A 51,650-nucleotide genomic window follows, 5' to 3' on the forward strand; every position below is an offset into this window, starting at 1 on the left:
TGAAGACGTTGACTAAATCATCTTTCCCATCTGCGTTAAAATCGCCGACTAGCCAGTTTTGAGTATCCCAAAAACCGCCTTGGCCAGTTGCCCAGCGCTGGCTATCAAAACTCTCACCATTAGATAAGTGAGTATCGATACTGGCTAGACCCCCATCATTGAAGACGTTGACTAAATCATCTTTCCCATCTGCGTTAAAATTGCCGACTAGCCATTTTTGAGCATCCCAAAAACCGCCTTGGCCTGTAGCCCAGCGCTGGCTATCAAAACTCTCACCATTAGATAAGTGAGTATCGATACTGGCTAGACCCCCATCATTGAAGACGTTGACTAAATCATCTTTCCCATCTGCGTTAAAATTGCCGACTAGCCATTTTTGAGCATCCCAAAAACCGCCTTGGCCAGTTGCCCATCGCTGGATATCAAAACTCCCACCATTAGATAAGTGAGTATCGATACTGGCTAGACCCCCATCATTGAAGACGTTGACTAAATCATCTTTCCCATCTGCGTTAAAATTGCCGACTAGCCATTTTTGAGCATCCCAAAAACCGCCTTGGCCAGTTGCCCATCGCTGGATATTAGGAAAGTTTAGAGTACCACTGATAAAGTACTGCCCCAAACTGCCGTAATCCGTGTAGCCAGTTGCAAGAGGATCTTCTTTTCCTATACCATCAATTTTGAGGTAATAATTTCCAGCAACGACATTTGCTGTAATACTTGCAGATAGTAAATCTGTTGGATTGGACGATGCAATTAAGGTACCAGCAGAATTGTATAGCTCTGCCAAAATGTCTAAGTTTGGCCCTGGACTAAAAGGATTCACTGTCAAGCTAATCAGACCAGAACCTGTGACAAAACTATAAAAATCTAGGTCTGTATTGCGCTCAATGATGCCACTACCACTGACAGACGTACTAGAAATAGTTAGTGGCTTTGCTGTCGCAATTGTATCACCACAATCATCGGCTCGGTAGGTGAACCCATTTTGGGTCGTAATAATTTGCAAATCATCCTCGGTATTGTTAGCAGAAGCATACTCGCCTTTACTCCACTGGGTTAGCTCGTCGTAATACGCTGCTCCCATGATCGGTGCCCAGCCAGTCTCTCCACTACCATGTCCTTCGTAGTAGTCTTCATCGGGGGTTATTCGTCCATCATGCTCGAGTCCCAGGGTATGACCTACTTCATGAGAGATAAGTTCAGCCGTATACTTCTGATTACCGAACGTATCTTTAGCAAAAACAAAGGCAGGAATATCACTATTCCAGTTGAAAGAACCAGGCCAGGCGACTCCTCCGACTGCTTCATCATACCAATCGTAAGTGCTACCGCCGATCGCAACACGCACCCCCCAGCGAGTATCATCACTGCCGCTCTTAATCAGATCGTTAATATCTGCTGGAGCCTGCGTTGTGACATTAACATTAAATGGGCTGAAATCCTCAGCGACGCGCTGCCAGATATACTGAATTCTTTCAAGTTCAGCCGAGCTAAAGGATGCTGTATCGCCGTCGAAGTCGAAGGCAGGGGTGATAATGTTAGCCGGACGTTCACTTGTGTTCCAGATAGTACCAGAGGTGATATTGCCGTCGAAATCTAAATAAATTGTCTGATTAGCTTCTAATAAGCTGTTGAGGAAGAAAGTTTTAGACAGGTCTAAAGAAGCTGATACTGACATATAATTTCATCTTTAAAGGAAATCTCTATTAATTTCTCTGTATCAAGCAAATAACTTTACGTACTTTCCTATGCAATCTTTACAAAAAGTTATAAAGCGATGTCTACGACGGGCTACGCCTACGCAATCCGCGTAAGTACATCCACTCTTCTTGCTAACGATAAGTACGATTGAATTCGGTGCAACTCGATCCAATTCTTTGAGCGTCAAACGTATAATCTGTGCATTGTCGCTCAATGTATCTAATTGGTAAGTAGAGATGTAGATAGTAGTCTTTGTATACTATATAGGGGGATAAAGACAGCGATCGCCTGGTATGGATGTAAGCAATACAACGCCTGATCGTAAAGTCATTGATAAAAGCAAGCTAGAACGATTTACCAGCCTTGGAGAAATTGCAGGGGAAGAAGTTTTGAGTGAGTTGTTTACTTTGTATTCAGAACCAGTGAGTGATGCGGCTGAATTCGGTCAAAACATTAAGTTGGCAAGTACAACTTGATAGCGCATACTTTGCTTCGCCTAGAAAAGCATATCTTTAATTTAACTCTCCTGTAAGTTGTGAAACCGCTTCCATAAGTTCGGGAGCTGCTCCGGTAAGTTCGGGAGTTGCTCCCATAAGTTCGGGAGCTGCTCCAGTAAGTTCGGGAGTTGCTCCCATAAGTTCGGGAGTTGCTCCCGTAAGTTCAGGAGCTACTCCCATAAGTTCGGGAGTTGCTCTCATAAGTTCGGGAGCTGCTCCCATAAGTTGTGGAACTGCTACAGTTGCAATATTCATAACTACAGCTTAAGTATGGTGACACCAACTTCAATATTGCTGATGATACCTTAAGCATTCAAAGGTAAAGGCAGGCAGTCATGCTCTTATACCGCGTATTACATCCAAAATTTTTGTATTTTCTTTATTTTCCCAAAATCCGAAATATTGCAGAGTAAAGTTGTATAAAATCTCTGTAAAAATCTCTTGCTGACGCGATTATGCCGCCAGACTACTCCGGTCAAAATCTCCGAGGTCGCTCTTTTAAAGGTCAAAACCTGATTGGGGCTAACTTTAGCGGTAAGGATATTAGAGGAGCAGATTTTACCAACGCGATTCTTAAAGATGCTGATTTTACAGGTGCTAAAGCTGGACTACAGCGGCGTTGGCTAATTGTGTTGCTCATAGTCGCATTAATACTGTTAGCACAAGGAGTGATTTATTCAATCAGTCTTGGTTTATCAGCAGCCTTTATTTTTGATACTAGATACACTGGAAACGTATTCATTAGTTTAGTCTGCATTATTGTTGTAGCAGTTTTTTATATTGTCACTCTTCGCAAGAATTTAATGGCAGGTTTAAGAATTGTAGCCGTCATTCTTGTCTTTGTCTCACCCGTAGTCGCTATTTTAGTTGTTGCCTTTCCCAAAGATTTTTCTGTAATTAGAACATCACCCAAAGGTTTAGCCATTGTCTTTGGTTTAGCCATCAGCGTTGCGTCTATATTATTTAATGTTTTGATTGGATGGAGGATTCCAAGTAGAGGTGATCAAGACGCTTGGTTTGATTCAGTTGTTAATACCTTTGCTGCTACAGGCGGTACAAGTTTTTATGGTGCTAACTTGATTAATGCTGATTTTACTGGTGCAATTCTCGAAAACACAGACTTTAGGAAAGCAAACCTAACACTTACTCGTTTTTATGAAGCCAAAAAACTAGACTTTGCCAGAGTAGACGACACTATACTGGCTAACCGCAGTGTTCTCAACTTGCTTGTCACCTGCAATGGTAGGGGAAAATCTTATGCTGGTGCTAACCTAAAAGGTGCAAATCTGAAAGATGCAGACCTGAGTAAGGCTAATCTTAAAGGTGCTGATATTATTGCAGCCACTTTTGAGAGAGCTTGTTTAGAATGGGCAAACCTAACTATTACTCAAGCTATATATACTAATTTTACCAGCGCTCACATGACTGGTGCTTGTATAGAAGCATGGAATATTGACAGTACAACCAAGTTACATAATGTAGATTGTCGCTTTATCTATCTTCTCGAATATTCCAGGCTAGGAACCGATGACCGCGAACGCCGTCCCAGTAGTGGCGAATTTCAACCAGGAGAATTTACTAAGCTGGTTGAAGAGGTTTTAAATACTGTTGATTTGATTTTCCGCAACGGGATAGACTGGAAAGCTTTTGTTAGCGCCTTCCAAAAAGTGCAAGACCAAAATGCAGACACAGAATTAGCTCTACAGAGTATTGAAAATAAAGGTGATGGCGTAGTAGTTGTTAAAGTTGGTGTACCTGATGGTGCTGATAAAGAAAAGATTCATAGTGATTTTACACAAAGTTATCAACTGGCATTGGAAGCTGTAGAAGAAAAATATAAAGCACAATTACAAGCTAAAGATGAGCAAATAGTCATTTATCGCCAACAAAGTGGAGAGATGGCAGAGATTGTAAGATTATTAGCTAATAAGCCGATTAATGTTCAAGTTGACAATAAAGTTGAGAATAAAAATATGACTAACAGTAATGATGCCAGCCGTAAAATTGAAATTGGTAGCGTTGGTAGAGATTTTAATGCAAGTGGACAAGCTTTAAATTTAGGCGATATTAGCGGTACGGTAACAAATACCATCAACGAGTTACCAGCGTCTCCCGAACCTGATAAACCGGGAATTAAGGAATTGTTGACGCAATTGCAAGCAGCAATTGAGGCTGATACAAATTTACCGCCAGAAGATAAAGCTGAGGCATTAGAACAAGTGAAAGCTTTAGCAGAAGCTGGGAAAAATCCTCAAGAGGGGGCGATGCAAAAGGCGGCGAAAACGGCTGTAAAGATTTTAAAAGGAACAATTTATAGTTTACCCAGTGCTACAAAGTTGGTTGAACAATGCAGCAATCTATTGCCGTTGATTTCAAATTTTTTGGGTTTAGGGTAGCGTGTCAAATTAAGAGGTTGTTTGAAAAGTGTTTTGCTGTGAATATAGGCACTTTTAGATCCCCCTTAACCCCCGTGTACATACAAATTTTTGATGAGGCCATTTAAGATTTATCGTGCAACCCCTGAGATACCTTAAGAAAGGTTATGCTACGCAAAATCTGTTCCTCTCCTTAGTAAGGCTATGGTGTATACACAAGTTTGAAACAGTCTACTCACTTGCATTTAGGGGTAAATTTACCCCACCCTAACCCTCCCCTTATAAAGGGGAGGGAACCAGATTTTCCGGTTTCCCCCAATATATCGGGGGGATTAAGGGGGTAATTCGATGACTTGTGTACACTAGCACCCTTCGACCCCATTCAAATTTGAGATTAAGGTAAAATTATAAGTAAAAGTATTAAGAATTTTAAAGAAAATAATCAATGTCCAGCATTTCTCTTGACAAAAGTAACTCTCATGTCGTCGTTATTGGTGCGGGAATAGGTGGACTGACTGCTGGGGCATTATTAGCTCATAGAGGTTACAGTGTCTTAATTTTGGATCAAGCCCTCGTACCGGGAGGCTGTGCTTCCACGTTTAAACGCCAAGGATTTACCTTTGATGTGGGCGCAACTCAGGTGGCGGGGTTAGAACCAGGGGGAATTCACCACCGCATTTTCTCAGAATTGGACATAGATTTACCGGAAGCAACGCCTTGCGACCCTGCTTGTGCAGTGTATTTACCTGGGGAAACCACACCTATCAACGTTTGGCGCGACCAGGAGAAATGGCAAGAGGAACGACAAAAACAGTTTCCTGGTAGCGAACCGTTTTGGCAGTTGATGGCAACTTTATTTGCTGCTAGTTGGGAATTTCAAGGACGCGACCCGGTGCTACCACCGCGTAATTTATGGGATTTGTGGCAGCTAACTCAGGCGGTGCGTCCGAGTACATTAATTACCGTACCCTTCACCTTGTTTACGGTAGGAGATGCTTTACGGTTGTGCGGACTGGGAAATGACCAGCGATTGAGGACTTTTTTAGATTTGCAACTGAAGCTATACTCCCAGGTAGATGCAGAACAGACAGCATTACTTTATGCCGCCACAGCCTTGAGTGTATCCCAACTGCCCCAAGGATTGTTTCACCTCCAGGGAAGTATGCAAGTATTAAGCGATCGCTTGGTACAATCCTTAGAGAGAGATGGCGGCAAACTGTTGATGCGCCACACAGTAGAAGAAATCAAAGTAGAAAACGGTAAAGCTACTGCTATTGTGATTAGAAATCAGAAAACTGGCGAAGTTTGGACAGAAGCAGCCGACCACATAGTTAGCAACGTCACCGTGCAAAATTTGGTGCAGTTGTTGAGAGAACAAGCGCCATCTGGATATAAAAATCGGGTGAAAAAATTGTCCCAAGCATCGGGTGCTTTTGTGGTGTATTTGGGTGTAGATGCCAGCGCGATTCCACCTGGGTGTCCTCCCCACCTGCAATTTCTGTATGATGTCAATGGCCCCATTGGTGAAAATAATTCCCTGTTTGTTTCCGTCAGTCATCCTGGAGATGGTCGCGCACCGGAGGGGAAAGCGACAATTATCGCTTCTTCCTTTGTCGATCCCGCACAGTGGTGGCAGACTGATGATTATGAAGGACTAAAAGAAAAGTTTACCCAAGAAGCGATCGCTCGTCTTGCCCAATATTTCTATCTCAAACCAGAAACTATTATTCATCAAGAAGCCGCAACACCGCGCACCTTTGCCCATTTCACAGCCCGCGATCGCGGTATAGTTGGTGGCATCGGTCAAAGGATTCCCACCTTTGGCCCCTTTGGGTTCGCCAATCGAACACCAATCCAGAATTTGTGGTTAGTTGGTGACTCCACCCATCCCGGCGAAGGTACTGCTGGGGTGAGTTATTCAGCGCTAACAGTAGTTAGGCAAATTGAGGCGTGAAGAAGGCAGATTTAACTATAATTGAAAACTCTGCCTTGATTGAAAGGTAAGTCATACTTATAACCGATGGCAAACAGGACACAAAACTGGTCAAATTAAGTTAGTGTTGCGAATGCTGGAGTAATGACAGACAGCGTTTTAATTCTTGGTGGACGAGGGCGGATTGGTAGCAGTGTTGCTCAGGATCTCGCTACCCATACGCAGGCTCAAATTACGATTACTGGACGTTCTGCGGAGTTTGGGAAGGCTGTAAGCTTGTCTTCAGGAGGACAAGTGCAGTTTTTGGTATTGGACTTGGCAGAAGTTGACAAATTGCGAGATGCGATCGCAAACTCTAATTTAGTCATCCATTGTGCCGGGCCATTTCACTATCGAGATACTAATGTTCTCGAAACCTGTATTGCTGAAGGCGTTAATTATCTAGATGTTAGCGACCATCGGTCTTATACCAGCAAAGCTCTGAATTATCATGAAAAAGCTGCTGCTGCTGGCGTGACAGCAATTATTAATACTGGCATTTTTCCTGGTATTTCTAACAGCATGGTACGTCAGGGAATTGAACAATTTCAGCTACCAGAAAAGATTCATTTAAGTTATTTAGTTTGTGGTTCTGGTGGTGCTGGCATTACAGTGATGCGGACAACTTTTCTTGGGTTGCAGTATCCTTTTGAGACTTGGATAGATGGAAAATGGGAAATAGTCAAGCCTTATAGTGAAAGAGAAGTAGTTGAGTTTCCACCTCCATATGGACGCACCGGAGTTTACTGGTTTGATATGCCAGAAACCTTTACACTGCCCCATGCATTCCCATCAGTGAAAACTGTAATTACTAAGTTTGGTTCCGTTCCAGATTTTTATAATCATCTAACTTGGATTGCGGCACACGTTTTTCCCAAGTGGTTAATGCAGCGTCGTTACATGATTGAATTTCTGTCTCATGTCAGCCATTCAATGACAGATGTCACTAATAATTTTAGTGGAATTGGAGTAGCAGTTCGTTCTGAGGTTACAGGGCAGAAAAATGGTGAAACAGCCGTTTATTGCTCAACTGTCGTGCATGAAAATACTGCTGTGGCTTCTGGTTGTGGCACAGGTAGTATTGCCCAATTATTGCTAGAAGGTAAACTCAAAAAACCTGGAGTTTTTCCTGTAGAAGAAGCATTACCAACAAATTTATTTGAAGAGGTAATGCAAAGCCGAGGAATAAAAATTAATCATAGTTGGTCATAAGTGTCTATCCGATCGAAAAGTAAAAATATCAGTCTACTTGAGTCGATTTGAACTATTAGTCCAAAAGTTGAGTTCTAGATGGTATTGTTAGTAAGCACAACAATCTTTGACTATAGGGATTATCATTTAAAAAAAGTACACGGGTAAGGTGGCACAATTTTGTCCTCCTACTAAATCATTTGAGAACAACGAGATCCCCGACATCTTAGAGAAGTCGGGGATTTTAGTCTTGTGAATAAGATTACCCTAGCTAAAAATTAATATACCTTGAGGTAGAAGAAAGAACTGTACCTAAACACTTAGGATGCCTGTGAGCCTAAGATATTCAATCTATCTTCTACCTCAAAAGCCTCATAACAAAAAGATTAGGAGATTTTTTTCATGCAAAAAATTCTATTAAGTTTAAAACAAACATTACGTTCAAGCTTTTTGGTTGTTGGCTTGATGGTTTTCATCAGCTTGTCAGGTTCTTTCATTTTTGTTCAGCAAACTAGTCACGCAACTACTCTTGAAGAATTAAAACTAATACCTCCAGAGTATAAACCAAATTCTGAAGAAAAAATTAATCGTGCTAACGAATTTGACCCAGGTGTTGGTATTCAAGAAGAAGAACGACAAGAAGCTTATGAGCAAGCAATAAAAGATTCAAAAAATCTTAATACTATAGAGAAGACTTACGAAAGAAATTTGAAGGCTGAACAAGAACAAAATCCCCCAGAAAGTTTTGGTGAAAAAGCGAAAGAAGTTATTGAAAAAGTGACAGGAAAATAGGGAATATAGACTGAACCTGAACCGCTTTATTACAAAGAAATTAGAATTTAAGAATCAAAGCGCCTCTCTGGTTTGAAGCAAATTCAGAAAATTAAATTGTAGCGACTTTCAAGACAGTCGCTACATACAAGAAATATTTTCACTCAAATTCATCTATTGTGGTGGGAGGAGTAGTATTTTTATTGTTAGCAAAATTGCGCTCATACCACTTCATTAATGGAGTTGCACTAATGCCATGCACAATTACCGAGGCTACAATAGTAGTGTAAGTTATCCAAGCAATTTGTTCGGCTGCCTCACCTTTCAAACCATGACCAAAGGCATAAGCTAGATAATATAAAGAACCAACACCGCGAATCCCAAACCATCCAAATAACAACCGAGTTCCTGGGTGGAAGGTTCGGCGGCGTGAATCTAGAGGACGTTTACCTATTGTGCTAATCCAAACTCCTAAAGGTCTGACGATCAAGAATAACAAAACTATTACTAACACAGATTGCATAGCATAATTGAGTATTGGTTTCAATAATAATATTGAACCCAATAGTAAAATTGTCCCAACTTCCAGTAGTTTTTCGATTTGCTCAACAAATTCTAATTGTTCTATCGGTTTTTCAGAATTTTTGTAACTGCGTTGGACAACTAAGCCAGCAACAAATACCGCCAAAAATCCATAGCCATTAACCATTTCTGTTAAGGAATAAGTTATGAGAATTGTACTGATAGCAGTAAAGTCTTCCATTAACTTATCGGCAGGACGGCGTTTTTGAATTTTTTGTTCAATCCAAACTATAGATTTGGCAACAATAATTCCCATAATAATGCCAGATGCGATCGCCCAGATCAAATCAACTGTAATCCACTGTTTAAACCAGTTACCCCAGTTGTCATCTTTTAAAGCATGAAGACCAAAATAAACAAAGGGAAAAGCTAAAGCATCATTTAATCCACCTTCAGAGGTTAAACCAAATCTCAACTCATCTTGGTCATTTGCACTGGTCAATTGTACTTCTGATGCTAATACTGGATCTGTAGGTGCAAGAATTGCTCCTAATAAAATTGCTTCTCCCCAATTCATTCCTAAAAAGAATTTACCCACAACAGCCAGAGCAAAAATTGAAATTGGCATCAGAAATACAATCAATCGCACTGTAATATCCCAAACCCCTAATTTTAGAGGCCGAACAATTCTTAAGCCGCAGCTAAACACAGAAATAATTACGACAAGTTCTGTTATTTTCTCCAGCAGTTCGGTATTAAAAACGTCATCTCGACGTAATTCAATCAGCCCTAAGCCATAAGGGCCTAAAAAAATACCAACCACTAGGTAGATGATGGCAAAAGAAAGGGGTAAGCGAGTAATCCAACCCGACCCTAAAGTTACCATCAGTAAAAGTAGACCAATTACAAATAGGTCAATAATATAGATATCTACCATATAGCGATTTACATAAATATAAGGTGTTGCTTTGTAAGCTTAGTTGCAATACCTTTGTATTAGAATTTACCTATAGGCAGATTTTCTGGGATTAAGAATTTAGAGACATCACTAAATTAGAGAAGAAAGGAATAGATAAATTTGGCGTTGGCTTTACCCATCCTAGACATTGCGCTTTGATTATTTGTTAGAAGTCCTTTAACTAATTGGATGTAGCACGGGAATATAGCTAAGACACACCTATACGCTTTTACGAATGATTTATAAGCTAAACGACATCTAATTTATTTATATAACTCTTGTGGCATAGACCGAAAAGCCTACGCTAATTATGCAAGTTAAATGTGGAACGGCTTAATCGTGTCCCGCGCTAAGGGCATAAAGCCTTCATTGGTGTAAACTTAAGCCGAAAACTATATCAGACAGGCGTTTTGCAAATCCCTTACACCCTCATCCCCTAATCCCTTTTCCCAAAGGACAAGGGGAATTGAATGTCTAGTTTCCCTCTCACGGATGGGAGAGGGGCTGGGGGTGAGAGCAAAACGTTGTCACCAAGCGGGTTTCGAGTTAAGTTGACACCAATGGGCCTTGCGCCCCTACGACAAGTGTGGTTCAAATAGATGAAAACTGTTGTAAGACCAAAGAGCGAAGGGATTTTTGAGCTTTCCGCATAGATTAGGGAATATAGCAATTAGCTAGACATGATATATTTCCTACTTTCTGACTCAGATATCGCTCAATTTAGTACAAATATACTATAATAGATATAGCGTCCACAAAGCCTAGCCAAATGCATAATGGCTCTGTGAAAACCTTCTGGAAGATGGATTCAAGGGTTAGTTCGATGATGAAGCATTATATTCTCAACCTCAATCCGACTGCCAAGCATGAATGGGATCGGTGTATTTTACGTGACCCGCTGACTGCCAAACGCCCAGACATTGCTAAACTCATTGCCGAAGCAGTTGGTGCTGATACAGGTAGTTATTTGGTCAGCGTGAATATTGAAGTTCAAGTTTTGCAGCAAGCGGCAGTACCTCAAGCCGAACAACTCTCGCTTTCATTTCCAGAGGTGAGTGTGCCGTCACAACCACAACTGCGGGAAGCAGCTTGAGCTAAAGTGTAGAATTTAGCAGAAAATAATTAGCCTGCTTATGCAGGCTTACTTTATTAGCCGCAGACTTCAGTCTGACGGCTAAATAAGTCATGGGTATATGGGCGGACTTAATCTTAAAAGGCAAAATTAATAGTGTTATTCAAAAGACATCTCTAGAAATTAATGACGATCGATATTCATTTTTACTCCTTTGTCTAAAGCTAATTTCAAAAACTTAAAAAGTTAGCTCATACAGAGTAAAGATAAAAATTTTTGAGAGTTTATTTTAACTTTATTTTAGCGAAAAATTAGGAAAATGATTGTAAATAATTAGAGGAAAATAATTGGCATACCTGCACTTCAGGCATCGCTTTTTCTCCCCTAATTCAATACATTTGGACTATAATATATATATAGCTTCCACCAAGCTGAGTTAAGTGTAAAACTGCTCTGTGACAGCCTTTTGGTAAATAAATTCAAGGGTTGGTCTTATACTTAAACACTACATTATTGACCTGAGAGGAAAATTATTAAATGATGCAACTGAGTCATTATCCAGCTGCGATCGCCCAAGCTGCCCAACGGGCTAATGAAATAGATTCTCAGTTGATGGCAGTGCAGCACCAAGTTAACCGATTTGAAGGCAATGCAGACCGCACCGCCGCCTTTGAGATGGATTTGAAAAATGATGCTCAACGCAAGGCTCGCCGCTTTGAGGTGTTGCTTGTGAATCAGGAATATCAGAAAGCAATAGACACCCAAATTCGATTAACTGTCGAGAAAGCAAATGCCATCGCCCATTTGGAATATCTGCGTAACCAGTTTAGTGTAGCTAAGTTGGAAGCAAGATTAGCGATCGCTCAACAACTTTCTGATTTTGAATCTCGTGAATTAGTTGGTTTATAGTCACACCTGAAGCGTAGTTTGATTAGACAACTGCTAAGGAGGCTAAGTTACCTTTGTAGCCACTAATTTCAATCACAGCATCCGTGAGGGCAGAGAATCCATTAGTGTTATCATTGAGTGCCAAAAAAGTCTGCCCCTTATTGCCTGTATCAAGGGTAAAAGTTGCCGCACCTTTAGCCACAAAAGCAGTTGCACTCAATATCTGCTGTACATCGGAAAGATTTAGACTCGCAACAGTGCCAAGTTGAACTAAATTAGTAGCGTCAACTGCATACAGCCCATCTATTTTATCTTCATCGATTTTCAAATCAGTAATTTTATCAAAGCCAGACAGCAGCGAATCACTCAGACTATTGAACACAAATTTATCAGCGCCACAACTGCCTGTGAGGGTATCACGCCCAGCGCCACCGTTAAGGATGTCATTACTGTTACCACCAACTAGTTTGTCATTTCCGGCTAATCCAAGGAGTTGATCGTTACCGTTTTTGCCTTTAATTTGATCGTTACCAGCCGCACCAGTGAGCGTGTCTGCACCATTGCCACCATTTAAGCTTTGGTTTGGCACAGTTCCTTCTGTGGTGGTCTTGCTGAGAAGTTGACCATTGGCATCATACAGATAAGTGGCAACTGCATCAGTAGTGCCATCACTGTTGCTGTCAATATCTGCGCTAGTTACTTTGCCATTGGCATCGTAGTTGTAAGTGGTAATCTCCTCAGCGATGCCATCATTATTCAGGTCAGCTAGCTGTGCAGCTAGTCTGTTGTTATCGTCGTAACTTAGGGCAGTCACTCGCTCAAAGATACCATCATTATTGTTGTCAATCTTCTGTGAAATCAGCTTGCCGCTCAAATCGTAGCTGTAGATACCAACTGCATCAGTTACACTATCGTTGTTGAAGTCATAGCTGGCGGATGTGCGTCCATAAGTATAGGTTGAGACAAAATCAACTATGCCGTCGCCGCTGTTGTCACGCCTAGAAGATGTCAACTTGCCGTTGGCATCATAAGTATTATCAATTGTGACAAAATCAACTATGCCGTCGCCATTGTTGTCTTCGCTAGAGAATGTCAAGTTGCCGTTGGCATCATAAGTAGAGGTTGAGACATAATCAAATATGCCGTCGCCATTGTCGTCACGGCTATAGGATGTCTGGTTGCCGTTGGCATCATAGGTTTCAACATAATCAACTATGCCGTCGCCGCTGTTGTCATAGCTTTTGGATGTCAACTTCCCGTTGGCATCATAAGTAGAGGTGTAGCCATAATCAGCTATGCCGTCGCCGTTGGAGTCTTCGCTAAAGGATGTCTGGTTGCCGTTGGCATCATAAGTATAGGTTTCGACATAATCAACTATGCCGTCGCCGTTGGAGTCACGGCTAAAGGATGTCTGGTTGCCGTTGGCATCATAAGTATAGCTTAAGACTCTACCAACTATGCCGTCGCCGTTGAAGCTTTCCGTAGATGTCAACTTGCCGTTGGCATCATAAGTAGAGGTTTCGACATAATCAACTATGCCGTCACCGTTGTAGTCACCGCTTTTGGATGTTAACTTGCCGTTGGCACCATAAGTAAAGGTTTCGACTATATTAACTATGTCGTCGCCGTTGGAGTCTTCGCTAAAGAATGTCCGGTTGCCGTTGGCATCATAAATAGAGGTTGAGACAAAATCAACTATGCCGTCGCCGTTGGAGTCATTGCTAAAGGATGTCAACTTGCCGTTGGCATCATAAGTAGAGGTTTCGACTGTATCAACTATGCCATCGTTGTTGATGTCAGAGCTAAAGGATGTCCGCTTGCCCTTGGCATTATAAGTATAGGTTGAGACAAAATCAACTATGCCATCGTTGTTGATGTCACCGCTATACGATGTCAACTTGCCGTTAGCATCATAAGTAGAGGTATAGACATAATCAACTATGCCATCGCCGCTGTAGTCCTGGCTTTCGGATGTTTTGTTGCCGTTGGCATCATAAGTAGAGGTTTCGGCATAATCAACTATGCCGTCGCCATTGTTGTCTTCGCTAAAGGATGTCTGGTTATAGCGGTAGGTAATAACTGAGTCTATTATCCCATCACTGTTGTTGTCTATCTTCTCAGATATCACATTGCCAGCAGCATCGTAAGCGTAAGTTGTAGTTGAAGGCATAATATTTGTGTTCCTTATCTGTTTGATTCGGTCTTGTGTCAGGGCAAACGCATCATGTCAACAAAAGGATTTTATTCTCAATGGCTCGAAAATAGTCGCATTAATCCCCGCTTATTGACATAAATTTAGCGTCACTGATAGCGTAGCGTTAGCGTTAGGAAGCGGTAGCGAGTACTCGAGCGTCCGCAGGAGCGTCACAGCCTGTCGTAGATATTGCTTTGAGTCTTGGAAACTAAACCAAATGAGAAATGCTGATTTTGTCGTTGGTTCTTAACCTTGGTTGCGATCGAGAGTAATTTAGATGCGTTTGCCTTGGGTGTTGTGTATTGCGATGTATTTTGATAATACAGCGTTATGGTCAGCAAAATCTTTTTATCTACCAAATGTGGGTAGTTGAAAGTCGCAGAAGATTGTTAAATGTATTTCTGTTGTATCATTTATAGAAATAACAATATAAGATAGAGTTTTTTCTAGTCAGTGTTCTGAATTACACTATTTATATGACATAGAGCATTGCTAAATACAGCAACTTGGTGTAAATATTCGCACACTAAGGCAAAGTTTTTAAATTCGATTCGCTGCAAACTTGTGCAAGGCTGTACTAATTTTTAATATTATTATGCCCGTCTAATTATCAATCATAAAAGCACCCCTTTGCAAGTGAGGAAGAAAGTAAAAGCTATGCTTTAGCTGGGTGGGGTTAGCACGGGTATTATGTCTATTTAAGCGGACATGATATCAGACAGCAGTTGGAAAATTTGCTGATTAATAGTTGCAATATCAAAACGCCCACTAGCAGTAATCCTGGCATTCTTAGCTATATTTGCAGTTATTTCCGTCTCCTGTAAACAGGTAGTAATTACTTGTGCAAGTTCCTGGGGTTTTCCTGGTGTGACTAAAAAACCATTAAGTCCATGTTCTACTAATTCCATTGCACCTCCAGCTTTGGCTGCAACTACAGGCTTTTCACATAGCATTGCCTCTACAATCACTCTACCAAAAGGTTCTGGTGAAGTAGAGGTATGTGCCACCAAGTTACAAACTGCCATTAACTGGGGAATATCAGAACGAAATCCTAAAAATTTGACTCTATTTTCTAATTCCAGTTCACGAACTTGTTGGTGCAACTGTTGGACATAATCTTGTTCGCCAAACAGTGCATCACCCACTAAAATTGCTATTACATTATGCGGACATTTCGCAAGGGCATCAATTAAAATATGTTGCCCTTTCCAAGGTGCAAGACGGCTAAAGTGTCCAACGACAAATTTCCCTTCTAATCCTAACTTTTGCTGTAATTTCTGAATGTCAGACTCATCAGTTTGATAATTTTTGGGATTAAAGCCGTTATAAACAACTTCGATGATGTCTGGGCGTCCTCCTGCTTGTACAAAGGCAGATTGACTAGCTTGAGAATTAGCAATTACTAATGATGCAAAACGATTAGCTAGGTTAACAGCAATACGAAGATTAGTTGGGCTAAAATGTTCTTTGGAAAGAATATCATGTAAATGATAAACCAGAGGGCGACGACTGAAAAAACTTGCCAACGCACCGACAACTAATGCTTTTTGGGTGTTGGCATAGATTAAATCGTATTCACGCGCTTTTTTAACTACCTTAGTAATTAAAGGTGCAAGTTGTCCCAAACTCTTGAATCCTTGTAGCAAACTGCTTTCTTTGCGAACTTGGATTGCTTGAGTTGCGAGAACTTCTACTGGGATATAATTTTGTTGTAGTAAATGTTTAAATGGGCCATCTGCAAATAAACCTACTAAAGCGCGATCGCCATAAGGTTTAGCAATATCTATTAAACATAATTCGGCACCGCCTGGTTTACCGCTTTGATCTAAGAAAAGTATTTTCATTAAACCTCTATTTTATCTAACTTGGCTCATGTAGTGCCCCTATAATTTCTTCAAATTACTTGTTTAAGTTAATAAAACATTCCGTACTTGCTGGGCAATTTGATTCCAGTCATAGTGTGTGGTAGCATAGTGGCGACAGGCCGATTGTGAAGGTATGGGGAGATTACCCAAAAGCACTTGCTCTAATTTTTCAGCAATAGCTGATGCTTCTGTTGAAGTAGTAATTAAATCGGGTGAAAATTCTGATAAAATTTCTGGCATTCCCCCAACTGGAGTACATAAAACAGGAGTACCACAGGCTAGAGACTCAACTATTACTAATCCAAATCCTTCAAAAGATTGGCTAGGCATAATAGTCAATTCAGCAGCTTGATAAGCTATAGGTAATTGTTCATCAGGAAGAAAACCTAAAAATTTAACGTTGTCTTCTAGTCCTAATTCTGTAGCCTGTTGTTGTAGTGCAGCTTGAATGTGACCGCGACCTGCGATCGCCAGCCAAACATCTGGTATTCTGGGCTTAATTATAGCTACAGCTTGCAATAATTTGTCAACTCCGGTTCGATGCACTAAGCGGCGTGATGTAAATATAATTCGGCGATTACTAGGCCAGTCTAGCTTTGCACAAGCCTCTTGGGGTGATAAATTTGGTTGAAACCAATTAATATCAACTCCACCGGGAATAATATTAATTTTGCTCCACGGTACTTGATATCGATCGTGTAAAATTTTCCCAAATGCTTTGCTCAAAACAATGAAGCGATCGCAACGATTATAAGTGTTTTTTTCTATTAACCAGTGCTTGATTAAAAGACTGAGATTTTTATTAACTACCTCTTGCTGACTTTCAGAAGCCCAAGGGCCATGAAAGTTAAAAGTAACTGGTACTCCCTTTGGCAAAATATCTAAAAGAGGAAAGCTGTATAATGCAAAGTGCAAATTAATAGCATCTGGTTTGCTAGTTCTTGTTTTCTGGAAATTCGTGCGAATTGACCATAATCTTTGCCAAATAGCACTATCGGGACTCGCCAAGTTAGTCAGCTTAATGGGCGAATTTATCTCAGCCTCTGGTAGACCAATTCCACATAATTCAATCTGGTCTTGATTTGCTGCTAATTTATGAGTTAGTTCATAAATATACCTTTCTAATCCTCCGGGACTTTTGGGAAACCAGCCTAATCCCAGAGTGAGAATAGATGCAGATGATGAAGTAAAGTTTTCTAGTTTATTTTCCACTATGTATCGCCTATAAATATACTAAAACAAGCGCATATCTCTGCGCTTTTACATCTGTATCTAAACCTGAATCAATAGAATTTATGAGTACACATTACCAATAATAATTTTTGTATATAAAATCAATTTATAAACTATTTATATATCAACGTCAACAAGGATTTAAACCTGTGTTTTTATTAACCAGATAACACTGATATAGCTATATATGATACCTATCAATTCAGAAATGTGAATGCTATATAGGGAGGAAGCAAAGCTGGTATAAAGCAAGAAACATAGAAGATTTTTGTATTAATGCTTACTATTATGATGTAAAAATAAGTAAATATTAATACCTTTACTCGACTATATCCATTTTTGTTGCAACCCAAACGTAGACCGGATATTAACCACTTAAAAATAGTTGTATTTTTTTACGGATTTCATAAACAATGATTGTATATAAATAATTAAAACCTGAAAATTATATGACAAATAAATTACTGACGCAGTTCAAAAAACTCCGTCATTATCTCAATCAGTACATCAAAAAACTATCTAATACTAAATATTTACAAAGAAATAAAACTTTCAACTTTTTACTCAGTCTGACTATTGGAGTTATTGTTACTACCCTTGGAATTACAACAGACTGGGCAACAACTGGAACACGCACGCTTACACATAATACTATTGGCAGCGAAAATATTCGGGTACAAAATAATACTGAAATACACCCGCTTAAACATAAAATCTCATCAACAAATAATACTATTGTCAGCGAACATGTGTGGGTAAAAAACAATACTGAAATACCCATACTTACACACAAAATGTCGCCAATAAGTAATACTATTGGCAGTGAAAATCTGCGGGTACAAAACAATACTGAAACAGCCGCGCTGAACTACAAAACATCGTGGATAGGTAACACTATTGGTAGTGGAAATCTGCGGGTACAAAACAATATTGAGGGCATGTATGTTGCTCCTGATGGCACAGTTTATACCAACAGTCATTGGGATGAGGCGGCAATGGAGGCAGGAATATATAAAGATGGTAAGGTTATTGCTGCCCTTGGGGATACTCACGGCTGGAGTCGTGGCGGTGGCAAAGCTGTAACCGCAAATAGTAAATATGTTTACATTGCCATGACTCAAGGTTCGAGGGGCGATACAAAAGAAGATTATCCACCAGAAGGAACAACTTGGTATAGCGTTAGACGCTATGATTTATCAGGAAAACCCGCGCCGTTTCCGAATGGGCGTGGTTGGGATAAAAGTATGTTGATTACCAGTACTAAAAGTGAAGTTACTGGATTAGCAACTGTGGGAAGCGAGTTGTATGTAAGTGATTCTGCTGCTAACCAGATTCGTGTTTATGATACTGATACGATGAAGAAACTTCGCAGCTTTGCCGTTGCTAATCCGGGAGCAATAACTATCGATTCACAAAAAAATCTGTGGATTATTCAAAGCAAAAATGGTAGTAAACCTGCAAAAATTTTACATTATTCCCAAAGTGGAAAGCAATTGCCCCAACAGATTGCAGATATCGTCGAACCAACTGCGATCGCTATTAATCATCAAGGTAAGCTGTTAGTAGCAGAAAATGGCCCGCGTCAGCAAATGTTGACTTATGAGATCAAAGATCGGCCAGTGCAGGTGAGTAGTTTTGGCACTAAAGGCGGTATCTATGCAGGAGTTCCTGGTGAAGTTCGAGATTTGAAACTTTACGGACTTACCGGAGTCGGTACAGATGCTTCCGGCAATATCTATATAAATAGTAATGGTTTCAACAAATCAGGAACAGATTTGCGGAAATTTTCGCCATCGGGAAAACTAATGTGGCGATCGCTGGGATTGATATTCGTCGATAATGCAGATGCCGATCCTAAAACTGATGGTGTCGATTTATTCACCAAACAAGAACACTATCTGATGGATTACAATCAGGCTGCTGGTAAGCAATGGAATTACAAAGCCTACACCTTAAATGCTTTCAAATATCCTCAAGATCCACGTCTGCATACATCTCCAGATGGAACCTTTGTTCGCCGCATTCAAGGGAAGCCGTTTTTGTTCCTCACAGATATGTATAACAGCTTTCTGCAAATATATCGTTTTAATTCAGCCACTGATGGTAAAGTTGCTATCCCCGCCGGCATGTTTGTTGGTACTAATAGCGCAGATAAACCATTTATCACCGGAAATTGGCCACCGCATCAACCAGAAAAAGGAGAATGGATCTGGCGCGATCGCAACGGTAATGGCAAATTTGAAAAGAACGAATACGATCGCAGTAAAGATTATCCTTATCTCGGTGGCTGGTGGGTAGACAGCAAAGGAGATGTTTGGAAAGCTTTGCGAACAGAAGATGGCATTCGACATTATTCTTTACAGGGAATAGATCCTAAAGGCAACCCCATCTACAGCTATAGTTCGATGGAAAAGCAAACTACTCCCAAAATATTTAACGACTTGCGCCGGATCGAATATTTCCCTGAAACAGATAGTATGTTTTTGTCAGGTTTTACGGTAGATCGCCCTGCATTTAGTGACGATGCTGGAGTTGCTGGATCTGAGATTGCCCGTTTTGACAATTGGAGTAAAGGAAATCGTACTCCTAAATGGCGGATTGTAATTCCCTACGACAGCACCGGTAAGCGTGAAGTGTCTACAGCAGCAATCAGTGTGACGGAAGACTATGTATTTGCCGTGACAGTCAAAACCGCAGAGGTATATGTCTACAATGCCAAGACGGGAGCGCAAGTACAACAGTTAAAACCAGGCCCAGAAGTTGGCAGCGAAAGTGGCTGGATTGATATACCCTACGGTATTCGCGCTTTTCGGCGTTCCAATGGTGAGCATCTAGTATTTGTAGAAGAAAATTGGAAAGGAAAAGTGATTATGTATCGGCTGGCGGGGTGAGTATTTACACTAATTACGATATAACACAGCTTTGACTCTAAAAGGATGTTTTAAAAGTAGTTAGCTGTGACTTTAATCGAATTCTTACCCCCCTTAATCCCCCCTTATAAAGGTGGGAAACAAGAAAATCCGGTTTCCTCCCCAATATATCGGGGAGGGTTAGGGTGGGGTAAAGAAATATTTGATACATTAATCATGACTTTTAAAACATCCTCTAAGCTTAACCAAGCCACAGATTCCCGACAACTTTTACAGAGTCGGGGATTTTGTTTTTCACAAATGATTCAGTATTGCTATAGAACTAGTATTTTATTTCTGAAAAAACTCAGTACAACTAGGAAGCTTTCTTTCCCCTTGCCTATTGCCTACCTACGCAAATCAGTTCAGAAATCAAATCGGATTCGTATATACAAAAATATGCGATTAAATGTATCGCAGATTTAGTGTCAATTATTTTGTCATTTCTTATTTAGTCTGAACCCGCGCCTGCTTCACCATTGCAATCAAAGTTTGATGAGCATCTTCCGCATCTACTAAAACACGATCGAATTGAATGCGAACTGGTACAGTTTCCCCATTTACTTGCGCTGTTAAATCCATACCCTGTGCATCAATTGACAGCATTTCGGCTGCATTCGCATCTGTGACACCACCAAAAGCTTTAGCATAAATAACTACAGCATCAGCATGATCGTCATTCATGTGCTTGCAGATGCGCGAACTAATTTCAGCAGAAAAACCATTAGACATTGTGAACTTAAAAATGATGAATATGGCAAGAGCCTAAATTCTCGGCTAAGTAGTTTAAATTAGCAGAAAAAGCTAGTCTTACGCCATCGTTATTATAAGTTATATCTGAAAAACAATTGCTGTTGTATATATTTGATAAGTTAAGTTTATTACTGGTACAAAAATTAAATTAAAATAAGCATTATCCAGTATTTTTACCTTTCATTGCGGAAACCAGACAGCGTAAACTGTAGCAGAAGTATTAGCCAAAACTATTGCAGCTAAGAGACAATGAGCGAAATTAGCCCCAGACGAATTGTAATTGGGGATGTGCATGGACACTATGAAGGTTTAATGACACTGTTGGAGGCGATCGCCCCCACGTCAGAAGATCGAGTCTATTTTCTGGGAGACTTAATCGATCGCGGCCCTCATAGCGCACAAGTAGTTAATTTTGTCAAACAAAATAACTACCCATGTTTGTTGGGAAATCATGAGCAGATGTTATTAAGCATTCTGACGAATGAAAGGACTTCCTCCTCGACCATGCAAGCATGGCTGTTTGGGGGAGGGCAAGCTACCGTGGCCAGTTACCAAGAGGCTCCAATTCCTGATGACCATCTGGATTGGTTAAAAGCTTTGCCTACATACCTTGACTTGGGAGATATTTGGTTAACTCATGCTGGTGTTGACCCTTCCAAGTCGGTGGCAGAACAAACTGCCGATGAACTGTGCTGGATACGAGAGGAATTTCACAGCATTGAAAAACCCTACTTTCCAGATAAGCAAATTATCATCGGTCACACCATTACCTTTACCCTGCCAGGTGTTTCTCCTGGTAAACTGGCCCAAGGAAAGGGATGGCTAGACATAGATACTGGCGCTTATCATCCCCGGAGTGGCTGGTTGACTGGACTAGATGTGACAAATCAGTTGGTTTATCAAGTTAATATCTTTAAAAACTATATCCGTACCCTGCCTTTAGAAGAGGTTGTAAGTACAGTCGATCCAGCCAAAATTAAAGTCGATCGCCGCAATAGGAATTGAGCAATGTTTGAAATGAGGGAGATGAGGGGACAAGGGGACAAGGAGATAAACAAAACTCCTAACTCCTAACTCAGCACTCAGCACGGGCTAAACGCCCCGCTACCGCTAACAGCACTCAGCACTCAGCACTCCTAACGCCCAATGCCCCATACTTCGGCTACGCTCAGTACAAGTGCCCAATGCCCAATGCCCCATGCCCAATTTCCTCAAGACCTTACTAATGGTCGAATATTTGCTTTATAACTAGCATTATCCAAGCCAGATTTTCCATTACTAGGTTGAGAGTTAATTGCACGTCTGAGGGCATCAATGCGATCGCTGGTTCCGGGGTGTGTACTCAAAAATGTCGGACTGGAACCACCCTTTTTCAGCAGCTTTTGCATAAAAGAGACCATTGCTGACTGGGCATAACCAGTACGTGTCAAAGTTCGTAGTCCTCTTTGATCGGCCTCAAATTCGTTTTTACGACTGCGTGGTAAGTCTCGCGCTAACTGTACACCAATTTGCACTGCGGAATTTCGATCTAAGCCAGCCGCCGTTAATAGACCGCTTTCGAGGGCTTTTTGCTGCATTTGCTTGACTACGTGTTTCCCGCCAATATGACCGATTTCATGGGCGAGTACACTTGCGAGTTCCGCTTCATTGTCTGCGGTTTTCAGCAAACCCGTGTGGACATATACATAGCCGCCCAAGGTCGCAAAGGCGTTAATAGCGTCATCCTCAACTATCTGAAAAGTATAGGGGAGATCGGGGCGATCGCTATTCGCTGCTAAACGCCGACCAACTTGTTCTACATAACGATTCACTTCGGGATTGCGGTAAAGTCGGACTTGACTGCCGACCAATTCCTGATTAATCTGCTTACCAAGATCAACTTCTTGATTAGGGGATATATTAGAAAGCTGAAATGCCTGAACTCCTTGGAGTAAAAGAGGTAAGAAATCTAAAGTTCTTCCAGGCAAGGGTGTACTCAGGCACAGACTCAGGGCGACTACCACTGAAATTAGGGGATAAAACCAGCGACGCCGCCATACACGGTAATTTGCAGCAAAACCTTTCCAATTGAACATAATACGCTTTGAAGATTATTTTGGAAGAACATAAAATGAGGGGACAAATTATGAGACGGATTTAGAGTATTCTAAGTTGCATTCTTAACTCAATATCAAAGGAGTTGTTATACAGATAATCTTGACTCAAATCGACCGAACTGCGGGAGGCTAGAGATTCTCTCTAGAGATAGCCCTAAACACTAGATTTTACTTTCTAGGCGCGTAAGTATTACAGCAGAATTCAGAATTCAAGAGTCAAACACGCTTTATATATGGGTAACAGACGCGAGCTTGTGTACCTTACTTTCCTTGAAATCTGCTATAACAGGTAAAATTTTCAGGGTTAGCTGCCGACTCTTCGGAAATTACGAACTCGTGATAAACTGTCGCATAACTGCAACCCTTGAATACTTTGAGTTATTACCAAATAGGGAAAATTACTGTTTCCATCGTAAACTTTCTAGCTACAATCCATTACTTCGTTATTAACTCGGAAAACTTTTTATGGCTATTTTAGATTCAAAAGGTCGCTTGTTTGGCAAAATCAATCTCCTAGATTTAGGTGCTTTACTGGTAATTTTGCTAGTTATCTTTGGCATCTTTATTTTTCCTGGCACTTCTGGTTCTGTTGCCCAAGTTGGCGCGAAAACAGTACCCATAGAAGTAGACTTAGTAGTTCGTGGTTTGAATGTACGCGACCCGGAAAAATTAATCGACAATGGTTTAAAAAAGGGTGGGAAAACCAATGTGATTATCCGCAATCAGCCATACGGACAGATTGAAATTAAATCTATTCAACAGCTACCTAGAACAATCAATGTCTTCCAACCGGATGGTACTGTTAAAGAACTGCCAGATCCAAAAAGAAACAATTATAGTGCAGATTTTCTTTTGACTTTAGATGGTAAAGCCCAAGTTACTGAAAGCGGGCCAGTTTTGGGTAACAGTAAAGTGAAAATTGGGATGCCATTTGAGTTAGAAGGCTTTAACTACAACTTCAATGCAACTGTCATTGATATCAGATTGAAAGACAAATAGTATATCACTTTTGTTGATAATATTTTCTCTAGAAATCTTATTAAACATCTGTTGAAAAAGAATGTAGAGACGCGTTAGGAAAGCAAGGCGAAAGCCCAGTCCAATTTTGCGTCTCTACTACTCATGTTAATTAAGCAAAGGCAAAAATTTGCGAATTAACCCAATTGTCACTGCTGGCAATTCTAACTGTGGTGTCAATCCGACATCTTCCAACTGTTGAAAAAATCGGATCGCTAAGGGATTGATTTCAGCAAGGCGGCGACCAATTGAGGGGCCTGTAAATTGCGACTTTTGTCCCCAAATAATCGCAGTGGGAGTGACTAATTGTTGAATGTAAAGGGATAAATCAAAGCACAAATCGCCACGTACAAAGGACAGTGCTGCATACTCAGCATTAGGTTGTTGGGCAGATTCTAGATAAGCATCTACAATTTCTTCGTAAACTCGATTCGATTGAGCAAATTGCCGTTGTTCTAAAAAGCTGCGAATACCACCACTAGTAGCAATTCCAGTGCTGTAAAGTAAACGATCGACAATGGGAACGCTAACTAACTGGGCAAAAAAACTCCTAGAGTAGTCTTCGCCAAAGTCAGAAAGTCCGGCGGGGGTAGTAAGAATTAAAGACTTAAATAAATCAGGATGATTTGCTGCTACCTGAATTGTAAATGCTGCGGTCAAAGAAGAAGCGATCGCTGTTACTGGCCCAGTACAAGTCTGCTCGAAAAACTCCCGAATCGTAATCAAATAATCCTCAATTTTATAACTCCGTGCTGGATGTTCAGACCTACCCCAACCGAGTAAATCTGGCGCAATGACCCGATATTCAGCCGCAAAAGCCGGATAAACTTTCGACCACTCATAAGCAGAAGACCCACCACCAAAGCCGTGCAAGAATACCAAAGTTTCGCGATCGTCTTTGGCAGTCACATTATCCTCCCAAGGCGCTCCAGCAGCAGTATAATATACCATTCTACCTAGTGAGGTATTTATAGAGCGTTGTTCAAATCCTAGTGGTTGAAACATAAGTTTTTTTGTTGACTGTAGTGATTCGTTGGCACAAGTAAGACACGATACCTGGGGCGCAGGCGCACGAAGAGAAGATTCGATAATTTCTGTGCCTCCCCTTTAGTCACCCTAGATGTTTACCGCATTCAGTGCTGAGTAAATTAAAAAGCACTTAATATTTGTGTACTTAGTAAGAGCAACGTCCTTTATAGGCAGTCTTTTCACTCAGCACTGTTCATGTGTCTAGTTCAAACTCCCCACTCATTGTTATTATCAGCGAACCAATCACTCTCAGACTTCTCGCTAGCGTCAGATTAAGTAGATATAAAATTACTGGATTACTTGTAAAGATTTGGTGCTTTTTTTCATAAAAATAAAGTAACTGAACGTTGAAATTACTGTTTTATAAGGGTTTTTCATGGTAGCGAGGATCGCTCCAGCGTGAATCCAGCATAAGTTTTTATGGTAGTCTATCAAAAAACCGATAAATAATTTTGAGCGTCAACACATCAAAAATAGTTAAAACGCTTATTTTAATAAGCTGTTAATTCTACTTATACATGTAGAAATCACAGCTTTTGATGTATAACTAATCTGATTTTTATCTAAGTAATAGTAAGGCGGGATGTCATGGTAAAGCAGGCTACTCTTCAATCAAATAAACTACCAACGATTGAAGACGCTAAATTTGCGCTTGACAACTTGAATATACAAAACGAAATTAAAGCTTCAGCTAGGCGGGGAGAGGTCGAACCAGCTCTTGATACTGCCAGACTTACTGTACCTACTTGTATTTGTTTAGACCTAGAAGACTTGAAGTGTTTTGAAGCGGTAGAGCGCCAATATGAACGTTGGGGAGTCCTTTTTCACAATACTCTAGCAATACAGCCATCAAATCCAGCATTTCCAACCTATTCAGGGCTAATAGTCTTAATGGGAGCGCCCAAAAGCGGATTTTTAGAAGCTACTTTCTTGCGTCCCGTGAACTCGGTTAGCGCCTTTGTGACTAGTTCGCAACGGCTAGTGCTTTCCGCTTACGATCGCGATCGGCAACTACTCGCTCAAACTGCACTACCAGGCTCTAATCTTGCCAATTCCGATTCGGCAATTTCCCCCAATACCTTATTATCTATAAATGTGAATAACATTTACAGCGTTACCTTTTGTACTTTTGATGGGCAATTCACCCTTGATAACTTTCGTTTTTGTCTTTAATTAAGACTTACGTACAAAATGCCCTTGCTCTGAGCGATTGAAAATGGTATGTTAATTGGCGCTGTGCTGTATTAGTCTACTATCTGTCTATAAAATCGGGCATTTTGTGATTTGAGCCTTCATTCTTTCTTCATCCATAGTAAAACTTATACAATAGGTAATTTCATAATCAAGTAGGTAAACACTGTGGCACAGGCTTCGTCTTCTTGGCAGCAATTGATCAACCAAATCCCCAACTGGAACTGGTCGCTTCCAAAATTCAAGACAAAGGGAGCCATAAAGCAGCAAACATTTAAACGTTTCTCTGGCCCTGGGGGCTTTCTTGGGTTCCTGACAATTATCATTGCCATGTTGTTGTGGAACTGGAAACTGCTACTGGCTCTTTTTATCGGCATTGGAGTAATGGTATTGGTTTACTCAATGCAAGAGTGGGACTGGCAATTGCGCTGGTCTAAAATACGTAAGTTCTTAAATAGTTCAAATCGTCGGTTAGTTTTAGCAGTCATCAGTGGCGGTATTGCTACTGTCAGCACTTACATGGCAGCGGCAATATGGGTCGACTCTCACAGTCACTGGATTGCTGCTGGTGCGATCGCGCAAGCTGTGGGAACCCTGTTAACTTTAATTTTATTGGTATGGCAAATTGTCAACTTCTATGAAAATCGAGAAGAAGACCACCTCGATCGCTTGTTGATGAATTTAACAGAAAAAGATCCATTGAAGCGGTTGATTGCTCTAGGTCAACTAAGTAAATTCATCAGCCGTAAGCGAGTTGACTCTTCAGTGCAGCAAGATATTGTCCAATGCTTGCAACTCCTACTCAGCCGAGAGGAAGAAGTTGTAGTGCGAGAGGCAGCTTTTAAGAGTTTACAAGCCTGCGATCGCCTACAAGTGCTACCCCTCAAAACACCAGTACCTTTCGTACCCGTATCATCAAAAGTCAAACACCACGTTTATTAGTTATTTGTCATTTGTCATTTGTCATTTGTCCTTGGTTAAACGACTAGTCCTAATTAATGCCCAATGCCCAATGCTCAATGCCCAATGTCCCATGCCCAATGCCCAACACTTATTTTCGAGACAACGTTCCATTACGAACTTGCACTACCGGATGATTGCACCGCCGTACCAATTGTTCATCGTGGGTGGTGACAATTACCGTAGCCCCAAAGGAATTTAACTTCTGGAGAATCTGGATTACTTGCCAGGAATTATCGGGATCGAGATTTCCAGTAGGTTCATCGGCCAACAGTAGGGGTGGTGTACCAACGATCGCACGGGCAATACTCACCCGTTGCTGTTCTCCCCCAGAAAGTTGATCTGGAAAGCAGTCAGCTTTACTCAGCAAACCTACCAGCTTTAAGGTTGGTTCTAAACGTCGTTGAATTTCTTTACGGGTATACCCTTGGGCTTGCAATACAAAAGTGACATTTTCTGCTACTGTTCGTTGGTTAATCAGTTTGTAGTCTTGAAACACAATACCAATTCGTCGCCGCAATAATGACAAGCGATCGCCCCGCAAATCGGCTACATTACATCCATCAACAATTACTTCTCCCTGTGTAGGAAACTCCTGGCCATACAGCAGTTTCAAGAGCGTTGATTTACCAGAACCACTTGGCCCCGTGATAAACAGAAATTCTCCCTTTTTGACCTCAAGGTCAGCATTTAATAAGGCGTGAGTGCCGTTAGCATAAGTCTTGCTTACAGATTGCAATTGTATTTTAGTTGTAGTATTGCTACCGTGCTGTTGAGTTTCACTGTCTTCTCCACGAACGGAAAAGTCTTTCTTAACTTGAGTTGTTAATACTGGCATTGTTAAATTTTCCTCATACCCACAACTAAACAGTTTGACTGCTTAGAGGTGACATTCTCCCCAAAATAAGGATTCCCAGGTTTCGCCTGGGAATTTAAATTTCAACAAAGAAAATTTAAAAATTTTTCAAGACTTTAATACTTACTAAGTAATAACGCCCAGAATTGGGCATAGGGCATTGGGCATTGGGCATTGGGACAGTCTTACACAGAGATAGTATTTGATCTTTTTTTGCGTCGCCACGCCACGTCTCTTCATCCCCATACCCATGCCCTATGACGCCACTTGCTCCACTCTTAACTAATTGCACCCTTTGCTGTCAAACGATAAACAAACGCTTTCACAGCAAAAGCTGGCAAAGCCAACATCCGCCGCCAGCGCCAAGGTTCTTGATAAAGGCGATACAACCATTCCAAATTATTATTTCCTAACCAGGCGGGAGCGCGAGTTTTAGTTCCCGACCAAATATCAAAACTACCACCAACGCCAATCCAAATTGCTTGGGGACACAAATGGCGGTTTTCGGCAATCCATAACTCTTGACGCGGCACTCCCAAACCAACAAAAATCACTTGTGGCTGCAATTGAGCCAGAGTTTGTCGCAATTGTGCTTCTTCTTCTGGAGAATGGTAGCCTGAGTGAGTGCCGACTATATTCAAATCTGGAATTTGCTGCTGCCAAAAATCTGCCGCATTTGCCGCCACTCCAGGCGCTCCTCCATAGAAAAATATTTTTGTCCCTGTCTTTTGTTGCCCAAGTGCTTGCAAAAGTTTTTCTGCTAATTCAATCCCTGGAAACCGCTGCACTTTTTGCCATAACAGCCATCGTAAATACAGAACAACTCCAGCTCCATCTGGAATCACCAGTTCAGCATTTTTAATCACCTGAGCTAATAATTGATTTCGCTCTGCCTGCATAGTCATTTCTGCATTGAGCGTTACGACATGAGTTCCTCTGCCTGTGTGCAGGCATTCTAACAACCAGCCTGGATAGTCAGCCATCACATGAACTGGTATTCCCAACACTGAAAATGCTTGATTGCCGTTAGACATAGCCTATTCTTAAGTAATACTCACACCAGATTTTGCATGAATGTTAAGTTTATCAAATTTTTTTATATTAGAACTTAGGCAAAAGAGATTCCCCTTTGCCCTGCAACGAGAGTAAGCATAATTAAACTAAATAGACATAATAGTGAACAAGAATGTATATACGCAGCCCTGCTACGTAATATATAAGGGTTTTAGATAATACATAATTAATTTCACTCCTTTGTCTATTAATCTTGGGCGCTTGTACTTGGGCTGAACCAGTCCAACTTTTATTGTTAAAGTGTAATATTCACTCAGTATAAAACGCTCAACTCGCAACTCTGGTTCCGGGAATAGAAGCTCCCACTATACTGCTTGCAGCTAGTGTGGGAGTATGTCACGAAACTCGACTTTATGGTTATAGTGTAACGGGCTGAAGTTGGCTATGAGTAAAATTCGTATCGCTCTGATTGAAGACCATGACCTAACTCGTGTGGGTATTCGTACAGCACTACAGCAAAAGGATGAAATTGAAGTTGTAGGTGAAGCTGCTAATGCTGCTGAGGGTCTAAAAATGTTAAAAATGCTACAACCAGATATTGCCATTGTCGATATTGGTTTACCAGATAAGGATGGCATTGAGTTAACACGGGAGGTAAAATCTACTACTAATGGCCAGCAGCTACTTACAAAAGTATTAATTTTGACGCTGCGGGATAACAAAGAAGCGGTGTTGGCAGCTTTTGCCGCTGGTGCAGACTCTTACTGTATGAAAGATATCAAATTTGATAATTTGCTGGAAGCAGTACGAGTAACTTACAATGGCAACGCCTGGATCGATCCAGCGATCGCTCGGATTGTATTACAACAAGCGCAACAAAATCCTCAAAAGTTGGAATCGGCTTTGGTCGATTCCAAGACTATTGCTCCTAACCCTGATTCTTTTGAGAATCTGGAAGAAATTCAACCTTACACCCTGACAGAAAGGGAATTGGAAGTGTTACAGTTGATTGTCGAAGGTTGTAGTAATGCAGTAATTGCGGAAAGACTTTACATCACAGTTGGCACTGTTAAAACTCACGTTCGCAATATTTTGAATAAGCTATGTGCCGATGACCGTACCCAAGCAGCAGTCCGCGCCTTGCGTTCTGGGTTAGTTGGATAAATTTAATTTTGGTGTGGATCGATTGAGGATAATCAAGGGAAACTCACAACTTTGAAAAGTTATATTTTCAAAGTGAATGGCTTTTCTGGTTTTCTCTTATTTATTAGGTGGGATAAACATCATGTTATCTCGCCATTCAAATATATAAAAATAAAAGTCAAATATGGCTGAAATTGGTACGGACAAACTTAAGCTCATGGTGGTAGATGATGAGCCAGATAACCTAGATTTACTCTACCGCACTTTTAGGCGAGATTTTCAAGTATATAAAGCCAATCATGCCTTTGGTGCTATGGAAATGTTGGATCAATTTGGCGAGATGGCGGTAATTATTTCTGACCAAAGAATGCCAGAAATGAATGGGACTGAATTTTTTAGTCGCACCGTAGAGCGCTTTCCAGACACGATTCGGATTTTGTTAACTGGTTTTACTGATGTCGAAGATTTGGTAGATGCGATTAACTCCGGTCAGGTATTCAAGTACATTACCAAACCCTGGAATCCAGAACGGCTGAGAAGCTTAGTTGAGCAAGCTACTGATACATATCGCCTAGTTAAGAAGCGCACCCAAGAGTTGCGTCGGGCCCTACGGCGAGAATCTTTGTTTAATGCGGTAACAACAGCAATTCGGGAATCTTTAGACTACGATAGTATGCTGCAAAAAATTGTCGCAACTATTGGAGAAACATTTGAAGCTACCAGTTGCTTACTCAAACCGGTAGAGGGCGATCGCCTCACACAAGACGAGTTTTTCTACCGCGATCCGAAATCTGATGTATTAGATTCCTTTTTCGACTCCAGTGTTTTAATCGAAAAAGTGCTGGAAACCCGTCATTATCAACTCGCTCAAGATATATATAACGGTAATCCTGGTCATCACCTAGTTGTGCCACTTAGCTACCATCAGCATTTGTTGGCTGTGCTAACCCTCCACCAATGGGGACGCGATCGCCCTTGGGAAGACGAAGACATCCAACTAATTGCAGGTGTTGCCGAACAAGCAGCCTTAGCTCTTTCCCAAGCAAAACTCTACCAACGCCTCCAAGAAAAGCAACAGCAGATTCACACTGAGTTAGAGGTGGCTCGGCAAATTCAATACAACCTGCTACGCCAAAGTTTACCTGACATTAAAGGTGTGAAGGTACAAGCTTGCTGCTATCCGGCGCGTGAAGTAGGAGGCGATTTTTTTGAAGTTTTTGTCCATCCTAAAGGTGACTTGTGGTTGGCAGTGGGTGACGTTTCTGGCAAGGGCGTCCCAGCAGCTTTATTTATGGCTAGTATTATTTCAGTTTTGCGCCGAGAATTATCTCAAGAGACACCAGCAGAGCCGAATGTGGTTATGCAGAACCTCAACCACGCTCTCAGTGAAGATTTAATTAGCAACAATTATTTTGTCACTCTTGTGTTAGCTTGTTATACCCCAAGCACAAAAGAACTGGTCTACACCAATGCCGGTCATATTTACCCAATATTATGGTCACGCCAAGGTGCTTTAGCCGAAAATCCCAATTACCTGAAAGTTCGCAGCGTTCCTTTGGGGATTTTGCCTAAGTGGCAGGCACAGTCTGGTCGCTTGGTTCTCGCTGCTGGAGACACATTGTTACTAGCCAGCGATGGAATTACAGAAGCAATGGTATCAAATAATCCTGATTCAACAGTAAAAACTGAGGTTGGGGTTGAGTCATTAAACCGTTCGATGCTGAATCAAGATGGTCTTTGGCAACTCTTACAACAAGAGGAACAACCACTTTCTCTTAACCATTTACTAGCTCGCATCCAGGCAGATAATCACGTTCAAGAAGACGATCAAACTATACTTTCACTGGAGATTTTATAAGTCATGAAAAGTGAGCTTCATGTACCAAGCGATTTGAATTTTCTCAATATTGTTGAAAACTGGTTGTTGGGATGTTTGAAAATTCAGCTAGGGGAATCTGTGGATTGGTCGCGGCAATCAAGTCGTTTGAGACTGGCTTTAGTAGAAGCCTATTCTAATGCAGTCCGTCATGCCCATAAGGATCAACCAAATTTACCCATATTACTGCGTTTAGAAGTGAAAGACCGGGATTTTGCCTTAGAAATTTGGGACTACGGCGAAGGCTTTGACATGTCTAACTACTACGCTCCAAACCCGCTGGAAAAGCAAGAAGGTGGTTATGGTTGGCTGATTATGAATCGTCTCATGGATAAAGTAGATTACAAGTTGCAGGTTAATGGTGCCAACTGTCTGAAGTTAGAAGCTACTTTACCTGAATTAGTCCGATAGACAAAAGTTATACCAATTCAAAATTCAAAATGACGCTCGCGGACTCGCTTGCCGCCGACGCTAACAAAATTCATGCATTAAGAAAGCCAGACATAACAAAGGTATGTCCGTATGTATCTATTGCATTCTTTTTTCAAATTGGTATTACTATTTTTCAAGTCATGCATTTATGAGGAAGAATTCAAAATTCAAAACTCAGGAGTTAAGAGAAAGCCATAAATACTGTGTGAGTAGGTGATAAATATTGGTTTCAAATTTTGCTCTTTTTAGTTATTCGCTATTTACTTTTCACGACGTAAAGTAAGTAACTCTTTCGGGGAAGCTAAAAGTTTGATTCTAGTATAAGAAATTTGCCGTTGTTGGTTGAGGATAAATAGCCACAAGACATTGACACTACACCAGGAAGTTTGGGCTTTGCCTGTTACCTGGACTTGGATATCTCCATTTTCTAAAGTCTCGGCTATTCCTGTGTTCGGGTAAGCTTTGATGTTTTGACCTTCTTGTTTTAAGTAGGCTGCGATCGCATCTGTCCCGACAATATCAGATTCAAATGGCGGACGCATCACACCATCTATCGCAAATAAGGCAGCAGTTGCCTCAAATTCTCCTGCATTTAAGGTTTCAAAATAACGCAGTACACTTGGTTCTGTAATTCCTTCAATCTGAAATTCTTCTTTAAACTGCGCTGGCGATATAAATTCAGCAGAGGTCATAAAATTACCTGTATTATGGTATCTGAATATTAATTTCAATACAAAAATAAGTAAAAAAAAAGCCGCTATTGAAATAGATTGCTACATATTAATAAATCTTCCTAACGATGGAAGTTTTGAACTACTATGCAGTTTAAGACAGGCTACATATGAGCATTTAATAAATCTTAATTAAAGGTAATAGCTAGATCATATATAATTAAAACGCCTTTATTTGGGCAAAATCCAGATAAAAAAAATGAATCAGTATTCTGTAACGAGCAGCAGTCTGGTGAAAGAAAAAGCCAGCGAGTTGGGCTTTCACAAAGTTGGAATTACTGCTGTAGATCGGGTAAATGCCACAGAAGCGCAGAGGTTGCAAGCATGGATTGAACTAGGTTATCACGCTGATATGAAATGGATGGCTAATCCAAAGCGTCAGGATATCCGCTTAGTGATGCCAGAGGTGCGATCGCTAGTGTGTGTAGCGCTGAATTACTACACACCACATCAACGTCCTGAAAGTGAGGAGTACGCCAAAATTTCCCGTTATGGTTGGGGAAGGGATTATCACAAGGTGATGCATAGAAAACTCAAGCAGCTATCTATATGGCTAAAATCACTCGATCCAGGCGTATTGGCTCTTTATTATGCAGATACTGGCCCGGTGCAAGATAAAGTGTTGGCTCAACTTGCCGGAATTGGTTGGATTGCCAAGAATGGTAATGTGATTACACCAGAATATGGCTCTTGGGTATTTTTGGGAGAAGTGTTGACCAATTTAGAATTAGAGAGCGATCGCCCACACACAGAACACTGCGGTACCTGTACTCGTTGTCTTCAGGCTTGTCCCACAGGTGCAATTACTCAGCCTTTTGTTGTCGATGCTAATCGCTGCATTGCTTATCATACCATTGAAAATCGGGACAAAGAATTGCCACAAGCGATCGCACCTCATTTGCAAGGCTGGGTTGCTGGTTGCGATATTTGCCAAGATGTTTGTCCTTGGAATCAACGTTTTTCCCAAACAACTGATATTGAAGAGTTTCAGCCAAATCCAGTGAATATTGCTCCCCACCTGCTAGAATTAGCCCAAATCTCAGATCGGGAGTGGGATAAACGATTTCCAGCATCTGCCTTGCGGCGGATTAAGCCAGAAATGTTACGACGCAACGCCCTAGCTAATCTTGACGCATCCAAGCAGAAGAATGACCCAGAAAGTAATTATTTTTGATTTTGATGGCACAATTGCTGATACAGTAGATGCCCTTGTAAGTATTGCTAATCGTTTAGCTATAGACTTTGGTTATAAACAAATAAGCCCAGAACAATTAGCCTTTCTCAAAGGCTTAACATCTAGGGAAATCATTAAGTACTCAGGAGTTTCTCTATTTAAGATCCCTTTTCTAGTTAAACAAGTTAAAGGGGAATTAAAAAATAAAATACCAGAATTAAAGCCAATTCTGGGTATTAAGGAAGCATTAACAGAACTCCAAAATCAAGGATATAAACTGGGTATTATCACTTCTAATTCTAAAGAAAATGTTACGCAATTCCTCACAATCAATGATTTAAATCACCTATTTGATTTTATCTACTCAGGAATTACAATTTTTGGCAAGACAACTATTATAAATAATGTCTTGAGGCAAAAGCAACTCAAACCTCAAGAGGTTATTTATGTTGGAGATGAAACCAGAGATATAGAAGCATCAAAAAAAGCAAATATCCAAGTGATTGCAGTCACTTGGGGCTTTAATTCACCGGAAGTACTAGCCAAGCAAAATCCAGATTATTTAATTCAGCAACCTAGCGAACTACTAGAAGTGATGAACAGTCGTTAAATAGTCAAAAATCGATAGTGATAATTTTAAAAATTGACAATTGAGCAAAAAAGTAGAGTGGGCAATGTCTCCCAATGGCGATAGTTTCAATTCTTTTATTTTGTGACATTGCCCATCTTACAAAATAGCAAGATATCACGAAAAACTAATTTTTCCGTTCACCCTTTTCCAAAGCTTGTTCTACTAAATCATCACTAACATTAGTTACACCCTCAGCCGGAGAATTTCCAACTTCCTTTGCTGACTCTAGAAAATCATCAGGATTACCAGTTGACTGCGTTTGAGTTTTTGTTTGTTGTGGCTGAGAGGTTTTCTGGTTAGGTGCAGTGGCTGCTTCGGCTGCTGCTGCACCTTTACCTGTGCGGTCAACTTCACTCACGCTGAATTTTTGTGCAGCTGCATAATCAGCATCAAAATCCACCGTTGGCGCTTCTTCTTCACCACTAGCTATGCTATCAGCAGCTAATTGGGCATCCTGGGTGGAAGCTTCATTTAAATTTGGCTTCACTTCTTCATCAGGCATAATTAAAACCTTAAGGTAAATTTTTTATTGCTGGGAAAATTATAGCAAAGTAATGTGCTGCTTCATCGCTTCTTGGGGGAGACTTTTACCTCTATTAAAAGGTAGATTAAATCGACAATTTTTAATTAATTTAACTCTTTCTATTGGTAGTAGAATCTGATGCTTAAATTTTGGTAACCCTTAGTTTGGCCTGTAAAATTTCTTTGGAAACAAATTTATGACTGCAAGTTACGATAAAAATATTTCTCAAGCCCAGAGCAATGAAACTCAAAACTTGGTAGATGCGTTTAACGCCTTAGACACCGATGCTAAACTAGCCTGGTTCTATTTAGTTTATAAAAAAATGGGAGACTCTGTGACTCCAGCCGCTCCTGCTGCTGCTGAACCAGAACTATCACCAATTTTATCAGAAGACTATTTTAAATTGTCAGATGAGGAGCAACTGGCAATTATGCGGGATATAGTCAACCGTAAGGACACAGAGTATTCCCGTGCTTATGGGGCAATAAAAGAGAACAATCAACTGTTAGTTTGGTATGCTTGGGCGGTAGCTATGGGAGATAAGGTGGTTGATTTGCCAAGCACCTACCAGCCAACTAAAGAAATTAATGATTTGCTTTCGCAAATTGAAAAATTAGAATTTGAAGAGCAAATTTCAGTGTTTCGGACAATATCTGGTGAATTGGGTTACACCGATGTTAAGCCGATCGCAACGCAAGCAGAAACTGGAAAAACGTCAAGTTTGTAATCAGCTTTGGCGATTAGAAATCGCGGTTACACAAACTAAAGTCCGCACAGGCGGACTTTAAGAACCTACGAGACAGCTAACTGACTCAAGTCGGCTGGGGTAAGGTTGGAGTGTACTACTTGACCATCACGGAACCAAACGATGCGCTGGGTTTGACGGGCAACTTCTGGTTCATGAGTTACCATGACAACTGTAATTCCACTGGCATTGAGTTCGCCAAAAATATCTAAAACTTCTTGGGTTGTGCGCGAATCAAGTGCGCCTGTGGGTTCATCGGCGAGGAGTACTACGGGACGATTGACGATCGCCCGGGCGATCGCTACTCTTTGTTGTTGTCCACCAGATAGTTGAGTTGGTTTGTTGTTGAGGCGATTTGCTAAACCAACTCGCGTCAAGGCTTCTGTTGCGCGATCGCTTCTTTCTTTCGGATTCACACTAGCATAGACCATTGGCAACATCACATTTTCTAATGCTGTGAGTTGGGGTAATAAATGGAATTGTTGGAAGACAAACCCCAGCTTTTTATTACGGATGTGTGCCAAGGATTTATCATCCATTTGCGCCACATCAATATTATCTAAGTAATAATGTCCACCTGTGGGTCTGTCTAGACAGCCGATAATGTTCATAGCTGTGGATTTACCTGAACCAGACGGCCCCATAATTGAACAATATTCACCTTCGTGGATAGTCAAATTCACATCGTTAAGTGCTTTTACTTCAGTTTCGCCACTGCCATATACTTTAAAGATATTCTCCAAACGAATAATTGTTGATTTCGGGACGGGATTAGGAACTAGAGAATCGGTAATTGAAATAGTGTTTGCCATAAGGATTTAGTTATTAGGTGGTAGAGACGCAATTATAGCGATCGCTCAATTAGACTATAAGAAGCAGAAAAATTCTTCCTAGCTCTTGCTGTGATAACTCTGTAAGGTGATGTATTAGAGCAAATAAAAGCTAACTATTATCTAGCATACTGAAGGGGGTGGTTGTAGTGTTGTCATGTTTTAACGTAGCAGATTACTTTATCTGGTTAGCAAATGAAACAGGCTCTTTTATCAGTAATCTAAAGCTGCAAAAGCTTGTGTACTACGCTCAGGCTTGGCATCTTGCACTCAATGACACTCCTCTATTCCCAGAGGATTTTCAAGCCTGGATACATGGCCCTGTGATACCTGCGTTGTACCAGAAGTATAGGCTTTTTGGATGGCAACCAATTTTAGAAGATGTTAACCCAGAATTACCCCAAGAGGTTCAAGAGTTTCTAGATGAGGTTGCACACGAATACTTTGCTTGTGATGGTTATGAACTAGAGCAGATGACTCATGCCGAGACACCCTGGAATTTGGCTAGAGGAAATCTACCACTTGATGAAGCTTCCAACGAAGTTATTCAGAAACAGTGGATGAAGGAGTATTACGGATCTCGTGTCGAAGAAAAGGATTAAGAAGACTGAGATTGCCAAAGACGGCACATCAGGTATTAGAGCAACAAAGCTGAAGCCAACTCAAGGCATCAGCTTTTCGTTTAAATATTATCAGGACAGTAACAGCAAATTTTCTTGTAGCCAAAAAGAAATAATCTACTGGCTGACCTTGCTTGATCGGTTAAAAGCTCTATCTAGCCTAACGGCTCAAGAGTTGTTAGTAAATCGTAGCAGTACGCTCAGGTGTCATCCCATCAAGTGGGAAGATACCAGCGAGAGGGCATTTGGTTTGCCAAATGAAGAACAATTAGTTGACATACCATATCAGTTTTCCATCTCCTCAAATGAACATGGTAGGGTTCATGGGTTCTTTATTGACGAGATTTTCTACATTGTTTGGCTAGATCCAGATCATCTGCTGTACCCTGCAAAAAATTAAGGAATCATTGCTACCTTAATTACTTTACGCACCTTCATATCAGAAAACACCTGTTCTAAATCTTTTAATGGTCGTTGTTCGCTAATAAGTAACTCAAAGGGAATTTTACGACTAGCTATGAGTGCAAGGGCCGATCGCACATACTCTGGTGTATTATGAAACACGCCTTTGAGAGTAAGTTCGCTATAGTGTAGCTGTTCTGTACTGACGGTAATGCTGGTATCCCGTGGACATCCACCGAATAAGTTGACTGTTGCACCAGGACGGGCGCAAGCGATCGCAGTTTCCCAAACACTTGGGACACCAGTGGCTTCAATTACTACATCTGCGCCCCATCCTTGGGTCAGTTCTTTCACTACACTGGGAATATCTGAGATTTGATGATAATTAAAGGTCTGGGTTGCACCCAATTTCTGACCAATTTCTAGTCTGTGGTTATTACCTCCCCACAGCAAAACCTCAGTTGTCTCACTCAACGCCGCCACAAACATCAGCCCGATTGCCCCATCTCCCAAGACGACTACTTTATCTTTGGGCTTAATATTAGAACGCGCTACACCATGCAATACACAAGCCAAAGGTTCCGTCATGGCTGCCAATTCCCACGGCAACTCATCGGGAATCTGCAACAAATTATGTTCTACTATCGGTGCAGGAATTTTCAAGTATTGGGCAAAAGTCCCATTATTCCAGGTCAAATTTGGACATAAAGAATATTCTTGACGTTGACAAAAAAAGCAATTCGTGCATGGAGCAGAATTATTAGCGACGATGCGATCGCCTACTTGCCAATTTGTCACCCCTGCACCCATAGCAACAATTCGCCCAGCCGCTTCGTGACCAAACAGGGTTGGCGGTATCAGCATCCTGGCATGACCACCACGCCGCCAGACTTTCAAATCTGTACCGCAAGTTGTTGCAGCCCCCACTTGGATTACAACCTCTCCAGCCGCCGGAGTAGGGTCAGAAACTTCCTCTAGGCGTAAATCTTCTTGACCATAAAGTAACGCTGCTAACAAAACTTTAAACCTATTAATTAGCTCCATCCGATTTTACCAGTTGGCGCTTATTGATAGGTTTAAACGAAATCAGTATTGATTTTTAGTAGGTTTTATATATTGATTGAAAAACTAGGTATTCACCGCTGGCTGGGGAACCACACCGGTGTTCCGGGTTTCCACATTAGGCAGGCGAGTAGCAGTTAACAGCGGTACTTCTTGTCGGCATGACAGGCAAAACCAATATAGTTCACCATGACGGGCATGACGCAGGAGGGAACCACCACAGCATGGGCAAGTGTTAGCTCTCGTACTCATACCAATGTCCTCCTTAAAAAAATTGTTGTTTTAAACTAAGTCAAAAAAGCAGTTGATTAAAACTGAATGTTAGCTGCATGAATGCGGCCATTCGATTCTATGCGGTCTTTTATAATTTGTCTGTAAACAGCTTCATATCCGTTAACCATTTGGCTAACGCTAAAGTTGTTTTCTACGTGTTTTCGACAGGTTTGACGATTGAGTTCCAATGCTAGTGGAATCACTGCTGCCATTTCTGCGTAGCTATTGCAGATAAAACCTGTTTTACCGTGGGCAATAACTTCAGGTACGGAGCCGAAATTCATGGCAATTACTGGCGTACCAACTGCCATTGATTCAATCATTACTAAACCAAAAGGTTCTTGCCAGCTGATGGGGAAAAGAGTTATCGCAGCATTACCCAGAAGTTCAGTTTTTTGGGCGTGGTTAATTTCACCGAGATATTCGATTTGCTCACCATCTATGTGAGGGACAATCTCTTGTTCAAAAAACTCCGAGTTTTCTGCATCCACCTTTCCTGCCATCTTCAAGCGCCAACCACTTTGTTTAGCAATGGCGATCGCATGGTGCGGGCCTTTATCTGGCGAAAAACGGCCTAAAAATGCTAAATATGGAGGTTCTAAGGGTTGAGCTACAAATGGGTAATCTGCTAGCTCAATTCCGTTATAGACCGTGCCAACATAATTAAGATCGATTTGACGCTGCGAGTTACTAATGCTGATGTATGGTTGCTTTTGGTAGTAGCTAAATGCGTGACGGTTGTCAGTTGTAAAATTATTGTGCAGGGTGTGGACTGTAGCAGTTGCTGTTATCAAACTCGCTAAAGGTAACGCCGAAATCCCTACATGAGAATGGATGATATCGAATTGCTCGGCACGCTGGTAAACTTGGCTTAGTTCTAGCATTTCGTACACTGCATACTCTTTCACATTTTGGTCTAAGCGTAATGCACGTGGATAAACTGCTTCTAAGTTAGCCAAAGTTTGAGAATCACCAGAGGCAAATAAAGTTACTTCATGACCGCGACGAACAAGTTCATCAGTCAAGCGACTCACTACCAATTCTATTCCTCCATAATTAGGAGGTGGAACCCTTTCCCATAAGGGGGCAACTTGAGCGATTTTCATAAGTTTTTCTGGTTCAGTCGATGAAATTGTCCTCAATAATGAGCTAGATCATTATTTTATGAGTAAAGAGCATTTGTACTTACTCTTTTGACATTTAAATTAACCTTACAGGCTATCAAAAGCGCAATAAAGGTTAACCGTACCGCAAATTTTCTGCCAACAAATCTAACTGACTATCGGCAAAAGTCAACTCTGAGCTACACTTCTAACCGTATAGCTAACCTATTATTTGTTGCATCTGTCTTGGGGATCATAAAGAGGTAGAATGTTTTGTAGCAGAACTTACAAAATTGAATATTTAGTAGTTGACAATACTAAAATATTCAATGGGATCAAGCCATTAAAGCTTCATTTAAAGGTAATTGGGAAAAATAACAGAAAATATAAATATTAAGTAATTGTACAATAATTACATAATTTGTAATTAGTAATTTACAAAAATTCTGATATTAACTAATGAAAATCGCTACTTGGAACGTCAACTCAATTCGCACTCGCCTGGAACAGGTTATCGATTGGTTAACCCTAAATCCTGTTGATGTTCTCTGCTTGCAAGAAACCAAAGTTGTGGATGCTGAATTTCCGCGATCGCCTTTTGAGCAGTTAGGCTATAACCTTTATATGTCAGGGCAAAAATCTTATAACGGCGTAGCCCTGATTAGCCGCCAGCCACTTCTAAATGTCAGTAGCGGGTTTAGGGCGATTTTGCCAGATTTACATCACGAATGGGACGAGCAAAAGCGCGTGATTACAGGTGTAATTGATGGCGTGCGGATTGTAAACTTATATGTTCCTAATGGCGCAGCAGTAGGAACGGAGAAATACGAATACAAACTGCGTTGGTTAACAGCGTTACACGAGTATTTGCGATTGCTGGTGTTGTCAGAATCCGCAATTTGTGTGTGCGGCGACTTCAATATCGCCTTGGAAGATAAGGATATTCACGAGCAAGTGAGTACAGAAAATCACATTATGGCAACAGAAACAGAGCGCCAAGCCTTACGGGATATTCTGAAATTGGGATTTGCCGATGCTTTTCGCAAATTCACCACAGAGGGTGGAAATTATAGTTGGTGGGATTATCGCTCCGCCGCTTTTCGTCGTAACTTAGGTTGGCGAATTGACCACCACTATCTGACACCCGTGCTATATGAGCGTGCTACAAGTTGCATTATTGATGTCGCACCCAGAAAGTTAACCCAACCTAGCGACCATGTGCCAGTTATTGTGGAATTTTAAATTGGGGGATTGGGGACTGGGGACTGGGGATTGGGGATTGGGGATTGGGGAAAAACTTGCTGTAACTTTTTCTATACTCCCTTATCCCTCATCTTCATACCCGATGCCCGATGCCCAATGCCCAATGCCCAATGCCCAATGCCCAATGCCCCATGCCCCATGCCCAATCCCCAATTAATCAATCAATTTAACGGCTGATATATATCCTCAGAACTGGGATTGAGATAAGGACGCTGCAAATCTATTAGATGCCGCGCAAAGTGTTGGTCAATCGTCCTCATCCGCTCCTCCATTGCATTTTTACCTTTTTGCCAAGCTTCCAACAAAGCATTAGCGACGATTTGGCAACGGTTCATCCCAAAACTTTCTTGTGCTGCAAATTTTTGGGTTGGTTCCTCAGCTAAACCTAACCCTGGAGCTAAAAATTTGGTAAACAAAGGAATTTCGGGCTGGAAATGAAATTGATTTTCGATATAAACAGTCTGAAGGATTTTGCGGATTGCTGGATAGTCGGGGAGTTCAAAGTAAAGTAGCCCCGAATCATAGCGTCCGTATGCAGAGGGGTTGTGGAGAACTTGAAAGCTAAAGGGAATCGAGGCTGCATTTAGTTGCAGCGTCAAGCTTTCCATGAGAGCGATCGCACCAAATGCCGTAAAGTTAAAGTAGATTCGTCCTGCTCCTAAATCGGCGTCTGGGCTGCTTTGCCGTTCCTGTCCAACATTGCTAACTGCTAAGTAACAGCCGTTTTGCAGTCGATTTTTGGGCATCCAGATTGCTACCATATCACCCACTTTGGTAGATTTCTTACTGGATTCTAGATGACAATCTGGCTCAACATAAAGTGTTAAACCGCCTTTAGTCACAGCCATAGTCCCATCAGGTTCTTTCCGCAACACCTGCCATCGAGGGTCAAAGTAACCTATGCCGTGATTACTGGCGTGCAGTTGCTCGTAAAAGTCCCAATCAATCTCCAAAATAGAATTATCTGCTAAATTATGCTTTTGCGGTTGATTAGTATTATCAGTATTGACTGCCAAAGTACTTTGCAGGGAGCCATTGTAATAGATTCCGTAGAGAAAATTTCGCAGCAGGAGAGTAAGATACTTCTGTTGTAAATCTACGGAATTTTGCTGAAATCTATCGGCTATTTTAGTCGGCAGAGCGAAGGGTTGATAATTGGGATGGTAAATACAAAAATTAGACTCAATCTGGATATTCTGAGCAATATCAAATAGAGAACTTAGCGATTGATTGATAGAGGAATTTAGCATTAATCCATTCAGAAATCAAACTTTAATAAAATAGAATTCAGGAGTCAGAATTCAGAATTCAGAATTATATGTTCTGATTCAAATTGTTCTACTCCCTACTGCTAACAACCACGCAGCCGAGTTTTCTCGTAATAAATCCGAAGTAACTGCTGCTCTTTCACAGGCTGAGGAAATTTATGAATCTTTGCCACAGGATTTAGGATTTCTGACTCTGACATCCCGAAAATAGTCAGTACAGCTTGCTCTGGCATTACAAGTAAACTTTTAGCTACTTGCAGCATACAGAGTTCAACATTATTAAAGTGTTTCCGGCACGTAATCATTTCCTGAATTTGATAAATTAGTGCCAGCCCCGCAAACTGGATAACCCGCGAAATAAAGTCACTGCGGTATTCCAAAATCATTGGGAAAGCATTTATATAAGCCCTAATTAAGGCAATAATTGAAGGTTGTAAAATCTCTAACGGTGTTAACGCCAAATGTAGAGATTCTTCTAACTCAAAGGTGGGGTCTACTACCAGACTCTTAAGCCAAATTCCTAAATAGCTTGCCAGTAAAGTTCCTAAATCAAAGGCTGGGTCTCCCCAAGAACAAGCTTCCCAGTCAATTAGTCGTATAAGACAATTGTCTAATTGCTCCCATCTGGAATGAACCAAAATGTTGTTCAATTTCAGGTCGTTATGAGTTAAGCAGCAAGGATTCCAGCTATATGCCAAATCTGCGATCGCAGATGACAAACTCTCGTACTGTTGATAAAGAACATAGAATTTTAGTGCATCCGTGGGAACGGTCGCAAAAATCTCCGGTCCAATCGACCCTACCCCTTGCGCTGGATTGTAAAACCCGTAGCGAAACTCTCCTTGGGGAGCAGTTGCCATAAAATCCTGATATTCTCGGCGATTGTAGGTGGCGCGATGCAGTCCCGCCAAAGTTATGCCGATGGCAGAAGCAATTTCTTGTGGAAAAATCTCATTGTTGTGGTATAATTCTGCAAGCTCTAGATATTCATTCAAGTAGCTACGGACAAGAATTGAATTTTCTTCGTCAAAATGCACTACCAATGGCGCAATTGCTGAAGTATTACCTAGAACTGGAAACTGTTGTAACAACTGGTGAAACAGCCACTCCTGAAACAATTCATGAGGCGCGCCGTCATTGTTGTTAACGTTACGTTCTTGTTTAATGAGCAGCTGGCGATTATCTGCTAAAGTCACTAGTAAATTGAAATTGTTCTGACTACTTCCTGGCAACTCAGATTTTTCTGATGGGCCATCTTCTGAGCTACACAGACCCGCGTCTTGCAGATACTGGATAACGTTATGAGAAGACAGTGATAATACCATGTATTATTTCCTACTTCATTAAATTACTTAAACTTATCGTGTCAAATTTGCTTGGTCTTAAGAGTTTTAGTAGATAGGAACTAATGCAAGAAGAGAGATGTGAATAAGAATAAAGATTTCTACAATCTACTAATATCTCATATTTTGGAGAAAAACTTGCCAAATTGGCACCAAGTCCTTTGCGATTCCTTTAAAATTGGCTGCCAGATACCGTGACATCTTTACACTTTATCAGCATAGTTACTTAGATACATCTAGAGTAAGTTTTGTGGTAGAGCCTTTTTTTGTGGCAAAGAAGCATCCCCAGCAAAAAACTGATTGGTAGCAGATGTTGTTTGATGTTTAGTAGTCATCTTGAAAGCAGCGAAGAATTTCAGTAATCCTTCGCGGTACGAAGCACGTGATTCAACAGTATTACTTTTATTTATCATCACAAAGCCAAAAAAACCGGAGTTTTTTAGCAATTAGTAATTATTTTTTGATTTAATTTTCAGAATTGATGTCTGGAAAGCTAGTTATCACGTTATTTTCGTCACCTACAAATTGTAGATGACTATGGGCGATCGCAAACAAAGCCTACATGAGCGTATCTTATGTAAGTGTACTTTTGTCAAGCTTGAAACATGGCATTTTTCAAATATGATTTGTGATTACTAGTTGGCGGATAACTTTTAAAACTTTAACCTGAGAATGCACAAGCCTACTTTGAATGGAACGCGTTGTTAAAACCGGATTGGGTTGGCGTATTGGCTGGAACCCCGATACACCTGAGTTTAAAGGTTTAGTTGGTACAGATGATTGGGCGATTGAATTAACCGAAGCCGAGTTAAATGATTTTTGTCGTCTACTAGCACAGCTAGCAGACACCATGAAGCAACTCGCAACTGAATTGATGGAAGAGGAAAAAATTACTTGTGAAGCCGAAAGCGATTTATTATGGATGGAAGTGGAAGGCTATCCTGATGATTACAGTCTGCGCTTCATCTTGAATACAGGGCGATGTGTAGAAGGTAAATGGAATGCTTCTGCTGTTCCAGATTTACTGCAAGCTAGTGGGATGCTTAAGGTTTTTTAAAATTGCCTCTTGATAATCCTACAGTTTTGCTATATGATAGGAATTCTGACCGGGGCGTAGCGCAGCTTGGTAGCGCGCCACTTTGGGGTAGTGGAGGTCGTGGGTTCGAATCCCGCCGCTCCGATTGATGATAAGCCATACCTGCTAGTCTTTTTCAAAGATTAGCAGGTTTTTTCATAGCTTTTTCCTGAAAAAACCTAACCGAACAGTAAATAGGGATGTTATACCAATTTGAAAAATGATTGCGACAGATGGAAAACTGAAACACTTATCCAATGGATGTTTCACTATCCAAAATCTAAAATCCAAAATGGTATTACCCGCACAATCAAATTTTGTCAATGATAAGTAATTAGGCGGACTTAATATAAAATCTCTAGCAGATTAGTAGGTAGATTGGCATGAGTGAAACTACAGAAACGATTTTCAGCAAAATCATTCGTCGGGAAATTCCCGCTGATATTGTTTATGAGGATGATTTAGCCCTAGCATTCAAAGACATCCATCCCCAAGCGCCCGTTCACATCCTCATCATTCCCAAAAAACCCATTGCAACACTAGCTGAGGCTGAATCTGAGGATCATGCTGTGTTGGGGCATCTTTTGTTAACTGCTAAACGTGTTGCAGAAGAAGCTGGATTAAAAAATGGTTATCGAGTTGTCATCAATGCTGGTGATGACGGCGGTCAAACAGTCGATCACTTACATTTGCATATCTTGGGAGGACGGCAGTTAAATTGGCCTCCTGGTTGATTAGAGGCAGGGGTAGGGTAAAAGGTACAAACTGAGTCAAATTGTGGGCAAAAGCACCCCTTTGCCCCTGCTTTCTAGTATCAAGGATCGTAGTGCCAAATTCTGGCAGCGCGTTTTCACTTGATTGTGCGGTAGTGTAAAAACAGATCGCTTCCAACCTGACGAGTTTCTATGAGTTCTAGATGAGGAGCAGCATAGGGAAGAAAACCCTCTCCTTCCACTGGGCTAGGGGCGTGCTTTCCCCCAAAAATGAGCGGCCAAATGGTCAACCACCAATCGTCAATTCGCCCTGCCTGAACTAGAGCAGCTGTTAAAGAGCCACCTCCCAAAGCAACAACTTTGTGAATACCCCGCTCTGCCATCAAGGTGTAGGCCCGATTCCAGTCCAGGTCTGTATCTCCCAAATCAATTAATTCAGCCAGTTTTTGCAAAGTTGTTGTATCAGAACTGCGCTCTAAAGCAGTCCGTGTGGTAAATATCCATCGCTCAATGTCCTGACTCAAAAAAGGCAAGTCCGGCGATAAGTTAAGGGAACCTGAAACAACACAAGTAATCGGCTGAGGAGACTGGCCGCGAACCTCACGTGCTGCCAACAGTTCGCGATCGCTAATTGTAAAGGCTCCCCCCTCAGCCCGAATTGTCCCTGCTCCTACCAGCAATAGATCGGCAAGAGAGACTTGATACTCCAAGTGTGCATGATCGACTACATTGGGTTCACGAGGCGCTTTCGGATCTACGGCACTAATTTTTCCATCGGCCGTCATCGCCAGAACCACAGTTGTTTGGATGGTTGACATGATTATGTTGTAACGATTCTTTATAATTTTACCTTTTTGAATCCTCTCCATACTTGAGAGTGAATAGTTGTTGCATTGTGCTTTAAATCACTTTGTTAAGTATGGCTCAAGGTGGTAAAAAACTGTTGTTGAATGATTCTCTCTACACAAGAGTTTTTTTACGCCTTAGAAACTATCATGCCTAACCACATATCTGCAATCGTCGTATTTGTCTTAATTTTAATTTTGGGGTTTGCATCTCCAGTTCAAGCTGCAACTCCCCGTTCGACTTGGGTAGTGAATGAAATTTACCAATATAATCATCCCTTTGCTTCTCAATTGCCTCAAGAACTGGCAACGAAAATGCAAAAGATGACAGCTAAAGATAGCTTTTTCACTTTTTATCGGGGGACGGCTCACATTTTTTATCGTGATATGCAGACCTTACCAAGTTCACGATTTGTAAACTCTTCAACCTCAGCCGTCTGGTTAGAAGGAGATATGCATCTGCAAAATCTTGGAGCGATAAGAGATAGCAAAGACAACAACGTTTTTGACACCACCGACTTTGATGAAGGCTATCTTGGCCCTTACGTTTGGGACTTGCGAAGGATGGCAGTCTCCATTCTGTTGGTAGCTAAAGAGAATGGTTTTAATTCAACGGATGCTGAGGATGTTGTGCGAAACTTCTTGGATGCTTACTTCAATAAGATGAATGACTTTAAGGGAAGCAATGATGAACTGTCATACCGTTTAGAATCCAGCAATACGAACGGTGTGGTCAAAGATTTAATTCAAAAGGCATTAGAGAAGAGCCGTTCTAAGCTTTTAAAAAAGTACACAGTGCTAAATAACAGTAACAATCGCCTCTTCAAGACAGCCTCAGAACTCCAGCCTGTATCCAGCAGCACCTATTCTGACATTGCTGGGGCTATGAGCAGCTATATCGCCTCAATTCCTATCAGTAAGCGCTACAACGACAGTTACTATATCCTCAAGGACATTCGGCTTAAATTAGGTTCAGGTGTTGGTAGTCTTGGGAAGTACCGATATTACTTGCTGATTGAGGGGCCAAGTTCAGCAAGCGACGACGATCGCATTTTAGAGATGAAGCAGGAAGGCAGTAGCGCAGTGGCGATCGCAGTTCCAGGTCTGCTGCCGAGTTCAGTCTACGGAAATCAAGAAGGGGCAAGGGTGACAATCACTACGAAAGCGATGTTATCCAATCTCGATCCCTTGGTTGGTTATACTACTGTCAGTAGCATCCCCTTTATGGTGCGTGAAAAATCACCCTACCAAGTGGACTTTGACTATAAGTTGTTAACCAGTAAGTCAAAATTCATGGATGCGATGGGATACGCAGGGAAGGTGGTTGCCAAAAACCATGCAATCTCCGATCGAGACTATGATGCTGCGATTATTCCTGTCAGCGTTGACAAAGAAGTGACTGATATTGTAAGTGGTAATAAAGCTGTATTCAAAGACGAAATTTTTAACTTTGCAGTGAACTATGCAACTCAAGTCGAATATGACTACAAGAGTTTTGTAGATGCTTATAAACAAGGGGTAAAACTCTACTAGAACATCAAACAATTGCTCCAATCAATTCACCTGATATGTACATCAGACCTGCCTTAAAAATAGGGACTGGGGACTGGGGACTGGGGACTGGGGACTGGGGACTGGGGAAGAGATATTTTTATTGTTCCTTGTGAGTTCCGCTCATGGAGTCTCTTGTAAAAATGACTTTTGCAAGAGGCGGGAAAAGGGACTCATGTTTTTTATTGTTCCTTTCCCCTTTTCCCCTTACCCTTTTCCTGACAAATGCCAAGAAGTTTATTACTTTAAGTTGTCACTAATCTACAGAGCATGGGAACGAGGAAAACTTACAGCCAAGCGCGATCGTATTGAACAGGCCAGAGTTTATCGTGTCCCAGTTGTTTGGCTGCCAGGTGTGGCCAGTAAGGATTGCGGAGTAGTTCGCGTCCTAACAGGACTATATCAGCGACTTCTGTACGAATAATCTCGTCAGCTTGTTCAGGGGATGTAATTAAGCCCACGGCTCCTGTATGAATATTAGCTTCGCGGCGGATGCGTTCGGCAAACTGAGTCTGATAACCAGGTTTAATTGGGATATGAACGCCCGGTATAGTACCGCCTGATGAAGTATCGATGAGATCGACTCCTAAAGACTTGAGTTTGTCACTTAAAGCAATACTTTGCTCAATGTCCCAGCCATTGTCTACCCAATCGGTGGCGGAGATGCGTACCCAGAGTGGATGTGTTTGAGGCCAAACCTCTCGGACTGCTTGAACTACCTCTCTGAGCAGACGAGTCCGGTTTTCAAAGCTGCCACCATAATCATCTTGACGGTGGTTAGAAAGAGGTGAAAGAAATTGGTGCAGTAGATAACCGTGGGCAGCATGGATTTCCACTACCTTGAAACCAGCTTGGAGAGAACGTTTGGCTGCTTGAACAAAAGCGTCAATAATTTCTTGAATTCCCTCAAGACTGAGGGCTTCTGGAACTGGGCTATCTTGGCTAAAAGCGATCGCACTACTCGAAACTAAGGGACGCCAACCTTCCTGAGATTCATCTAATGCTTTCCCTCCCTTACTCGGTTTGGCAGTGCTGGCCTTTCTACCCGCATGAGCAAGTTGAATACCTGAAACAGCACCAAAGTTATGAATTAATGCCACAGTCTTGGCTAAAGTTTCGATATGTGAATCCGACCAAATTCCCAAATCTTGCGGGCTAATGCGTCCACGCGGCTCTACAGCTGCCGCCTCTGTGAACACTATACCTGCACCACCAACTGCGCGAGAAGCTAGATGGATAACGTGCCAATCATTAGCATATCCATTTGTACTGGAATATTGACACATCGGTGAAACGGCGATGCGGTTGCGAAAAACAACTTCACGAATCTTGAATGGTTCAAATAGATGTGCCATTAATCTTGATTCCTTCTCTTGCTACGTAAAATAAATTGGGGAGGGATTTGCAGCATGAATTCGATTTTGCATTAATTAAATAGAGAAGTCAAAATTCAGAATGCAATCAGTGGGTAATTTAGACCGACCACTTGATAGTTTCCCGCCAAATTTTGAATTTGCTGGGAGACTTAAACCCTTACTCTCAGAGCCGAATTTACCGCCGTAGGTATCGCAGTAGTTCTTGTGTAGGGCAGTATTCTTCCAGCCAACGCTCTCTAAAAGACGCTCTTGCTAGCTTGCAACTCTTACAGAGTGGGCGGACTCGCTACCGCTATGCTATCCTGCCTTACGCAAGAACTACCTCTTTTGTTAAATATTTGTTGAATGACTAGAGTCATCATATAGATTTGGAGAAATCGACCGATCGTCAGGCTTTTGAGACTGCAATTCCCAGATATCGCGTTTTCCTAGTTCTCGATCCACTAATAGCTGTAGATGGTCTGGTAATTTAGTTGTTTGCCAAATTGACCAAATTTCTTCACTAAAAAATTCTTTTTCGATTTTTCCAGAAAACATGATTTGACCTCCACGAATGTTCAAGTTTAAGTTTAGTAACTCCTAATTTAGGAAAGACAAAGTAACAAAATTGTCATTCTTCATTCTTTCGCTATCTTTAAAATACAGGTAGTATTCGCTCTTAATACTGCTTGTTAAGAAAATCTCTAACTTGTGCATATTTAAGTAACTTTTCATTACGGATATTGTCGATGGTATCGCGTCCTGTGAGGGTAGTAATCCGTTGAAAAAAGGCAAGTGTATGAGCGCGATCGCTACCAATTTGTCTACTCAAAATTAAATGCAAATCCAGGGTTAGAAATCAGCAAAGTTGCCTGACTAGCAGCTTACAGAATAGACTTCTTGTATAAATCAAATGTCCTCACCCTCAATCTCTCTTTGAAGCTGGGGAGATTACGCATCAAGCGCATATAATCATGAGCTTCTTATAGCGCGACGACTAGGACGCCCTTCGTCATCTACGAGGCAACCAGTACCAGAAGATGCTGTTGCTCTACTGGTACCGTAGTAGCCTTTATCTACGAGTATTACTCTTACCCCTTGAGCAGCAGCATTCCAAGTTGCCCAAGTTGCTGATGGATCGCCGCTTATGACTAGAACATCAGTCTCTAAATTCAGTTGCGAAGTCGAACTATTGCCTGACTCCGATTGATATGTATTCACGATTACATCTCCTAAAAAGTTTACTTGGCACTAAATTTTGAGTTTATTGGCTAACCCACCTAATTTTTTGCTAAAATACGATAAATACATCGTCTTACCGTATTATATAGTTATGAGATTTACATAAATTGTGCTAAAAAACAAGAGGCTATTAAAATTTATTGATATTACCTTGAATAAAATGCAGCCTGTGGCGAAAACTTTCTCAAAAAAATAAAGGACAAGAACTATACTTGTCCTCAATGGTTAAAATAATATATCCTGCATCGAATAAGAGTTAGATGAGACAGGGTAAAACTTTTAGCTTAATAGCCTGCTATGCAATTATAGTTAAGATATAAAGTACGTATTAGAGCTGATTCGTAAAGAAAATCTAAAGGGACTGTGGATGAGTAAGAGTGGAT

48 protein-coding genes and 1 tRNA gene are annotated in these 51,650 nt (G+C 41.2%); 25 read left to right on the top strand and 24 right to left on the bottom strand.

All coding sequences use genetic code 11. The features are described 5' to 3' along the window. A partial coding sequence (locus tag RMZ42_RS29880; RefSeq protein WP_322674823.1) for a zinc-dependent metalloprotease family protein occupies nt 1–1,681 on the bottom strand: 1,681 nt, incomplete at its 3' end. Nucleotides 1,682–1,997: 316 nt separating this feature from the next. On the opposite strand from RMZ42_RS29880, the gene RMZ42_RS29885 reads away from it, so the two are divergent. Next, nucleotides 1,998–2,180, top strand: a complete 183-nt coding sequence (locus tag RMZ42_RS29885; protein WP_322674824.1) for a hypothetical protein — start codon at nt 1,998–2,000, stop codon at nt 2,178–2,180. A gap of 36 nt (nt 2,181–2,216) precedes the next feature. Here RMZ42_RS29885 and RMZ42_RS29890 read toward each other — a convergent pair whose 3' ends face one another. Next, complete coding sequence (locus RMZ42_RS29890) at nt 2,217–2,456, bottom strand: hypothetical protein (protein ID WP_322674825.1); 240 nt, start codon at nt 2,454–2,456, stop codon at nt 2,217–2,219. A gap of 200 nt (nt 2,457–2,656) precedes the next feature. On the opposite strand from RMZ42_RS29890, the gene RMZ42_RS29895 reads away from it, so the two are divergent. The 4 genes from RMZ42_RS29895 to RMZ42_RS29910 all read left to right on the top strand — a co-directional run bounded on the left by RMZ42_RS29895 (nt 2,657) and on the right by RMZ42_RS29910 (nt 8,531). Continuing rightward, complete coding sequence (locus RMZ42_RS29895; RefSeq protein ID WP_322674826.1) at nt 2,657–4,597, top strand: pentapeptide repeat-containing protein; 1,941 nt, start codon at nt 2,657–2,659, stop codon at nt 4,595–4,597. A 424-nt stretch (nt 4,598–5,021) separates the two neighbouring features. Continuing rightward, on the top strand, nt 5,022–6,530 hold the full coding sequence (gene crtD, locus RMZ42_RS29900) for a C-3',4' desaturase CrtD (protein WP_322674827.1): 1,509 nt from the start codon (nt 5,022–5,024) through the stop codon (nt 6,528–6,530). Between the two features lie 123 nt (nt 6,531–6,653). Further along, a complete protein-coding gene (locus RMZ42_RS29905; protein ID WP_322674828.1) occupies nt 6,654–7,760 on the top strand; it encodes a saccharopine dehydrogenase family protein in 1,107 nt (368 codons plus the stop codon). 381 nt (nt 7,761–8,141) lie between these two features. Beyond that, nucleotides 8,142–8,531 (top strand): hypothetical protein, encoded by a 390-nt coding sequence (locus RMZ42_RS29910; RefSeq protein WP_322674829.1) that lies wholly within the window; start codon nt 8,142–8,144, stop codon nt 8,529–8,531. A gap of 139 nt (nt 8,532–8,670) precedes the next feature. Here RMZ42_RS29910 and RMZ42_RS29915 read toward each other — a convergent pair whose 3' ends face one another. After that, nucleotides 8,671–9,969, bottom strand: a complete 1,299-nt coding sequence (locus RMZ42_RS29915; protein WP_322674830.1) for a sodium:proton antiporter — start codon at nt 9,967–9,969, stop codon at nt 8,671–8,673. An 844-nt stretch (nt 9,970–10,813) separates the two neighbouring features. Between RMZ42_RS29915 and RMZ42_RS29920 the strand changes: the two genes are divergently transcribed. After that, the gene (locus RMZ42_RS29920; RefSeq protein WP_069069307.1) at nt 10,814–11,083 is read left to right on the top strand and encodes a hypothetical protein; all 270 of its coding nucleotides are present in this window, start codon (nt 10,814–10,816) and stop codon (nt 11,081–11,083) included. 516 nt (nt 11,084–11,599) lie between these two features. Next, nucleotides 11,600–11,971, top strand: coding sequence for a hypothetical protein (locus RMZ42_RS29925; protein ID WP_322674831.1), 372 nt, complete (start codon nt 11,600–11,602; stop codon nt 11,969–11,971). 22 nt (nt 11,972–11,993) lie between these two features. Here the strand turns inward: RMZ42_RS29925 and RMZ42_RS29930 are convergent, their stop codons facing one another. From RMZ42_RS29930 to RMZ42_RS29940, 3 genes are all read right to left on the bottom strand, one after another. Next, the gene (locus tag RMZ42_RS29930) at nt 11,994–14,120 is read right to left on the bottom strand and encodes a bluetail domain-containing putative surface protein (RefSeq protein WP_322674832.1); all 2,127 of its coding nucleotides are present in this window, start codon (nt 14,118–14,120) and stop codon (nt 11,994–11,996) included. A gap of 722 nt (nt 14,121–14,842) precedes the next feature. Then, nucleotides 14,843–15,988, bottom strand: coding sequence for a glycosyltransferase (locus tag RMZ42_RS29935; RefSeq protein WP_322674833.1), 1,146 nt, complete (start codon nt 15,986–15,988; stop codon nt 14,843–14,845). Nucleotides 15,989–16,051: 63 nt separating this feature from the next. Then, complete coding sequence (locus RMZ42_RS29940) at nt 16,052–17,221, bottom strand: glycosyltransferase family 4 protein (RefSeq protein WP_322674834.1); 1,170 nt, start codon at nt 17,219–17,221, stop codon at nt 16,052–16,054. A gap of 470 nt (nt 17,222–17,691) precedes the next feature. Between RMZ42_RS29940 and RMZ42_RS29945 the strand changes: the two genes are divergently transcribed. Then, nucleotides 17,692–20,133 carry a hypothetical protein gene (locus tag RMZ42_RS29945; RefSeq protein WP_322674835.1) on the top strand — a complete coding sequence of 814 codons (2,442 nt, stop codon included), beginning with the start codon at nt 17,692–17,694 and terminating at the stop codon, nt 20,131–20,133. 465 nt (nt 20,134–20,598) lie between these two features. On the opposite strand, the gene RMZ42_RS29950 is transcribed toward RMZ42_RS29945, so the two are convergent. Next, the gene (locus RMZ42_RS29950; protein ID WP_322674836.1) at nt 20,599–20,883 is read right to left on the bottom strand and encodes a DUF2470 domain-containing protein; all 285 of its coding nucleotides are present in this window, start codon (nt 20,881–20,883) and stop codon (nt 20,599–20,601) included. A 270-nt stretch (nt 20,884–21,153) separates the two neighbouring features. Here RMZ42_RS29950 and RMZ42_RS29955 point away from each other — a divergent pair, with 270 nt between their 5' ends. After that, entirely contained in the window at nt 21,154–21,909 is a 756-nt protein-coding gene (locus RMZ42_RS29955) for a metallophosphoesterase family protein (protein ID WP_322674837.1), read from the top strand. A 206-nt stretch (nt 21,910–22,115) separates the two neighbouring features. On the opposite strand, the gene RMZ42_RS29960 is transcribed toward RMZ42_RS29955, so the two are convergent. Next, nucleotides 22,116–22,979: a M48 family metallopeptidase gene (locus RMZ42_RS29960; RefSeq protein WP_322674838.1), complete on the bottom strand. Its 864-nt coding sequence runs from the start codon at nt 22,977–22,979 to the stop codon at nt 22,116–22,118. Nucleotides 22,980–23,465: 486 nt separating this feature from the next. Here RMZ42_RS29960 and RMZ42_RS29965 point away from each other — a divergent pair, with 486 nt between their 5' ends. Further along, a complete protein-coding gene (locus tag RMZ42_RS29965; RefSeq protein WP_322674839.1) occupies nt 23,466–23,999 on the top strand; it encodes a DUF4330 domain-containing protein in 534 nt (177 codons plus the stop codon). Between the two features lie 126 nt (nt 24,000–24,125). On the opposite strand, the gene RMZ42_RS29970 is transcribed toward RMZ42_RS29965, so the two are convergent. Next, on the bottom strand, nt 24,126–25,022 hold the full coding sequence (locus tag RMZ42_RS29970) for an alpha/beta hydrolase (RefSeq protein ID WP_322674840.1): 897 nt from the start codon (nt 25,020–25,022) through the stop codon (nt 24,126–24,128). Between the two features lie 612 nt (nt 25,023–25,634). Here RMZ42_RS29970 and RMZ42_RS29975 point away from each other — a divergent pair. After that, entirely contained in the window at nt 25,635–26,219 is a 585-nt protein-coding gene (locus RMZ42_RS29975) for a hypothetical protein (RefSeq protein ID WP_322674841.1), read from the top strand. 186 nt (nt 26,220–26,405) lie between these two features. Then, entirely contained in the window at nt 26,406–27,179 is a 774-nt protein-coding gene (locus RMZ42_RS29980) for an armadillo-type fold-containing protein (protein ID WP_322674842.1), read from the top strand. A 109-nt stretch (nt 27,180–27,288) separates the two neighbouring features. Here the strand turns inward: RMZ42_RS29980 and ftsE are convergent, their stop codons facing one another. Continuing rightward, a complete protein-coding gene (gene ftsE / locus RMZ42_RS29985) occupies nt 27,289–28,035 on the bottom strand; it encodes a cell division ATP-binding protein FtsE (RefSeq protein WP_322674843.1) in 747 nt (248 codons plus the stop codon). A gap of 296 nt (nt 28,036–28,331) precedes the next feature. Continuing rightward, nucleotides 28,332–29,087 carry a WecB/TagA/CpsF family glycosyltransferase gene (locus RMZ42_RS29990; RefSeq protein ID WP_322674844.1) on the bottom strand — a complete coding sequence of 252 codons (756 nt, stop codon included), beginning with the start codon at nt 29,085–29,087 and terminating at the stop codon, nt 28,332–28,334. Nucleotides 29,088–29,511: 424 nt separating this feature from the next. On the opposite strand from RMZ42_RS29990, the gene RMZ42_RS29995 reads away from it, so the two are divergent. The 3 genes from RMZ42_RS29995 (at nt 29,512) to RMZ42_RS30005 (ending at nt 32,497) form a co-directional block, all read left to right on the top strand. Further along, complete coding sequence (locus RMZ42_RS29995) at nt 29,512–30,231, top strand: response regulator transcription factor (RefSeq protein ID WP_322674845.1); 720 nt, start codon at nt 29,512–29,514, stop codon at nt 30,229–30,231. Between the two features lie 163 nt (nt 30,232–30,394). Next, entirely contained in the window at nt 30,395–32,068 is a 1,674-nt protein-coding gene (locus tag RMZ42_RS30000) for a SpoIIE family protein phosphatase (RefSeq protein ID WP_322674846.1), read from the top strand. 3 nt (nt 32,069–32,071) lie between these two features. Continuing rightward, nucleotides 32,072–32,497: an anti-sigma regulatory factor gene (locus tag RMZ42_RS30005; protein WP_322674847.1), complete on the top strand. Its 426-nt coding sequence runs from the start codon at nt 32,072–32,074 to the stop codon at nt 32,495–32,497. Between the two features lie 281 nt (nt 32,498–32,778). On the opposite strand, the gene RMZ42_RS30010 is transcribed toward RMZ42_RS30005, so the two are convergent. Beyond that, the gene (locus tag RMZ42_RS30010) at nt 32,779–33,210 is read right to left on the bottom strand and encodes a ketosteroid isomerase family protein (RefSeq protein ID WP_322674848.1); all 432 of its coding nucleotides are present in this window, start codon (nt 33,208–33,210) and stop codon (nt 32,779–32,781) included. Nucleotides 33,211–33,448: 238 nt separating this feature from the next. Here RMZ42_RS30010 and queG point away from each other — a divergent pair, with 238 nt between their 5' ends. Next, nucleotides 33,449–34,423, top strand: a complete 975-nt coding sequence (gene queG, locus RMZ42_RS30015) for a tRNA epoxyqueuosine(34) reductase QueG (RefSeq protein WP_322674849.1) — start codon at nt 33,449–33,451, stop codon at nt 34,421–34,423. Beyond that, a complete protein-coding gene (locus RMZ42_RS30020) occupies nt 34,398–35,033 on the top strand; it encodes an HAD-IA family hydrolase (protein ID WP_322674850.1) in 636 nt (211 codons plus the stop codon). The genes queG and RMZ42_RS30020 overlap by 26 nt, the downstream gene beginning before the upstream one ends. Nucleotides 35,034–35,178: 145 nt before the next feature. Here the strand turns inward: RMZ42_RS30020 and RMZ42_RS30025 are convergent, their stop codons facing one another. Then, a complete protein-coding gene (locus RMZ42_RS30025; protein ID WP_322674851.1) occupies nt 35,179–35,556 on the bottom strand; it encodes a hypothetical protein in 378 nt (125 codons plus the stop codon). A 217-nt stretch (nt 35,557–35,773) separates the two neighbouring features. On the opposite strand from RMZ42_RS30025, the gene RMZ42_RS30030 reads away from it, so the two are divergent. After that, nucleotides 35,774–36,304, top strand: coding sequence for an orange carotenoid protein N-terminal domain-containing protein (locus RMZ42_RS30030; RefSeq protein ID WP_322674852.1), 531 nt, complete (start codon nt 35,774–35,776; stop codon nt 36,302–36,304). Nucleotides 36,305–36,369: 65 nt separating this feature from the next. Here RMZ42_RS30030 and RMZ42_RS30035 read toward each other — a convergent pair whose 3' ends face one another. Continuing rightward, nucleotides 36,370–37,134, bottom strand: coding sequence for an ABC transporter ATP-binding protein (locus tag RMZ42_RS30035; protein WP_322674853.1), 765 nt, complete (start codon nt 37,132–37,134; stop codon nt 36,370–36,372). Nucleotides 37,135–37,301: 167 nt separating this feature from the next. Here RMZ42_RS30035 and RMZ42_RS30040 point away from each other — a divergent pair, with 167 nt between their 5' ends. Continuing rightward, nucleotides 37,302–37,754, top strand: coding sequence for a Panacea domain-containing protein (locus tag RMZ42_RS30040; RefSeq protein ID WP_322674854.1), 453 nt, complete (start codon nt 37,302–37,304; stop codon nt 37,752–37,754). Further along, nucleotides 37,735–38,172, top strand: coding sequence for a hypothetical protein (locus RMZ42_RS30045; protein ID WP_322674855.1), 438 nt, complete (start codon nt 37,735–37,737; stop codon nt 38,170–38,172). Before RMZ42_RS30040 ends, RMZ42_RS30045 begins: the two co-directional genes overlap by 20 nt. Here RMZ42_RS30045 and RMZ42_RS30050 read toward each other — a convergent pair. The 3 genes from RMZ42_RS30050 to RMZ42_RS30060 all read right to left on the bottom strand — a co-directional run bounded on the left by RMZ42_RS30050 (nt 38,169) and on the right by RMZ42_RS30060 (nt 40,615). Further along, nucleotides 38,169–39,191, bottom strand: coding sequence for a zinc-dependent alcohol dehydrogenase (locus RMZ42_RS30050; RefSeq protein WP_322674868.1), 1,023 nt, complete (start codon nt 39,189–39,191; stop codon nt 38,169–38,171). The two genes, RMZ42_RS30045 and RMZ42_RS30050, sit on opposite strands and share 4 nt — an antisense overlap. 111 nt (nt 39,192–39,302) lie before the next feature. Further along, entirely contained in the window at nt 39,303–39,488 is a 186-nt protein-coding gene (locus tag RMZ42_RS30055) for a hypothetical protein (protein ID WP_104909358.1), read from the bottom strand. A 56-nt stretch (nt 39,489–39,544) separates the two neighbouring features. Further along, entirely contained in the window at nt 39,545–40,615 is a 1,071-nt protein-coding gene (locus RMZ42_RS30060; protein ID WP_322674856.1) for a glycosyltransferase family 4 protein, read from the bottom strand. 456 nt (nt 40,616–41,071) lie between these two features. Between RMZ42_RS30060 and xth the strand changes: the two genes are divergently transcribed. Then, nucleotides 41,072–41,854, top strand: a complete 783-nt coding sequence (xth, locus tag RMZ42_RS30065) for an exodeoxyribonuclease III (protein ID WP_322674857.1) — start codon at nt 41,072–41,074, stop codon at nt 41,852–41,854. A 182-nt stretch (nt 41,855–42,036) separates the two neighbouring features. On the opposite strand, the gene RMZ42_RS30070 is transcribed toward xth, so the two are convergent. Both RMZ42_RS30070 and RMZ42_RS30075 read right to left on the bottom strand, forming a co-directional pair. Beyond that, nucleotides 42,037–43,125 carry a T3SS effector HopA1 family protein gene (locus RMZ42_RS30070; RefSeq protein WP_322674858.1) on the bottom strand — a complete coding sequence of 363 codons (1,089 nt, stop codon included), beginning with the start codon at nt 43,123–43,125 and terminating at the stop codon, nt 42,037–42,039. A gap of 101 nt (nt 43,126–43,226) precedes the next feature. Further along, a complete protein-coding gene (locus RMZ42_RS30075; protein ID WP_322674859.1) occupies nt 43,227–44,468 on the bottom strand; it encodes an aminoglycoside phosphotransferase family protein in 1,242 nt (413 codons plus the stop codon). Between the two features lie 709 nt (nt 44,469–45,177). Between RMZ42_RS30075 and RMZ42_RS30080 the strand changes: the two genes are divergently transcribed. The 3 genes from RMZ42_RS30080 to RMZ42_RS30090 all read left to right on the top strand — a co-directional run bounded on the left by RMZ42_RS30080 (nt 45,178) and on the right by RMZ42_RS30090 (nt 46,295). Continuing rightward, nucleotides 45,178–45,543, top strand: coding sequence for a DUF1818 family protein (locus tag RMZ42_RS30080; RefSeq protein WP_322674860.1), 366 nt, complete (start codon nt 45,178–45,180; stop codon nt 45,541–45,543). A gap of 50 nt (nt 45,544–45,593) precedes the next feature. Continuing rightward, nucleotides 45,594–45,667, top strand: a tRNA-Pro gene (locus RMZ42_RS30085). A 277-nt stretch (nt 45,668–45,944) separates the two neighbouring features. Then, the gene (locus RMZ42_RS30090) at nt 45,945–46,295 is read left to right on the top strand and encodes a histidine triad nucleotide-binding protein (RefSeq protein ID WP_322674861.1); all 351 of its coding nucleotides are present in this window, start codon (nt 45,945–45,947) and stop codon (nt 46,293–46,295) included. Nucleotides 46,296–46,411: 116 nt separating this feature from the next. Here RMZ42_RS30090 and RMZ42_RS30095 read toward each other — a convergent pair whose 3' ends face one another. After that, nucleotides 46,412–47,092 carry a RibD family protein gene (locus RMZ42_RS30095; protein ID WP_322674862.1) on the bottom strand — a complete coding sequence of 227 codons (681 nt, stop codon included), beginning with the start codon at nt 47,090–47,092 and terminating at the stop codon, nt 46,412–46,414. Between the two features lie 132 nt (nt 47,093–47,224). Between RMZ42_RS30095 and RMZ42_RS30100 the strand changes: the two genes are divergently transcribed. Beyond that, nucleotides 47,225–48,652 carry a DUF2252 domain-containing protein gene (locus RMZ42_RS30100; RefSeq protein WP_322674863.1) on the top strand — a complete coding sequence of 476 codons (1,428 nt, stop codon included), beginning with the start codon at nt 47,225–47,227 and terminating at the stop codon, nt 48,650–48,652. A 305-nt stretch (nt 48,653–48,957) separates the two neighbouring features. Here the strand turns inward: RMZ42_RS30100 and namA are convergent, their stop codons facing one another. From namA to RMZ42_RS30120, 4 genes are all read right to left on the bottom strand, one after another. Further along, complete coding sequence (namA, locus tag RMZ42_RS30105) at nt 48,958–50,025, bottom strand: NADPH dehydrogenase NamA (RefSeq protein ID WP_322674864.1); 1,068 nt, start codon at nt 50,023–50,025, stop codon at nt 48,958–48,960. Between the two features lie 351 nt (nt 50,026–50,376). Beyond that, the gene (locus tag RMZ42_RS30110) at nt 50,377–50,583 is read right to left on the bottom strand and encodes a hypothetical protein (RefSeq protein WP_322674865.1); all 207 of its coding nucleotides are present in this window, start codon (nt 50,581–50,583) and stop codon (nt 50,377–50,379) included. A gap of 121 nt (nt 50,584–50,704) precedes the next feature. Then, entirely contained in the window at nt 50,705–50,857 is a 153-nt protein-coding gene (locus RMZ42_RS30115) for a hypothetical protein (RefSeq protein ID WP_322674866.1), read from the bottom strand. A gap of 140 nt (nt 50,858–50,997) precedes the next feature. Continuing rightward, entirely contained in the window at nt 50,998–51,246 is a 249-nt protein-coding gene (locus RMZ42_RS30120; protein ID WP_322674867.1) for a hypothetical protein, read from the bottom strand. Nucleotides 51,247–51,650: the final 404 nt, after the last annotated feature.

It is taken from the genome of Nostoc sp. DedQUE05 (assembly GCF_034530955.1).
In the GTDB taxonomy this organism is placed as follows: domain Bacteria; phylum Cyanobacteriota; class Cyanobacteriia; order Cyanobacteriales; family Nostocaceae; genus Nostoc.

Coding starts and splice junctions, on each gene's coding strand:
- RMZ42_RS29955 (WP_322674837.1), top strand. CDS start 21,154: ATGAGCGAAATTAGCCCCAGACGAATTGTAATTGGGGATGTGCATGGA.
- RMZ42_RS29975 (WP_322674841.1), top strand. CDS start 25,635: ATGGTAAAGCAGGCTACTCTTCAATCAAATAAACTACCAACGATTGAA.
- RMZ42_RS30005 (WP_322674847.1), top strand. CDS start 32,072: ATGAAAAGTGAGCTTCATGTACCAAGCGATTTGAATTTTCTCAATATT.
- RMZ42_RS29935 (WP_322674833.1), bottom strand. CDS start 15,988: ATGAAAATACTTTTCTTAGATCAAAGCGGTAAACCAGGCGGTGCCGAA.
- RMZ42_RS30080 (WP_322674860.1), top strand. CDS start 45,178: ATGGAACGCGTTGTTAAAACCGGATTGGGTTGGCGTATTGGCTGGAAC.
- RMZ42_RS29905 (WP_322674828.1), top strand. CDS start 6,654: ATGACAGACAGCGTTTTAATTCTTGGTGGACGAGGGCGGATTGGTAGC.
- RMZ42_RS30000 (WP_322674846.1), top strand. CDS start 30,395: ATGGCTGAAATTGGTACGGACAAACTTAAGCTCATGGTGGTAGATGAT.
- RMZ42_RS29995 (WP_322674845.1), top strand. CDS start 29,512: ATGAGTAAAATTCGTATCGCTCTGATTGAAGACCATGACCTAACTCGT.
- RMZ42_RS29915 (WP_322674830.1), bottom strand. CDS start 9,969: ATGGTAGATATCTATATTATTGACCTATTTGTAATTGGTCTACTTTTA.
- RMZ42_RS30035 (WP_322674853.1), bottom strand. CDS start 37,134: ATGGCAAACACTATTTCAATTACCGATTCTCTAGTTCCTAATCCCGTC.
- RMZ42_RS29960 (WP_322674838.1), bottom strand. CDS start 22,979: ATGTTCAATTGGAAAGGTTTTGCTGCAAATTACCGTGTATGGCGGCGT.
- RMZ42_RS30095 (WP_322674862.1), bottom strand. CDS start 47,092: ATGTCAACCATCCAAACAACTGTGGTTCTGGCGATGACGGCCGATGGA.
- RMZ42_RS29970 (WP_322674840.1), bottom strand. CDS start 25,022: ATGTTTCAACCACTAGGATTTGAACAACGCTCTATAAATACCTCACTA.
- xth (WP_322674857.1), top strand. CDS start 41,072: ATGAAAATCGCTACTTGGAACGTCAACTCAATTCGCACTCGCCTGGAA.
- RMZ42_RS29945 (WP_322674835.1), top strand. CDS start 17,692: ATGACAAATAAATTACTGACGCAGTTCAAAAAACTCCGTCATTATCTC.
- RMZ42_RS29925 (WP_322674831.1), top strand. CDS start 11,600: ATGATGCAACTGAGTCATTATCCAGCTGCGATCGCCCAAGCTGCCCAA.
- RMZ42_RS30075 (WP_322674859.1), bottom strand. CDS start 44,468: ATGGTATTATCACTGTCTTCTCATAACGTTATCCAGTATCTGCAAGAC.
- RMZ42_RS30010 (WP_322674848.1), bottom strand. CDS start 33,210: ATGACCTCTGCTGAATTTATATCGCCAGCGCAGTTTAAAGAAGAATTT.
- RMZ42_RS29895 (WP_322674826.1), top strand. CDS start 2,657: ATGCCGCCAGACTACTCCGGTCAAAATCTCCGAGGTCGCTCTTTTAAA.
- RMZ42_RS29920 (WP_069069307.1), top strand. CDS start 10,814: ATGATGAAGCATTATATTCTCAACCTCAATCCGACTGCCAAGCATGAA.
- RMZ42_RS29950 (WP_322674836.1), bottom strand. CDS start 20,883: ATGTCTAATGGTTTTTCTGCTGAAATTAGTTCGCGCATCTGCAAGCAC.
- RMZ42_RS30060 (WP_322674856.1), bottom strand. CDS start 40,615: ATGAAAATCGCTCAAGTTGCCCCCTTATGGGAAAGGGTTCCACCTCCT.
- RMZ42_RS30070 (WP_322674858.1), bottom strand. CDS start 43,125: ATGCTAAATTCCTCTATCAATCAATCGCTAAGTTCTCTATTTGATATT.
- RMZ42_RS29965 (WP_322674839.1), top strand. CDS start 23,466: ATGGCTATTTTAGATTCAAAAGGTCGCTTGTTTGGCAAAATCAATCTC.
- RMZ42_RS29910 (WP_322674829.1), top strand. CDS start 8,142: ATGCAAAAAATTCTATTAAGTTTAAAACAAACATTACGTTCAAGCTTT.
- RMZ42_RS30055 (WP_104909358.1), bottom strand. CDS start 39,488: ATGAGTACGAGAGCTAACACTTGCCCATGCTGTGGTGGTTCCCTCCTG.
- RMZ42_RS30090 (WP_322674861.1), top strand. CDS start 45,945: ATGAGTGAAACTACAGAAACGATTTTCAGCAAAATCATTCGTCGGGAA.
- RMZ42_RS30110 (WP_322674865.1), bottom strand. CDS start 50,583: ATGTTTTCTGGAAAAATCGAAAAAGAATTTTTTAGTGAAGAAATTTGG.
- ftsE (WP_322674843.1), bottom strand. CDS start 28,035: ATGCCAGTATTAACAACTCAAGTTAAGAAAGACTTTTCCGTTCGTGGA.
- RMZ42_RS29930 (WP_322674832.1), bottom strand. CDS start 14,120: ATGCCTTCAACTACAACTTACGCTTACGATGCTGCTGGCAATGTGATA.
- RMZ42_RS29885 (WP_322674824.1), top strand. CDS start 1,998: ATGGATGTAAGCAATACAACGCCTGATCGTAAAGTCATTGATAAAAGC.
- RMZ42_RS30025 (WP_322674851.1), bottom strand. CDS start 35,556: ATGCCTGATGAAGAAGTGAAGCCAAATTTAAATGAAGCTTCCACCCAG.
- RMZ42_RS30100 (WP_322674863.1), top strand. CDS start 47,225: ATGATTCTCTCTACACAAGAGTTTTTTTACGCCTTAGAAACTATCATG.
- queG (WP_322674849.1), top strand. CDS start 33,449: ATGAATCAGTATTCTGTAACGAGCAGCAGTCTGGTGAAAGAAAAAGCC.
- RMZ42_RS30020 (WP_322674850.1), top strand. CDS start 34,398: ATGACCCAGAAAGTAATTATTTTTGATTTTGATGGCACAATTGCTGAT.
- RMZ42_RS29990 (WP_322674844.1), bottom strand. CDS start 29,087: ATGTCTAACGGCAATCAAGCATTTTCAGTGTTGGGAATACCAGTTCAT.
- crtD (WP_322674827.1), top strand. CDS start 5,022: ATGTCCAGCATTTCTCTTGACAAAAGTAACTCTCATGTCGTCGTTATT.
- RMZ42_RS30030 (WP_322674852.1), top strand. CDS start 35,774: ATGACTGCAAGTTACGATAAAAATATTTCTCAAGCCCAGAGCAATGAA.
- namA (WP_322674864.1), bottom strand. CDS start 50,025: ATGGCACATCTATTTGAACCATTCAAGATTCGTGAAGTTGTTTTTCGC.
- RMZ42_RS29890 (WP_322674825.1), bottom strand. CDS start 2,456: ATGAATATTGCAACTGTAGCAGTTCCACAACTTATGGGAGCAGCTCCC.